Genomic DNA, 57,671 nt, shown 5'->3' on the forward strand with positions numbered 1-57,671 from the left:
GGTGATGCTGCCAACTTACTGATTTAGTGTATGATGGTGTTTTTGAGGTGCTCCAGTGGCTTCTGTTTCTATCAGCTGTCCCTCCTGTTCAGCTACTGACGGGGTGGTGCGTAACGGCAAAAGCACTGCCGGACATCAGCGCTATCTCTGCTCTCACTGCCGTAAAACATGGCAACTGCAGTTCACTTACACCGCTTCTCAACCCGGTACGCACCAGAAAATCATTGATATGGCCATGAATGGTGTTGGATGCCGGGCAACCGCCCGCATTATGGGCGTTGGCCTCAACACGATTTTACGTCACTTAAAAAACTCAGGCCGCAGTCGGTAACCTCGCGCATACAGCCGGGCAGTGACGTCATCGTCTGCGCGGAAATGGACGAACAGTGGGGCTATGTCGGGGCTAAATCGCGCCAGCGCTGGCTGTTTTACGCGTATGACAGGCTCCGGAAGACGGTTGTTGCGCACGTATTCGGTGAACGCACTATGGCGACGCTGGGGCGTCTTATGAGCCTGCTGTCACCCTTTGACGTGGTGATATGGATGACGGATGGCTGGCCGCTGTATGAATCCCGCCTGAAGGGAAAGCTGCACGTAATCAGCAAGCGATATACGCAGCGAATTGAGCGGCATAACCTGAATCTGAGGCAGCACCTGGCACGGCTGGGACGGAAGTCGCTGTCGTTCTCAAAATCGGTGGAGCTGCATGACAAAGTCATCGGGCATTATCTGAACATAAAACACTATCAATAAGTTGGAGTCATTACCAGAGTCTACTATCAGTACGAATGTCCATAACCAGGAACGACCAGCTAAAAGCTAACACTCATGTGTCGAGCCAAATTTAACCTTATGTATTTGCTATATTTTTGGTTATGTTAAGACATCCCCCAGGGAAGAATATGACTGTGCCTCACTTTCGTCTGTCCCTCATTCCTCTGCTCACGGCATTTTACCTGCCCACGTTAGCCCATCAGGCAACGTTGAATAAAGTCAAAGAAGCAGAAAGCCAGCTCACCGCACGCGTTTATGCCGAGCTGGATCTCGCCAGCGGCGCGGTGCTATCACGCGTTGACGCCGGGCAAGGGCAGCTCAACCGTCGCATTAAGTACAGCCTGCATGACCTGGTCGAGTACTCGCCGGTAACGGAAAAACATCTTGCGGACGGCATGACCGTCGGCGAATTATACGATGCCGCCATCACCCTATGCTGAGTAAAGTGGTTTAAATCCAGCAATGTGCCCACATTAAGAAGAGATACTCTAGAATTATTCATTATATCTATGACTACCAATAACTTTTTAGATTTTGTAAAATAATTTGAATTGGATTAATGTGACGTCAAAATCACTGGAGAAAGTCTTATGAAACTCGCCATCTATAGTACAAAACAGTACGACAAGAAGTATCTGCAGCAGGTTAACGAGGCTTTTGGTTTTGAACTTGAATTCTTTGACTTTCTGTTGACGGAAAAAACAGCGAAAACCGCCCACGGCTGTGAAGCCGTGTGCATTTTCGTCAACGACGATGGCAGCCGCCCCGTTCTGGAAGAGCTGAAAAAGCACGGTGTGAAATACATCGCGCTGCGCTGCGCCGGGTTCAATAACGTCGATCTGGATGCTGCGAAAGAGTTGGGCTTGCAGGTCGTACGTGTTCCTGCCTATTCACCTGAAGCCGTCGCCGAACATGCAATCGGTATGATGATGACGCTGAACCGCCGTATCCATCGTGCTTATCAGCGTACTCGTGACGCCAACTTCTCACTTGAAGGTCTGACGGGTTTCACTATGTACGGCAAAACTGCCGGGGTGATTGGTACCGGTAAAATCGGTATTGCCGCACTGCGGATCCTGAAAGGGTTTGGTATGCGCCTGCTGGCGTTTGATCCGTATCCCAGCGCCGCCGCCCTTGAGTTAGGGGTTGAATATGTCGATCTTAAAACGCTGTTTGCGGAGTCCGATGTTATCTCCCTGCACTGTCCATTAACGCCGGAGAATTATCATCTGCTCAATCACGAGGCCTTTGAGCAAATGAAAAATGGCGTGATGGTTATCAACACCAGCCGCGGGGCGTTGATCGATTCACAAGCCGCTATCGATGCGCTGAAAAACCAGAAAATTGGGTCTCTGGGTATGGACGTGTATGAAAATGAACGCGACCTGTTCTTTGAAGATAAGTCCAATGACGTGATTCAGGATGATGTGTTCCGTCGCCTGTCGGCCTGTCATAACGTGCTGTTCACCGGGCATCAGGCATTCCTGACTGCCGAAGCGTTGACCAGCATTTCTGAAACAACCTTGCAGAATCTGGCTCAAATCGCCAAAGGCGAAGCCTGCCCGAACACCCTCTTCTAATCATTCCGCTCCCCTGCCTCCGGGGGAGCATTTTCAGATAATCTCCGATGATAAATTTGGCTATATCATTATCATCATGAATGCAATCCCGCCACGAACGTAGAGAAAGTTAATGAAGAAAATTGTCACGCTGATTGCGCTCAGCATGCTTATGGCTGGCTGTGTGAGCAATGGAAAAATTTCCGTCAATCGCGAACAGTTACAGCACCACCGTTTTGTTTTACAGAGCGTCAATGGCAAGCCGGTAACCGTCGCCAACAACCCACCTGAATTAAGTTTCGGTGAAAATATGACGGTGTCGGGAAAAATGTGTAATCAGTTCCATGGTCAGGGCAAGCTGTCCGACGGTGAATTAAAAGTGAAAGACATGGCAATGACGCGCATGATGTGCGCCGATCCACAGCTTAACACGCTCGACGGTATCGTCAGCGAGATGTTTAAGCAAGGCGCACAGGTTGATCTGACTGCTGACCAGCTAACACTGGCTACGGCAGAACAAACGCTGACGTTTAAACTGGCAGATTTAATGTAGGAAAAGCAGTGGCTCAATAATTCCCACAGCTTCCGGCGGCAAGTGACTGCTCACTACAGCGTTTGCCGTTAGGTAATGCACACATGCCGATGGCAGAACCATCCAGTTGACGGGCAACGGATAGCGAACCGCCAATCATGGCACAGTTGGCTTCTCCGGAGCTGGACATTGCGGCCTTCATGCCCGGTGCAACGTGTGCGGCCGTTGCCTGCTGAACAGGTTCACTGCTGCAAGCCGATAATAATAACGCGGCACACCCTACCCAAAACGCTGCGCGCATCTTACTCCCCTCTGAATATTAACCAAACGACACAGCCATAAATAATAGGCAGCGGAAGCACTGCCGTCGAGAGGCAAAATGCGCATTTATGCGTGCTGTTTACATTTTCTGGCAATTTTTTGGCTACTCCTTTGATCAAACCATTCATTCTGATTATTCCCAGGACACAAAAGCGAAAATCTGTCTTTAGCGCTTTTGCTAAAATAGAAAGATAATTACAGGATTCGCTGCGGTTACGTGGGTCCCTCTTTTTGCGCAATGTAAGGGTGTCAGTATGATCACAATTGACGGTAATGGTGCGGTTGCTTCGGTCGCATTTCGTACCAGCGAAGTTATCGCCATCTACCCGATTACGCCCAGTTCGACGATGGCTGAACAGGCAGATGCCTGGGCCGGGAACGGGCTTAAAAACGTCTGGGGAGATACCCCTCGCGTCGTAGAAATGCAGTCAGAAAGCGGCGCAATCGCGACCGTTCACGGCGCATTACAGACTGGTGCGCTCTCTACGTCGTTTACCTCATCGCAGGGTCTGTTGCTAATGATCCCAACGCTGTACAAACTGGCCGGTCAGTTGACGCCATTTGTGCTACACGTTGCCGCGCGTACCATTGCTACTCATGCGCTGTCTATCTTCGGTGACCATTCCGACGTAATGGCAGTGCGCCAGACGGGGTGCGCGATGCTGTGTGCCAGCAGCGTGCAGGAAGCACAGGACTTTGCGCTCATTTCACAAATGGCCACCCTAAAAAGTCGGGTTCCGTTTATTCATTTCTTTGATGGTTTCCGCACATCGCATGAAATCAATAAAATTGTGCCGCTGGCCGATGACACGATCCTCAGCCTGATGCCGCAAGCTGAAATTGATGCGCATCGTGCCCGCGCGCTGAACCCTGAACATCCCGTTATTCGCGGGACGTCTGCCAACCCGGACACTTACTTCCAGTCACGCGAAGCAACAAACCCTTGGTACAACGCGGTTTACGAAAACGTCGAACAGGCGATGAACGATTTCGCCACGGCGACAGGTCGTCAGTACAAACCATTTGAGTATTACGGTCATCCGCAGGCGGAACGTGTCATCATCTTGATGGGTTCTGCGATTGGTACCTGCGAAGAAGTCGTCGAAGAGTTACTTGCTCGTGGAGAGAAAGTTGGCGTCCTGAAAGTTCGGCTGTTCCGCCCCTTCTCCGCCAGACATTTACTGCAGGCATTACCAGAAACGGCGCGTAGCGTTGCCGTTCTGGATCGCACCAAAGAGCCTGGCGCCCAGGCAGAACCGCTGTATCTGGATGTAATGACCGCGTTGGCAGAAGCCTTTAACTGCGGCGAGCGGGAAACTCTACCGCGCGTGATTGGCGGACGTTATGGACTTTCTTCCAAAGAGTTTGGACCGGACTGCGTTATGGCGGTCTTTAATGAGCTGAGTAGCGCTAAGCCGAAACCTCGCTTTACGGTCGGTATCTATGATGATGTCACCAACCTGTCACTACCGCTGCCGGAAAACACCCTGCCCGGTACCGCGAAGCTCGAAGCGCTGTTCTACGGTCTGGGCAGTGACGGTAGCGTGTCGGCCACCAAAAACAATATCAAGATTATCGGTAACTCGACGCCGTGGTATGCGCAAGGTTATTTCGTTTATGACTCGAAAAAAGCAGGCGGTCTGACGGTTTCTCACCTGCGCGTCAGCGAGCAACCTATTCGCTCTGCTTATCTGGTGTCACAAGCCGATTTTGTTGGCTGTCACCAGCTGCAATTTATCGATAAGTATCAGATGGCAGAGCGCCTGAAACCGGGCGGCATCTTCCTGCTTAATACGCCGTACAACGTGGATGAAGTCTGGACTCGCCTGCCACAGGAAGTTCAGGCCGTACTGAATCAGAAGAAAGCCCGTTTCTATGTGATTAATGCTGCCAAAATCGCGCGTGAGTGCGGTCTGGCAGCCCGTATTAACACCGTCATGCAAATGGCGTTCTTCCATCTGACGCAAATCTTACCTGGTGACAGCGCCCTGATTGAACTGCAGGGGGCGATTGCCAAAAGCTATAGCAGTAAAGGTCAGGATCTGGTTGAACGTAACTGGCAGGCGCTGGCCCTGGCGCGTGAGTCCGTCGCCGAAGTGGCGCTGCAGCCGGTTGATCCACACAGCGCCAACCGTCCGCCGGTCGTTTCTGATGCCGCGCCTGATTTCGTGAAAACCGTCACCGCGGCAATGCTTGCCGGTCTGGGGGATGCCCTCCCCGTTTCAGCGCTGCCGCCAGACGGCACCTGGCCGATGGGCACCACGCGCTGGGAAAAACGCAATATCGCCGAAGAGATCCCCATCTGGAAAGAAGAGCTGTGTACCCAGTGTAACCACTGTGTTGCCGCCTGCCCGCACTCGGCTATCCGCGCTAAAGTGGTTTCACCAGAAGCGATGGAAAACGCCCCTGCCAGCCTGCATTCGTTGGATGTGAAATCACGCGATATGCGCGGTCAGAAGTACGTACTGCAGGTTGCACCTGAAGATTGCACCGGCTGTAATCTGTGCGTCGAAGTGTGCCCGGCGAAAGACAGGCAAAATCCTGAGATCAAGGCTATCAATATGATGTCTCGCCTTGAACATGTTGAAGAAGAGAAAGTGAATTATGACTTCTTCCTCAATCTGCCGGAGATCGATCGCAGCAAGCTGGAACGCATTGATATTCGTACCTCGCAGTTGATAACGCCGCTGTTTGAATATTCCGGCGCTTGCTCCGGTTGTGGTGAAACGCCGTATATCAAACTGCTTACGCAGCTGTACGGAGACCGCATGCTGATCGCCAATGCCACCGGCTGTTCATCGATTTATGGCGGTAACCTGCCCTCAACACCGTATACCACCGACGCCAACGGTCGTGGGCCCGCGTGGGCGAACTCACTGTTTGAAGATAACGCCGAGTTTGGCCTGGGCTTCCGTCTGACGGTAGATCAGCACCGTGTGCGCGTTATGCGTTTACTGGAACAGTTTGCCGATAACATTCCGGTTGAACTGAATGACGCCCTGCACGCTGAAGCGACGCCAGAGGTGCGCCGTGAGCAAGTTGCCGCGCTGCGCCAGCACCTGAAAGATGTCGACGGCGCACAGCAGCTGTTAACCGATGCCGACGCGCTGGTCGAAAAATCCATCTGGCTGATTGGCGGCGATGGCTGGGCTTACGATATTGGTTTTGGCGGCCTGGATCACGTCCTTAGCCTGACCGAGAACGTCAATATTCTGGTGCTGGATACTCAATGTTACTCCAACACGGGTGGACAAGCGTCGAAAGCCACACCGCTCGGGGCCGTCACCAAATTTGGCGAACACGGTAAGCGCAAGGCGCGTAAAGATCTTGGCGTCAGTATGATGATGTACGGGCACGTGTATGTTGCACAGATCTCTCTGGGCGCACAGTTGAACCAGACGGTGAAAGCGATTCAGGAAGCGGAAGCCTATCCAGGTCCGTCGCTGATTATTGCCTATAGCCCATGTGAGGAGCACGGTTACGATCTCGCGCTAAGCCACGATCAGATGCGCCAGCTCACGGCTACCGGATTCTGGCCGCTGTACCGCTTTGATCCGCGTCGTGCAGATGAAGGTAAATTGCCGCTGGCGCTGGACTCTCGCCCACCGTCAGACGCGCTGGCTGAGACATTGATGAACGAGCAGCGTTTCCGTCGTCTGAACGCACAGCAACCGGAAGTGGCCGAGCAATTGTGGAAGGATGCGACCGCTGATCTGCAAAAACGGTATGACTTCCTGGCCCAACTGGCTGGTAAAGCGGAAAAGAGCAGTACCGAGTAATACGTATCGCTCAGCATTAACCTGGAACCAAAAAAAAGCCCGAACAATTGTTCGGGCTTGTCAATTTATTCGCTGACGAATCAGTATTGCTACCCACCCTCAACAAAAAAATAAAGCGTGACAATAAAGGCATATAACCTGCGCAGAATAGCCCAACACAATTCACTTGTATAATTTTTATTTTATATACTTCCATTTTATATATTCATAGCAATTATCATTATTTCTGTAGAATTATTTATTTAAGGTTTTACTTAAGACGTAACAATTCATATTTATCTCTTTACGGAACTTCTCCTTTAGCATGCTTTTACTCCCTACATGGGTAGTCACAGGTAAATAAAAAAACTAAAGGATTATTTCAATGAACAGAAAAGTACTGGCTCTCGTCATTCCTGCCCTGCTGGCTGCAGGCGCAACTCACGCTGCTGAAGTTTATAATAAAGACGGCAACAAATTAGATCTCTACGGTAAAGTAGACGGTCTGCGTTATTTCTCTGATGACGCGAACAGCGACGGCGATCAGACCTATGTTCGTGGTGGTTTCAAAGGCGAAACTCAGATCAACGATATGCTCACCGGTTATGGTCAGTGGGAATATCAGGTTAATGCCAACACCACTGAAGGTAATCGTAGCAACAACTTTACTCGTCTGGCCTTTGCCGGTCTGAAATTCGGTGACTACGGTTCATTCGACTACGGTCGTAACTACGGCGTACTGTACGACGTAGAAGGCTGGACCGATATGCTGCCAGAGTTCGGCGGCGACTCCTACACTAAAGCTGATAACTTTATGACTGGTCGTGCTAACGGCGTAGCAACCTACCGTAATACTGACTTCTTTGGTCTGGTGAACGGTCTGAACTTTGCACTGCAGTACCAGGGCGCGAACGAACAGTCCAGCAAAGAAAGTGACGCTTTCGATCAGGAAGGCACCGGTAACGGCGGCGACCGCAACGTTCAAAACTCCAACGGTGACGGCTTCGGTATCTCCTCTACCTACGATCTGGGTATGGGCGTAAGCTTCGGTGCGGCGTATACCACTTCTGACCGTACTAACCAGCAGGCTACTGCTGGTGGTACAGTTGCGGGCGGCGATAAAGCTGACGCATGGACTACCGGCCTGAAATACGATGCCAACAACATCTATTTGGCCACTATGTACTCCGAAACCCGTAACATGACTCCATATGGTTCAATGGCTAATAACGATCAGGGTGGTGTTGCTAACAAGACCCAGAACTTTGAAGTGACTGCACAGTATCAATTCGATTTCGGCCTGCGTCCGGCGGTTTCCTTCCTGATGTCTAAAGGCAAGGACCTGACTTACAACGGCAACGCTGGTCAGGATAAAGACTTGGTCAAATATGCTGATATCGGCGCTACCTACTACTTTAACAAAAATATGTCCACCTACGTTGATTACAAAATCAACCTGCTGGACGAAGATGATCAGTTCTACAAAGATACTGGTATTTCTACTGATGACGTAGTTGCAGTAGGTCTGGTTTACCAGTTCTAATCCGTCAGCCCGCTGGCAACAGCGGGCTATCCTTTCTTTGATAACCAATCTGTTTTATCCAGATCGAAATATTATATCTATTGTATTAAAACACGCCTTTGATAGATGATATCTTGCATTAAGACCTGAAGTAGAGGATACCTGCAATGAATCATCATCCTGTAAAATCATCCCGTATTGCATCCGTCGGCTATGACGAATCCTCTCACACGCTGGAAATTCGCTTTCACCAGTTGGCTACCCTGCAATATCAGCATGTCCCTGCGCGTATTTTTCGTGATTTCCTGAGCGTGGTATCTAAAGGACGATTTTACGACGGCGTAATAAGAGGCAAGTTTCCTGAAATCAAAATAAAGTGATGCCAAAATGTGATCTTTGTCATTGTACATAAAGTGCCATTACGCGGTAAGCTTTAGGTGGATACTTAAACAGGAGGTTTTATGAACAGAACGATTCTTGTACCCATCGATATTTCAGACTCAGAATTAACTCAACGCGTTATTGCCCATGTTGAAGCAGAGGCAAAAATTGACGATGCGCAGGTGCATTTTCTGACCGTTATTCCGTCACTGCCCTATTACGCTTCTTTGGGACTGGCCTACTCGGCAGAGTTACCGGCCATGGACGATCTGAAAGCCGAAGCTAAATCTCAACTGGAAGAGATTATCAAGAAGTTCAATATCCCAACGGACAGAGTGCATGTTCACGTTGCTGAAGGTGCACCGAAAGATAAAATCCTGGAGATCGCCAGGAAATTACCTGCAGATATGGTCATTATTGCGTCACACCGACCGGACATCACCACTTATCTGCTGGGCTCTAACGCCGCAGCCGTGGTGCGTCACGCGGAGTGTTCAGTTCTGGTGGTTCGCTAAGCTGTCTGGCCCGCACATCGCTGCGGGCTTTTTGTTTCCCCCTCTTTTACCCCGCGATTCCTGACCTAAATGTGCTGACATTTTTCCCGCTTATCCGTACCATACACGCCACAGTTTTTATATCAGACTTCTTTTGCCGGACTATCCGGCGTGATGCATACTCTTCTGATGCCACACTACGAATTGAGCCTCTATTAAATGTCGCAAAATCAAGATATTAGCAAGAAAGAACAATACAATCTGAACAAATTACAGAAACGCCTGCGTCGTAACGTGGGTGAAGCTATTGCCGATTTCAATATGATCGAAGACGGCGATCGCATTATGGTGTGTCTTTCCGGTGGGAAAGATAGCTACACCATGCTGGAAATACTGCGGAATTTGCAGCAAAGCGCCCCGATCAGTTTCTCTTTGGTCGCCGTAAATTTGGATCAAAAACAACCGGGCTTCCCGGAGCACATCCTGCCGGAGTATCTGGAACAACTTGGTGTTGAGTATAAAATTGTCGAAGAAAATACCTACGGGATCGTCAAAGATAAAATTCCTGAAGGCAAAACGACCTGCTCTCTCTGTTCCCGTCTGCGCCGCGGCATTTTGTACCGCACGGCAACCGAATTAGGCGCCACCAAAATTGCGCTGGGACACCATCGCGACGACATCCTGCAAACACTGTTTTTAAACATGTTCTACGGCGGAAAAATGAAAGGTATGCCGCCGAAGCTGATGAGCGATGATGGGAAGCATATTGTGATCCGTCCGCTGGCCTATTGCCGCGAAAAAGATATCGAGCGCTTCTCTGAAGCGAAAGGTTTCCCGATTATTCCGTGCAACCTGTGTGGTTCTCAGCCTAACCTGCAACGTCAGGTGATCGCTGATATGCTGCGTGACTGGGACAAGCGCTATCCAGGTCGTATTGAAACGATGTTCAGTGCGATGCAGAATGTGGTGCCTTCTCACCTGAGCGATATTAATCTGTTCGATTTTAAAGGCATCAAACACGGCTCAGAAGTGGTAGATGGCGGTGATCTGGCATTCGATCGTGAAGAGATCCCACTGCAACCAGCTGGCTGGCAGCCGGAAGAAGATGAAAACCAGTTAGATGAGTTGCGTCTGAACGTGCTGGAAGTGAAGTAATGTAGAGAATGCCATATCCGGCCTACTGGACAAGGTATTACTTCAGCACCAGTAGGCCTGATAAGCGGAGCGCAATCAGGCACTCCTACGGGCATTTATTTTAATAAACGAACCCGGCAGTTCTTGCCTTTGATCTTACCGTTCTGCAGTTGCTTCCACGCTTTATGTGCCACAGACTGGCGAACGGCCACGTAGACATGCGCCGGATGAACGGCAATCTTGCCGATATCTGCCCCGTCCAGACCAATATCTCCGGTCAACGCCCCTAATACATCACCAGGCCGCATTTTAGCTTTTTTACCGCCATCGATGCACAGCGTCGCCATCTCAGCCTCCAGCGGCAGAATTGAGCCATTACCCGGTGCAGGCAGCCAGTTCAGCTTCAGTTGCAGCATCTCGGACAGAATATTGGCACGTTGCGCTTCTTCCGGCGCACAGAAGCTAATTGCCAGGCCACTGTTACCCGCTCGGGCAGTACGTCCAATACGGTGTACATGAACTTCCGGATCCCATGCCAGCTCAAAGTTAACCACCAGTTCGAGCGATTTAATATCCAGACCACGCGCTGCCACATCGGTGGCCACCAGAACACGAGCACTGCCGTTAGCAAAACGTACCAGCGTCTGGTCGCGATCGCGCTGTTCCAGATTGCCATGCAGTGAAAGTGCGCTTTGCCCCGCCGCATTCAATGCGTCACACACGGCCTGACAGTCTTTTTTGGTGTTGCAAAAAACGACGCATGAAGCCGGCTGATGCTGGCTGAGCAATTTTTGCAGCAGCGGAATTTTACCGTGGCTGGCGGTTTCAAAAAACTGCTGTTCAATCGCCGGTAGCGCATCAACCGTATCAATTTCAATCGCTAATGGATTTTGTTGCACCCGGCCACTGATGGCGGCAATGGCTTCCGGCCAGGTTGCGGAAAACAGCAATGTCTGACGTGACGCTGGCGCAAAGCGGATCACGTCATCAATTGCATCACTAAATCCCATATCCAGCATCCGGTCGGCTTCATCCATTACCAGCGTATTCAACGCATCAAGGGAGACAGTGCCTTTTTGCAGGTGGTCGAGTAAACGTCCCGGCGTGGCAACAATAATATGCGGGGCATGTTGCAGAGAATCACGCTGTGCGCCAAAGGGCTGACCACCGCACAGCGTTAAAATTTTGGTATTTGGCAGAAAACGCGCCAAACGACGCAATTCACCAGCGACCTGGTCAGCCAGTTCGCGGGTTGGGCACAGTACCAGCGACTGAGTCTGAAACAGCGCAGCATCAATGTGTTGTAACAGGCCAAGACCAAACGCGGCCGTTTTGCCACTGCCGGTTTTTGCCTGCACACGAACATCTTTTCCTGCCAGGATCGCCGGCAACGCAGCGGCCTGAACAGGCGTCATTTCAAGATAACCCAGCTCATTAAGATTCTCGAGTTGGGCGGCAGGCAAAACATTCAGGGTTGAAAAAGCGGTCACAATTTAATCTCGCGGTAAAAACTCACATTCAGCAGGCGCGTATCCTCGCAGATCTGCGCCCGTGATGCGACAATTTAATCGGCTCTTCATCCGGTGACGGGTCCGGCATAGGTTGCGGACGAGGTATCGGATCGGGAATCGGAACCGGGTCGGTGGGGACTGTATCGGAATGGGAACGTTGCAACTGCAACGGGGCGAATAAGCAGGTCATATTACCCTCCTGTGAATCAGACTGACCCTTTTAGGGTAGACGCTGGTTTCCTGCAGGCAAAAAAAAGCCGACTAATCTAAGTCGGCGTCGTACGAATCAATTGTGCTATGCAGTAATTCAAAAAAGGAAGTAAGACAATATGGAGCGCAACGCCCATCGCTTGACGTTGCATTCACCTGCGAGAGAGATATTGCCCCGAATAGGTAGATGGTTTATTGACCTCGCTCAAAAACTTCGCCGTTTTCACTCACGAAAGTCGCTAAAAACGTAGTTGTTACAACCATTTACTACGATGCAACCATAAAGTAACACCACCGATCAGGACAACTAACAGAATACAGAATAGTGAAAAACCAAACTGCCAGCCGCCACCGGGAATCCCCCCGAGATTGACGCCAAACAGTCCGGTTAAAAATGTGCTGGGCAGAAAAACCATTGCCATCAACGACATGGTATAGGTTCTTCGCGCCAGAGATTCCTGCATAACCTGAGCAATTTCATCCGCCATAATGCCTGTCCGGGCGATGCACGCGTCGATCTCATCCAGCCCTCTTCCCAACCTGTCGGCGATATCCTGCATCCGACGTCGGTGATCGTCAGTCATCCACGGTAAACGTTCACTCGCCAGGCGCGCATAAGCATCGCGTTGAGGGGCCATATAGCGCCGCATGACTATCAGTTGTTTGCGCAGCAATGCCAGAAAGCCGCGAGGCGGGATCTGCTGGTCCAGCAGGTTGTCTTCCAGATCGATAATTTTGTCATGCAATTGTTCGATAAACTCACTGGCATGATCGGTTAAAGCATCACAAACATCCACAAGCCAGCTACCACAGTCAGACGGTCCCGTCCCTTCCTGCAAGTCACTCACCACATCATCCAGTGCCAGCACTTTACGCTGACGCGTTGAGACAATCAGGCGTTCATCCATATATAAGCGCATGGCGACAAGCTGGTCTGGGCGTTCGTCGGTGCTGCCATTAATACAGCGTAACGTAATCAGCGTCCCTTCTCCGACCCGGCTTACGCGTGGGCGAGTACTTTCTCCCGCCAGTGCATCACGCACATTATTAGGAAGCAGAGGCGTTGTCGCCAGCCATTGCGCGCTATCAGAATGGGTGTAATTAAGATGCAGCCAGCACGGATGTGCACTGTCGATAACATCGTTGTCTTCCAGCGGTTTCACGCCACCGCGACCATCCAGCAGCCAGGCAAACACGGCATCCGGCACATTAACTTCGGTTCCCTTAATGGCTTCCACAGCGCCTCCATAAACATTCAAACTTTTCGTTAGTCTAGTCTTCAGTATATGTTAAGCAATATCGCATTGTCCCATTATGCTGAAATGATTCATAAAAGTGTTCAAAAAAATAAAAAAAGCGCCGACGGATTCGGCGCTGTGGCAAGCAGATGTTGAATCTTAAAATGAAGAACCGTATTTAACCCGTTGGCGTAGTCCGGAGACAGGGGGATCTCGATGCAAGATCGTGGTTGTTTCGACAGGCATATTTTTACTTAAGCGAAATTTATGTGTGCGTGACAGAAGATCATTCACCTGACTTTTCAGGATGCCGGACGAATCAGATAACTCATCGACCATGCTGACATTACTTTGCGTCACGTTTTCCAGTTCGGTCAGAGCCCGGGTAATTCTGGTGATCCCGTTTTCCTGTTCCCGTGTGGTTGTTAATATCTCCGCCATCAGCTGATTTAACTGCCCTGCGCCGCCCACAATATCCTGCATGTTCTTTTCGGCTTCACGTACAACCGCCGCACCCTGCTGGACATTGTGATGCGTTTCATCGATAAGCCGTTTAATACTTTTTGCCGCTTCTGCGCTACGATGTGCCAATATTCTCACTTCACCTGCAACGACAGAAAAACCTTTGCCATGTTCACCAGCCCTCGCCGCCTCAACCGCCGCATTCAATGCCAGAATATTCGTCTGGAATGCAATACCATCTATTAACGCGATAATTTCAGTCATCTGCTGAGCGCAGTCGGTGATCGAGCGCATATTGGTGGCGACCTGCACCATTAAATCGCCCCCCTGGCGAGCAGATTGTGTCGCAATATTGGCCTGGGCGCTCGCCATTTGCGTATTATCTGCATTATTGCGTGTACTAACCGCTATCTCATCCATATTCGTAGCTGTTTGCATTAACGCGCCAGACTGCTGTTCCGTTTTTACTGACAATTCCGCGCTACGCTCCGCGAGCTGTTCAGAAAGCGTCATCACGGTCCGTGAAGAGGATCTGATCTCACTGACTAACGTGGAAATATTACTCGCCAGACTGTTAATTCCCGGAATAAGTCTGCCTGCACAGTTATTACCGAATTCGGGAATACTCATCGCCAGATTCCCTGCGGTCACCTCTTCAATGCTTTTTTTACCGTATTAATCGGTACGACGAGATATTTTGTCATATACCACCATAAATATAATAGTGAAATAGTACAAACCACATCAGTGCCGATAATGACATCAAATCCCGCAGATAATATTACCTCTACGATATTGAGGGCCACTACGGTACATACCAGAAATAAAGTAATAAACGTCCTGACGCTTATATTATTTAACATTTTAATCCTGCCTGCCAAAGAATAACGCGGAGTATTATTTTTTATAGCACCTGCAATGCAGATTGCCATTCCGCGATACCGAAAGTTCCACTTTCAATGAGAGCATGCCGCCTTTTCACTTAAAACACACTATCACACCACCAGTTTACATTAGTCTGGTTGTTTATCCCGCATAAGCTAGCGTTCACGCCAGTTGCCAGACTATTGTCACCCAGTGCACAATGCGAACAAAAATACGCCAAATCATAAATTCGGCAAATGTTTTCATAAGTGAAAATTACATATTCCACCGTTATAGCGGCTCAGGCTAATACTGCTAACAGGAAACTAAGGACGCACCTGGTTTTACCAGGTTAACTGGACAGAATCTGCTAGATTTAACATCACGGTTTTTTATCGATGGGTAGTAAGATGTTGCATGTGTCATGGGACCCTGTACTGATTGGGATTTCCTTTGTTGTCGCATTCATTGCTTCGTTTATTGCCCTCGATAGCGCAGGGAAAGTGGCGATCTCTAGTCGTCGGAAATCGACTTTCTGGCGTTTATCTGGCGGGGCAACGCTGGGGATGGGGATCTGGTCGATGCATTTTATTGGCATGCTGGCCATGAAAATGAGTATGCCGATTAATTATCACTTTTCACTCACGGCATTTTCTTTTTTGATCGCACTCATTTCCGCGACGCTTGCCATCAATATTGCAATATCAGGTCAAACGCTTTCGACCAGGCGGCTTATTGTTGCAACAAGCCTGTTAAGCACCGGTGTTGTGACCATGCACTACGTTGGTATGGTCGCTATCGTTGAACATGTTGCTATCCGCTGGCAGTTCTCACTCATTTTGCTTTCCGTGGTCATTGCCATTATCGCGTCAGGGATCGGCCTGTGGTTGGCTTTTCATTTGCGGCAAAATACCCGACGCGCATTAATAAACCGACTTATTGCCGCTCTGGTAATGGCACTGGCGATTGCCTCAATGCATTACACCGGGATGGGTGCGGCCACCTTCACGCATTTCGGACACACTGCGCATGATGGACTGAGCACGCTGGAACTCTCTATCTGGGTCTGCGCCGTCACGCTGGTGATTCTGGGTATTATGCTGGTCATTTCGATGGTGGATTCTCAGCTACGCACCTCAAGACTGGCCGATAATCTGCATCAACTGAACTGCCAGCTTGAGCACAAGGTCCACTTCGATGCGCTGACCGGCCTTGCCAACCGAACGCAAATAGACGTCTGCTTACAAACCTGCCTGCGTCATTCCAAACTGTATCAACAACACTTCGCCCTGGTCTTTATCGACCTTGATCGATTCAAAATCGTAAACGACACCTGGGGCCATCACATTGGCGATCAGTTGCTTATCTCCAGCACACAACGCATATACAGCTGCCTCGATGACACCATGACGCTGGCGAGGCTGGGCGGTGATGAATTTATCCTGCTGGTGCCAAACAGCAACCGGGAAGCAATTTCGGTGCTGATGACCCGTATTGCCAGCGCCGTCAAAGAACCTTTTACACTGTTTGGACATACCATTCGCGTTTCGTTAAGCGCGGGAAGCAGTCTTTATCCCGAACACGGCTCAACGTTACATGAGCTAAAAGTTAAAGCCGATACTGCGATGTATCATGTCAAACAGGCTGGCAGAAACGGCTGGGCGATTTATACCCCAGAGATGGAGGCTATCGCCGATACGCCGCCAACGTTCTTGCAGGAACTGTCGCAAGCGCTTGAGCGGAATCAATTTGAATTATGGTATCAACCTAAATACACCGCCGGGGATCACTCTCTGACGGGTTTTGAGGCGTTGTTACGCTGGCATCATCCTGAACGCGGCATTCTGCTGCCGGCTGAATTCCTGCCCGCACTTGAAGAAACAGGCCTGATTATTCCTGTCGGCACCTGGGTTCTCCAGCAGGCATGCGGTCAGTTATATCAATGGAAGTCACAAGGCCACACGGAGTGGACCCTTGCCGTTAATCTGTCACCAGCCCAGTTTGAACAACCTGATATTGTCGATATAGTCTGCAACGCTCTGGCGCAATATCAGCTTTCACCAGCACATCTCACGCTGGAACTGACTGAAAGTACGGCACTTAAAAATTTAAAACGCAGCGTAGAAGTCCTGAACGCGTTTGCCGATTTGGGGATCACCGTTTCTATTGATGATTTTGGCACCGGTTATTCAAATATATTGATGCTGAAATCACTTCCGGCGCGAGAATTAAAAATAGACAGAATATTTGTCAAAGATATTAGTGAGAACGACAAAAATACAAAAATCGTGTCTACTATTATAGACATAGCGCACTCTATGAATATGCGCGTTGTGGCGGAGGGTATAGAGACCCAGGAGCAGGAAACGCTGTTAACCCAGATGGGGTGCGGTGTACTACAAGGCTTCCTGTATGCGAAACCCCTGCCAGCACATAAAATCTATGAATTGATACAAACTGAAAACGCCACAAAAGTAAAACCAACGGTACAACCCTTGTCTCACCGACAATCAATAACATTGTGAGATTGCATAATAAAAAAAATTCGCCAATAAACCGGCAACACAGCATATGAAGATAACGGGATTATCGATGAGCATAAACGAGCTACATTCACTGGATTTATTAACCATTCCGGTCTGGATCGTTTCGCCACATACCGAAGAACTGGTGTTCGCCAATACCGTTGCACGGGAACTGATGCAGGCCCCGAGTTTCCCTTCTCTCAGAAAAGGCACATTCTCCACGCACGCACAAAGTGATTTACCTATGTATCTCAGTGATTTGCGCAATCATCATGACATTGTGGAGATCCTCACGGTTTACCGCGAAAGCGAGGAAATCGCGCTGGCCTGTCGTTTGTCCATCAGGACGCTTCAGGATATAGGTGATGTTATCCTCTATGAAGGCATTGAAACACCGACAGCGCAAGGTCTGAAAGCCAGCCGCTCTGCCACCTATCAGCGGAAAAAACAAGGATTCTATGCCCGTTTTTTCCAGACTAACTCAGCACCCATGTTGCTTATTGATCCGTCACGCGACGGATTGATTGTGGATGCAAACCTCAGCGCCCTGAATTTCTATGGCTATGATCATGACGTGATGTGTCAGAAGCATACCTGGGAAATCAATATGCTGGGGCGCCATATATTGCCGGTAATGCATAAAATTGCGCATCTTCCTGGTGGTCATAAGCCCTTACATTTTGTCCACAGACTTGCCGATGGAAGCACCCGTCACGTACAAACCTATGCCGGTCCTATCGAAATCTACGGCAATAAGCTGATGCTGTGCATTGTTCACGATATTACCGAGCAAAAACGTCTGGAACTGGAACTGGAACGCGCCGCCTTGCATGACGCTTTAACCGGGTTACTCAACCGGCGGCATTTTTATCAGATAACTGAGCCAGCGCAGACACACACAACATTGTTAACGCAGGATTACAGTTTGCTGCTAATCGACACCGATCGGTTTAAAAGCATTAACGATCTTTTCGGGCATTTAAAAGGGGATGATGTACTTTGCGCGCTGGCACGTACCCTGGAATCCTGTGCAAGAAAGGACGATCTGGTTTTTCGTTGGGGGGGAGAAGAGTTTGTACTGCTTTTGCCACGAACGTCTTTAGATGCAGCGCTTAATCTCGCTGAAGTAATACGCGCGACGGTAGCCAAGGTGAGCCTCCCTGGCCTTCCCCGCTTTACTGTCAGTATTGGTGTGGCGCGACACGAAGCCAATGAAAGTATTGATGAGTTATTTAAACGCGTGGACGACGCATTGTACAAAGCCAAAAATGAAGGCAGAAACAGAGTGCTGGCTGCCTGATGACTACCCTGTCTAGCGACTACGTTTAGCGTGGCGTTCCCAGTTCTCCTGTTTCGCCTGCGCCGTTTTACGTAACGCCACATAACATGCCCCACTGCCGCCATGATGCGGCAGTGCGGTGCAGAAAGCCTGCACATCATCAAACTCCGTTAACCAACGTGCGACGTAGCTACGAACGATGTTGGCATGGGAGTTATCATCACGCCCTTTACCGTGAATCACCAGGACGTTGCGCAATCCATCCTGCAGCGCCTGTAAAATAAAGCTAAATAGCATCTGGCGGCAGGTTTCAACGGGCTGTCGCACAAGATTAAGGCTTGCTTGTTGCGGATATTTCCCGGTTCGTAGCTTGTCAGTCACGCCATGCTGTAACCCTTCGCGACGAAACTCCAGCGGAACGCTCAGCGGGACGATATCCAGAAAACCTGTCGAGAGAAAATTATCCAGTTGCAGCGTATCAATACGTGCCGGAGCGCGAAGATTACGCGTTGGCTGCCAGTGAACATCGGCGCATCCCTTCAGTGGTTGAACATCCCCCATGGCGTCAAGAAACAGCGATGCATCATCAAGGTTCATGTTTCATCCTCCAGCGATTTTGCGACGGCACTATCATAACCGCGCACTATTATACCGACAACGGTTTACGGTTATTTCCAATAACGCACCGTTCGACATTCCTTTACCTCCATAAGTTAAGATCCGTTTTTGGGGGTATAGATACGACTGTCATTGACATGATAATGTGTAACCCCACCTGTAATGAGAAAAACGGATGCTGAACTTACTTGAAGACATCATTGCAACGCCCCTTGGCCCGCTGTGGGTAATTTGTGATGAGCAATTTCGCCTGCGTGCGGTTGAATGGGATCAACATCGTGATCGTATGGAGCAATTACTGGATATTCATTATCGTTCTGAGGGTTATCAGCGTATTGCTGCCAAAAACCCCGGAGGACTAAGCGATAAGCTGACAGAGTATTTTGCGGGAAATCTCAGCATTATAGATACGCTTGAAACCGCAACAGCGGGAACCCCTTTCCAACGCGAGGTCTGGAAAGCGTTGCGTTCTATACCCTGCGGGCAGGTCATGCATTATGGACAACTGGCTGAGCAGCTGGGGCGCCCCGGAGCCGCCAGAGCCGTTGGCGCGGCTAATGGTTCCAATCCTGTCAGCATCGTCGTCCCATGCCACCGCGTGATTGGACGGAATGGCACAATGACTGGCTATGCGGGTGGCGTGCAGCGAAAAGAGTGGTTATTGCGCCATGAAGGCTATCTGCTACTCTAGAATCCAGGCAATTAATGCCTTATTCATCACACTTCCACACAATACACCCCCAAAAAAAGTACGGTTAATCAGATAGATACAAACATTCAACTCGCTTATGCCTGAATTATTCTCTATTGGGAGTAGCTCAGGCTTACGTGCTCACCAAAAAGATGTTAAAATTGACAAATATCAATTACGGCTTGAGCAGACCTATGATCCCGGAAAAGCGAATTATACGGCGCATTCAGTCTGGCGGTTGTGCTATCCATTGCCAGGATTGCAGCATCAGCCAGCTTTGCATCCCGTTCACACTTAACGAGCATGAGCTTGACCAGCTCGATAACATCATCGAGCGCAAAAAGCCTATCCAAAAGGGGCAGACGCTCTTTAAAGCAGGTGACGAGCTTAAGTCACTCTATGCTATCCGTTCCGGAACGATAAAAAGCTATACCATTACCGAACAAGGCGATGAGCAAATCACCGGTTTCCACTTAGCGGGCGACCTGGTTGGTTTTGACGCGATTGGCAGCGGTCATCACCCAAGCTTTGCCCAGGCGCTGGAAACGTCAATGGTATGCGAAATTCCTTTCGAAACTCTGGATGACCTGTCCGGTAAAATGCCGAACCTGCGTCAGCAGATGATGCGTCTGATGAGTGGCGAAATCAAAGGCGACCAGGACATGATCCTGCTGTTGTCGAAGAAGAATGCTGAAGAGCGCCTGGCGGCCTTTATCTACAATCTGTCCCGCCGTTTTGCCCAGCGAGGCTTCTCTCCGCGCGAATTCCGTCTGACAATGACCCGTGGCGATATCGGTAATTACCTCGGTCTGACGGTTGAAACCATTAGCCGCCTGCTGGGTCGCTTCCAGAAAAGCGGTATGCTGGCGGTGAAAGGTAAATATATCACTATTGAGAATAGCGACGCGCTGGCTGTCCTTGCTGGCCACACACGTAACGTTGCGTAGCCTTCTCAGTTAACCTTCTGTCAAATTGCTAAATTACCCCAATTTAATGGTTTGGCAGAAGGCGCTTGTGCTCTGATTTAATTAAAATATAAACACTGTAAGTGTCCTCAATATAAATATCCCCATCATTAATGCTGTCACAATAACTACGGTTAAACACTCTTTCCTGCCTGGTTGCATAAAAAACCGCTGAATGCGATAAGATCGGCAGGGTTTACGGACGCAAAATAAGGTGCGATAAATGCCAGCATGACGCATCCTGGCGATGATTTAAGAACCGCCATCGATAGAACACGCAACAGTTCGCCGCTATGAATTAGCCTTTTCTATTTTAGGTGAGCATCTTTATCACTCCGGGCATCCCACCAGTTTTCATCACTGGTTGCCACTGGCTCGCGAAAGCGTACAGCCGTTCGACGAATCAGCCTTAGCGGCAGGGTTCAAATTGCCGGGCAGTTGAAACGTCCACGCGCCCAAACCTTTTCCGCCTGGCGCGCAAGCACAATAGAAACAACGGAAAATGGTTTAGATTGAGCGTGATGTGGGGAAAAGCTGGAGATTTCCCCAGTTTATTGATCTGGCAAGAGGTTCTCCCCTGTTTCAATCCACATTATTGGGTTACTCTTTTAAATACAAACTGCAGTGACAGTTGTAAGGAGACCCTGTATGGCTATGTATCAAAACATGCTGGTAGTCATCGATCCAAACCAGGACGATCAACCAGCATTACGGCGAGCTGTTTATTTGCATCAACGGATTGGTGGCAAAATTAAAGCCTTTTTGCCGATCTATGACTTTTCCTACGAGATGACTACCCTGCTGTCGCCGGACGAGCGTACGGCAATGCGTCAGGGGGTCATCAGCCAGCGAACAGCATGGATACGTGAACAAGCGAAATACTATATCGAAGCAGGGATCCCGCTTGATATTAAAGTGGTCTGGCACAACCGTCCCTTCGAAGCAATCATCCAGGAAGTAATCAGCGCTAAGCATGACCTGGTGCTCAAAATGGCACACCAGCACGATCGCCTTGAAGCCGTGATTTTCACACCAACCGACTGGCATTTATTGCGTAAATGTCCAAGCCCGGTGTGGATGGTCAAAGATCAGCCGTGGCCGGAAGGTGGTAAAGCGCTGGTGGCGGTGAACCTCGCCAGTGAAGAGGCATATCACAATGCACTCAACGAAAAACTGGTCAAGGAAACGTTGCAGCTCGCAGAACAGGTTAACCATACCGAAGTACACCTGGTCGGCGCCTATCCTGTAACGCCTATCAACATTGCGATTGAGCTACCTGAATTTGATCCCAGCGTGTACAACGACGCCATCCGTGGACAACATCTGCTGGCCATGAAGGCATTACGCCAGAAATTCAGTATTGATGAAAAAGTTACCCACGTTGAAAAAGGATTGCCTGAAGAGGTCATCCCGGATTTAGCTGAGCATTTACAGGCGGGGATCGTGGTACTCGGCACCGTTGGGCGCACCGGCATATCAGCTGCGTTTCTGGGGAATACCGCAGAACAGGTTATCGACCATCTGCGTTGCGATCTGCTGGTTATCAAACCGGATCAGTACCAGACCCCGGTTGAACTGGACGACGAAGAAGACGATTAATCCTGCAGCAAAATGCCGGATGGCGATGTCATCCGGCATGATATGTACTTAGTACTTCTCCTCGCCTCCGAGGAAATAGATACCGAGCGGAATAGCCAGCAAAATAGTAAAAACCATACTGTAGACGCAAATCATTGCGGATTGAATGGCATACATCGAGGCTGTCCAGTCGGAAAGCGGAATGTCATACTGTTCAATGACGCCACCAATCGTCGCGCGCGTCACAACCGATGCCGCAATAATAAATACCCCAAGCAGACATAACAGAAACTTCCGTCCCTTCGCTGTCTTCAGCTTAGCCATGATCATAATATCGTCCTTTTGCAGATGAAAACCGTGTTACTTTGTAGCAACAATACCATGACATCAACTTACTGTCTGCTACATACGCCACACTCAAACTTGACATGCGCACTATTCGCCTGAAAATAACGCTGATTGTATTATTCCTCTCTCCTTTTGATGAATGATCTGACAACCTGAACTGGGTAAAATATCCGCTGATGAAGGATGTCAGATGATATTTAACTAACACGGAGTGACCTGGGAGAATCATGATCGCTGAACTGTTTATAAATAATGCGTTTAATTTAACGGTAATTCTCAGCAGCTGTGCAGCGTTAGTCCTGATGAGCGTCTGGTTTCATCGTAGTGAAAAACACTGCAAAGGACTCATATTCCACGCAGCACAGTTTTTTGTTTATGCCATTATCATTGGTACGTTTGGCACGATTGCGAATAACGTCATCGATAATTATAAGCTGAAATTTATCTCCCCAGGCGTGGTCGACTTTATCTGCACCTCGTTGATAGCGTTGATCCTGACGATAAAACTCTTTCTGGTCATCAATCAGTTTGAAAAAACGCAGATTAACAAGGGCAGAGATATCACCAGCGCGAGGATCATGTCACGCATCATTAAGATTACGATCGTCGTCGCCATCATCTTGCTGTACGGTGAGCATTTCGGCATGAGCCTGTCAGGGCTGTTAACGTTCGGCGGCATCGGCGGTATCGCTGTCGGTATGGCAGGTAAAGATATCCTGAGCAATTTTTTCTCTGGCATTATGCTCTACTTCGACAGACCGTTTAGCATCGGTGACTGGATCCGCTCTCCGGACCGAAATATCGAAGGTACGGTAACGGAAATCGGCTGGAGAATGACCAAAATAAACACCTTCGACCACCGTCCGTTATATGTGCCGAACTCAATTTTCTCTTCCATCAGTGTAGAAAACCCGGGGCGGATGAGTAATCGACGAATCAAAACGGTGATCGGGTTACGTTATGAAGATGCTGATAAAATTGGCACAGTTGTCGAGTCGGTCAGAAAAATGTTGCAAAGTCATCCTGGAATAGATCAAAAACAAACCCTGCTGGTCTATTTTAATGAGTTTGCCGATTCATCGCTGAATATCATGGTGTATTGCTTCACGAAAACCACCGTGTGGCAGGAGTGGCTTGCTGTACAACAAGATGTGTACTTGAAAATTATTACAATAGTTCAGGATAACGGTGCTGACTTTGCGTTCCCCAGTCAGACGTTGTATATGGATAATGCCGAGGTACAACCTTCTGCCCACTAACCAAAATCAAGACGCGGATATCCGCGTCTTTTTTGCATTTACTTCAGTGACGCGATATCAATGACAAAGCGGTATTTCACGTCGCTTTTCAACATCCGTTGCCACGCGGTATTAATATCCTGAATATTGATAACCTCAACATCTCCTGAGTTTCCGCAATCCCCCCAATCACCGAACCCGCAACGGCTCTTTTACCGAGGATCAGCGGAACCGTGTTCAGGAACGGATCCAACGGCCCCAGATGCCCCACCAGCACCAACGTTCCGCTAAGCACCAGCGTTGGAATATAGAGGTTCAGATCATACACGTATGGAACAGTATCAATAATCAGGTCAAACTGATTCGCCGCGGCTTTCATCTGTTCGCTGTCTGTTGAAAGCACAACATGACTGGCCCCATTCGTCTGGCATCAGCTTCTTTGCCTGGCGACCGCGTGAATAACGTAACATCAGCCCCCAATGCTTGAGCGAGCTTGATCGCCATGTGTCCCAGACCACCCAACCCAACAACAGCGACTTTACTCCCCTGTCCAACCTGCCAGTGACGCAACGGCGACCATGTGGTGATACCGGCGCACAACAACGGTGTAGCACCACGTAAGTCGATTCCTTCCGGCACCTTCACGACGAACTTCCCGGTCACGACAATCTTGTCAGAATAACCGCCGAAAGTAGGCAGGCCATCATGACAGTCAGTATCGTTATACGTAAGGGTGCTCCCCTCTTCGCAGTATTGCTCAAGACCCTGCTCGCAGGCGCTACAGTGCTGGCATGAATCATGCCATACACCCCACGCAGGCAAGATCGCCGACCGCGAATTTTGTTTCCGATTTCCCAACATGCACCACGCGGCCTATTATTTCGTGGCCGGGAACCATCGGATACGTAGCGCCGCCCCAGCCATTGTAGGCACTATGGATGTCGGAGTGACACACCCTACTGAATAATATTTCAATGACGACATCATCTTCACGTGGATCCCGACGAACACTACGTATTACGCTACAATCTCGATTAAATTACCGTCTGGGTCCTGAATGACGGCCTCGTAATACCCGTCACCGGTGGTTCGTGGTCCGGAGACCAGGATGCCCTGTTCTTTTGCGCGTATCGCCAGAGCATCAACATGCCCCGCGCCACCAACAGAGAGAGCAAGATGCACCCACCCTGAAGTATTATTGTCAGGTACAGGGTGGGTCAGTCCCGGTTTGGTCATTAACTCAATCGCAATGTTCTCACCAATGTTGACGAAATAAGATTCAAACCCGGGGTTGGTTTTGCTGCAGTATTTATCGTTTATTACACCATCAAAAAATGACACCCAGAACCGGGCTTGTCGCTCAAGATCCTGGGTCCATAAAGCCATGTGTGCAATTTTCATCGCGATCCTCTTATCGTTTTATTCTGAACGGTACGCCCCCGTTAAGGGATATTGACATCGTGCATTATAATGCACGATCATGCACATTATTGCTCGATGTTTATTTTTATGGAGTTCTCATGCTCGATTACGCTGCGTTCCCGGATCAGCGCCAGGCGCTTATCTATCAGATCCTGCAGGAAAACGGCAGAGTGATCTGTACTGAACTGGCCGCCCGTTTGGGGGTGTCAGAACATACGATCCGCCGCGATTTACATGAGTTGTGTAAAGAAGGTGTTTGCAAGAAAGTCTATGGCGGGGCTGTTATTTCACTACCTGAGTCAGCTGACATCGCAGCACGCAAGAATATTAATACTGCGAAAAAGAGCAGCATCGCGCAAAGATGCGCCCGATTAGTGAAATCCGGGAGCTGTATTTTTATCGATACAGGAACAACCAACCTGGCAATGGCTGAAGCCCTTCCCGCTGAGCTGGCATTGACCGTCGTGACAAATTCACCTGATATTGCCGCCGTACTGCTGAAAAAACCGCTATTCGAGGTCATCATGCTAGGTGGGCCAGTGCAGCGATCGTCCGGTGGATGCGTAGGTCCGACAGCCATTGCCCAGGTACAGGATATTTTATTTGATCAAGGTTTTATTGGTGGTTGTGCGATGGCACCGGAGTCAGGATTAACCGGGTTTGATTACGCCGATTGTGAGTTTAAACAAGCGGTAATTAAGCAGTGTAACGAAACTATCGTCGCACTGACGGCGGATAAGATCCCTGCCGTCGCACGTTATGTTGTCACCGCCAGCAGTAACATCGATGTCATTGTCGTGGAGGAAAACATCAGCAAACAGTACGGCACCGCTTTTCAGGCACATGACATCCGCATTTACACCGTATAACGGTGGCGCAGCCTTTTTACGTACAGATTCAACGGAATATCACAGTGCTAAAAGTGGCGCCAGCCGTCAATGGAGTAATGGCTGACAGATAGTCCAGGCGAATTCTATGATGGTGTTCATGGCACCCCACAAGCAAGAATTCCTCTTTGTCTGCTGTGGTACATGTCGTCACGGCCCTGGCATCAAAGTGTTCCCCAGTGGTCAGTTCAATGCGCAGCAAATAGTGATAAAGACAGGCAATCTCCAGATAGTCATGCAGATCACAATCGACAGGATGGTACTTCTCTGCAGCACACATAAATGCCCCCTTCCCCATGCCCACGCCGGTTCGGGAAATAGCTCACGCGACTTCCCGAACATGCGACGCTATTTCAGCGCTTCAATAGGCGCGCCAAAGTTGATATGCAGCACATTGCCGTCGATCACCAGCGCAGGAACAGACTTCACTCCGATTCGTTCCGCCTCTGCAACATGATCGGGTTGTTCTCCCAAATGAATAACCTCGATTTCCACATCCGGGGACAGATGCTGTAACAGTGTTTCTTCTGCGGAAACGCAAACCGGACAACCAGCATGATAAAAACGGGCTTTGGTCATGATACCTCTCCTTTAAATTATAGTATCGATTCGATACTATAATTTATGCTACGCCAGTTTTATGCTTTGTCAATATAGTTTTTAGTCGATACTATATGCCGAGGAGGATTTTGTTATGCATGACATGTCGCTTTTTGACGTACTGGACCGGCTGTCTGGTCTGACGCGGATGTGGTTTCGCCAGCATCCTTTACTGGCGGATCTTCAGCCAGTACAGCTCAGTGCGTTGATGTATCTCGCACGCTGTAACCGCTACTCCAATACCCCCCTCGCCGTGACGGACTACCTCGGCCTCACCAAAGGAACGGTTTCACAATCGCTAAAGTTGTTGGAATCAAAAGGACTGGTGGTACGCACGCAGGATGCCAGGGATAAGCGTAGCGTTCATCTGCAGCTCACCGAGTCGGCCAAAAATCTGCTGGATGCCCTGCTTCCCCCCTCATTTTTGGTGACAGGCGAATCTACGATGGGTGAACGCGCGGGTTTACTCAAGGAGCTACTCTTCGAACTATTGCGAGGCATTCAGCGTACCAGTAATGTGCCGGGATTTGGTCTGTGCCAGAGCTGTCGGTTCCACCAAAAGGTGAACGGTCAAGGATTTTGTAATTTAACGAAAGAACCGTTGAGCGAGGATGATTCGATGTTAATTTGTCGGGAGCATCAGCCCCCGGACGTATGATCTTCTCTGTTGTAGTGTCTTCATTGTGGTCGGGTTGCCGCTTTCCAGGATAACCACTCGCGACAGGCATTTGACACGCCGATATCACGGTAGTCGCGTTCCCACGCCATATCGTCAACAATTTCTGCGGATTACGTATTCTGCAGGTGGTTCAGATCCCGTAGCATCCGCTTGAGACATTTGACTTTATTTTTATCGCGTATTGCCGCTGAAAACTTACTGAGCTGAAAAAACGTTTTGTCACCAAAACCATCAATGACTTTGAAACAATATTCCTGGCGCGCAGCATCCCAGGCGTAGACGATGTTTTTACAATGCAGGGAGTTAATAATGACACCGGTACTGACAAACCACGCTAAAAAAACATTCAACTTCTGCAATTTGCTGGCATCAAGTTCTTTGTTCAGGGCAAGCTGATAAAGAGTTTGAGCGATGTGGCCATGCTCATCACACTCCTTCACCGTGAGTTGCCCTATTCCTTTATTTGTTTCAACAAGTCCTTCAATTTTTTGCATATAAAATGCGTCGGTTTGGTGACTCAACTTACATTCTTTGATGTCCCGAAAGACCTCACGTAGCTTGCTTTTATATTTCGCAATGCCTGGAATCACGATTTTGACCAGCAGTTTACTATCCTGTGGGTGCTGGAAGACGTAGCGATCGTTACCTCGTGCCAGTAAGTCTTCATCTTTCAATATAAGCACTTGTTTCATAATGTTTTTTATTTTTACCCTACGTGAAATGGAGTTGCCTCAACGAAGAGTTGTCTCAGCCAAAAAATATTGTGTATCTATCTATTTCAATGGTTGTTAAACAAATAGCGTATTCATCCAATAAACAACTTTTTTCGTGACGTACTGAAGCAAAGTAACGGTGGATGTGAGCAGGTTGAACGCCAGGAAATACTGTTGGAGAAATCCACACCAACTTTGTTTTTTTGATGTTGTTAACGAAGGTTAATAGTGGAAGGTATTCAACTAAGCGTCATTCACCGTGACCTATGGTGCCTCCACCAGAGGCCGCTCGCGAAGGGATGAGGCCGGATGTTGGAGGGAAAGAAGCCGCGGACATTGCGGACGATGGTTTCATGCAGCGGCAAAATTGGTTATAGATAATTCACAATATGAATAATTCATTAGATATGTTTTTATCATTATTTCTAATGAGGTTGATACTGATTGTCTGGAGATGCTGGCGCTGAAGTCAGCGCCAGTTGAAGTGGTTAACGAAGGTTAACAGGAGGGCGTACGCAACTAGTGCTTAACAATATACATAGTGCGACTGTATGCCACATCTTCCGGGTTGGTTATCGGATACCCCTTCAGCCACGGTTTAATTAAACGCCCGTTGGTGTACTGATAAATCGGGGCAATAGGTGCCTGTTCCATCAGGATTTTTTCCGCTGCGTTATAATCGGCATTCCGTGCTTTCTCCGTATTTTCCAGCGTCGCCTGAGTCAACACTTTATCGTATGCCGGATTGTTAAAGCGGGAAATATTGCCCGTATGGGTCGAGGTTAACAGCGACAGGAATGTGGATGGCTCGTTGTAATCGCCCACCCAGGATGCACGGATCACATCAAAATTACCGGTATTACGGCTATCGATATACGTTTTCCATTCCTGGTTCTGTAGCTTCACATCCACGCCAAGATTTTTCTTCCACATGGAAGCCACAGCAATAGCAATCTTCTGATGATTTTCAGAGGTGTTATACAACAGCGTCAATTTCAGCGGTTTCTGCGGGCCATAACCGGCCGCACGCAGCAGCGTTTTCGCCTGAGCGTTAAGCTCTTCCTGACTCATTTGTTCAAACGGAGAAGGTTCCGGGATAAATCCTGCCGTCACATCCGGCGTGAAATGCCATGCGGGTTTTTCTCCAGTTCCTAATACTTTCTCCGCCATCAGACGGCGATCGATAGTCATACTAAGCGCCAGACGCACGCGTGAATCGGCAGTCGGCCCTTTTTGCGTGTTAAACGCATAGTAATAAGTACCAAGCTGCGGCGGCGTATAAACCTGGCCCGGAATATCCTTCAATAGCTTCTGATACATATTTTTCGGGAAGGACTCAGTAATATCGATATCGCCAGCAAGATAGCGTTTGGTCGCAGCAGACTCCTGGTTAATCGGCAGGAAAGTCACTTTTTGCAGCACCGTTTTGGCGTTGTCCCAATAATGTGTATTCGGCACAACTTCCAGTTTCTCGTTAACCACACGGTCTTTCAGCACATAGGCACCGTTACCGATAAGGTTGCCTGGCTTCGTCCACTCTTTACCGCTTTCGACATTGGCTTTTTGGACAGGATAAAACGCAAAGCTCGCTGTCAGGTTGGCAAACCAGGGTAGGGGTTTGTCCAACTGCACTTTGAAGGTATGCGCATCCACCGCGCTGACACCTAACTTATCGGGCGCGGCTTTGCCATCGATGATCGCCTGGGCATTGTTGATCCCTGCAAGCGCGGCAAACCAGGCAAACGGCGATAGTGTTTTCGGGTCCACCAGACGCTGCCAACTGTAGACAAAATCCTGTGCCGTTACCGGCGTGCCATCGGCCCATTGCGCATTATTGCGCAACGTAAACGTCCAGATACGGTTATCATTACTCTTCCACTGTGTGGCGACACCGGGAATAATCTCACCCTTTTCATTCTGGTTGACCAGCCCTTCGAATAAATCGCGAATAACCTGAATTTCTGGAAGCCCAACGGCTTTTGCCGGATCGAGTGACGCTGGCTCATCTTTTATATGACGCACCAGTTCTTGCTTTTCTGCCAGTACCGTTCCGCTGGGAACATCAGCAGCCCAGGATAATGAAATGCTGCTAACCAACAGTGCACAACAGGTTACTGAAACAGAATGCTGCATAAGATACCCTCAATTCCGGCTACTAAGTGAATGTGTAATTATTTGTATCGCCAGCAGGAAATGCAATTAACTTCAGACAAGAAAGTGATATTACACCTGAAAAGATAAGTGTGTGAAAACGATTTGATTATCCATACATTTTGCACAACACTGCGAGTAACTATCCAAGCATTCAGAGATGACTATGACCGTTACCCGCCCCCGTGCCGAGCGCGGCGCATTTCCGCCAGGAACCGAACATTACGGACGTTCATTGCTCGGCGCACCGCTGATCTGGTTCCCGGCACCGGCAGCCGATCGTGAAAGCGGTCTGATACTGGCAGGAACGCACGGCGACGAAAACTCATCGGTCGTCACCCTTTCCTGCGCATTGCGTACGCTTAACCCTTCCCTGCGTCGCCATCATGTCGTGCTGGCCGTAAACCCTGACGGTTGCCAGTTGGGTCTGCGTGCCAATGCAAACGGCGTAGATCTAAACCGTAACTTTCCGGCGGCAAACTGGAAATCCGGTGAAACGGTATATCGTTGGAACAGCAGCGCAGAAGAGCGTGATGTGGTGTTATTGACCGGCGATCATCCGGGATCAGAGCCTGAGACCCAGGCACTATGCCAACTTATTCACCACATTCATCCTGCATGGGTAGTTTCTTTCCACGATCCGCTGGCCTGTATTGAAGATCCCAGACACAGCGAATTAGGCGCGTGGTTGGCGCAGTCGTTCGAATTGCCGCTGGTAACCAGCGTCGGTTATGAAACGCCAGGCTCTTTTGGTAGCTGGTGCGCCGATCTAAACCTACATTGCATTACTGCAGAATTTCCGCCCATTTCATCGGATGAAGCGAGCGAAAAATACCTGCTGGCAATGTCTAATCTTTTGCGCTGGCATCCTTGAGATGGAGCTGTCCGGTTGTAAAATGCAAGGCAGGCTCCGCGTCTCGGGCCAGCCAGGTAGGGCCATCCAGATCGGCAAAGCTGACCTGTGGCGTAAGCGGCAATGCAGCGCCGATCGCCCTGGATGTACACAACATACAGCCGAGCATTAACGCGAATCCCTGCTCGCGGGCTTCGGTCGCCAGCGCCAGCGCCTCCGTCAGTCCGCCTGTCTTATCCAGTTTAATATTCACCATTTCATAGCGGCCATGCAGCGCTTTCAGACTGCTGCGGGTATGGCAGCTTTCATCTGCACAGACAGGCAGCGGATGCACGAAATTCTCCAGCGCGGCATCATCATTAGCCGGCAGAGGCTGCTCCAGCATCGCAACGCCTAAATCCGCCATTAACTGGCAGCGTGCGGCCAGCCCTTCAGCACGCCAGGACTCATTCGCATCAACAATGATTGTCGCCTCAGGCACAGCCGCCCGGATCGCAACCATCCTTTCGCTGATTAAGTGTGCATCCAGTTTGACTTTCAGCAATCTGGCACCGTTATCCCATAGCGCAGTCGCACTCGCCGCCATCTGCTCCGGCGTGCCGATCACGACGGTTTGCGCGGTCGTTACTGTTGCATCCAGTTCAGTACCAACGTAGTCGGCCAGAGACTGTTGTTGCTGACGCGCATTGAGATCCCAAAGCGCACAGTCAACGGCATTACGCGCCGCCCCCGCGGGCAGCAATGCCTGCAGCGCTTCACGTGTCACACCGTGTTCCAGTTGCGGCACAACACTCATGATTTGAGCCAGTACCGACGCATCGCTTTCGCCATAGCGAGGATAAGGCGTACATTCTCCAACGCCCTTTACACCATTCTCTTCCAGTTCAACCACCACCACATGCGCTTCGGTCCTGCTCCCGCGGGCAATCACAAAGGGAGTGTGTAACGGCCAGGCTTCCCCATACACCTTAACTGATCTCATTTGTTTTCCTTAATGCAGTCCCTGAAGCGGATATCCGCAAATAGCGTTTGCCGTGTTAACTGCTGATGGCATAAACTAGCCTTGACGTTAACTATATGTAAACAGGAAGATAACCATGTCACAAACCGTTCATTTCCAGGGCAACCCGGTTGCAGTCGCCGGCTCTATTCCTCAGGCTGGAAGCAAAGCTCAGGCTTTTACCCTTGTGGCTAAAGACCTGTCTGACGTTACGCTGGGCCAGTTCGCAGGCAAGCGCAAAGTGCTGAATATTTTCCCAAGCATCGATACCGGCGTGTGCGCGGCATCAGTACGTAAGTTTAACCAACTGGCGACAGAAATCGACAACACCGTCGTACTGTGCATTTCAGCCGATCTGCCATTCGCCCACTCTCGTTTTTGCGGCGCGGAAGGTCTGAGCAACGTTATCACGCTGTCCACCCTGCGCAACGCTGAATTCCTGAAAAACTACGGTGTTGAAATTGCCGAAGGTCCGCTGAAAGGTCTGGCTGCTCGTGCCGTTGTCGTGATCGACGAAAATGACAACATTGTATTCAGCCAACTGGTAAATGAAATTACCAACGAGCCTGACTATGATGCAGCGCTGGCTGTGCTGAAAGCCTAAGTTGCCCTGAATACAAAAATGCCTCCGGATGGAGGCATTTTTATTTGCATCATTACTCTTCGCTTTTTTTCTGCTGACTCAGACCATATTCGCGTAACTTATTGGCAATCGCAGTATGTGAAACCCCCAGGCGTTTAGCCAGTTTACGCGTGCTGGGATAATTCATATAAAGCTGCGTCAACACGGAACGTTCAAAGCGGCTGGTGATTTCATCCAGCGACCCTTCCATCACCTCTTCTCCGACGGCAACTGTCGCTGCATCATAATCCGGCAATAAGATATCCTGCGGACGCAGTTCATAGCCCTCAAGCTGGGTTAACGCCCGATAGATAGCATTTTTAAGCTGACGCACATTACCCGGCCAGCCGTAGCGGGTGAGCACCGTGCTGAGATCGGCAGACAACTTCGGACGCGGTACACCCTGCTCGTCGGCAAAACGCGCCACAAACAGCTCGGTGAGCGGCATAATATCTTGTGGGCAATCGCGTAGCGGCGGCAGATTAAGCGTCAGGACATTCAGACGATAATAGAGATCCTCGCGGAAAAGACCTTTCTGCACCAGTTCCACCAGGTTCTTTTGCGTCGCGCAGATTACGCGGACATCAACATGAACTTCATGATCTTCGCCCACGCGACGGAATGTCCCGTCATTGAGGAAGCGCAGCAATTTCGTCTGCATGCGCGGCGACATTTCGCCAATCTCATCCAACAGCACTGAACCGCCATTCGCCTGCTCAAAGAACCCTTTTTTACCTTCCGGGGCGTGGCCAAACAGTTCGCTTTCTACCGCATCTTCAGGAATAGACGCGCAGTTCAGCGCCAGATAGGGTTTTGACGCACGTGGGCTCGCCAGATGGCAGGCATGCGCAAAGAGATCTTTGCCCGTACCGGTATTTCCGGTGATCAGCAGCGGCGCACTCAGTGTTGCCAGCTTACGCGCCTGTTCCACCACGTGTTTCATTTTGGCACTGACAGCAATAATCTGACTGAATGCGCTCAGATCCTGGGTGGTCATGTTTTGCAACTGACGCCCCATGCGGAGGGTAGAACGCAACATGACAACGGCTCCCGTCAGCATCTGCTCCTGATTTTCGCCCTGCAAATGAACAGGCGTAATTTCCATCAGGAAGTTTTGCCCATTAATCACCACATGTTCGCTATGAGAATCCTGCGGATTGCTTTCGAGCCAGCGCTGGAAGTTAAACCCATTGATTAATTGAGCGGCGGTATGATTGCGCATACGCTCCTGACTGTGAGCGAAAAGCTGACAGCTCGCAGGATTCGCCATCTCGATTTTGCTTTTCATATCCAGAGAAAGGACTGGTTCTGGTAGCGCCTCAAGCAGCGCGCTCAGCGCCAGATGTTCGCGTTCGGAAGGCATCCAGGGCACGGTGCGGACGTCCGTTACCCCTGCGATGCGGCGGATTTCAGCCATCAGGCTGCTGAAGTTAGTGAACTCCAGTTCCGCAAAATTAAGGTAAATTCGCCCGATGGGGTCAATCTCGATACCGCGTAAATCAATGCTTCTCAGCACCAGTAAATCGAGCAATTCGCGGGTCAGACCAAGACGGTCTTCACAAAAGACTTCCAAACGCATAGGAACCTTCACCTGGACAAGGGATCATGTGTTAGATGATAAGCCAGTATTGGGTTAGCAGGAAGGACTCTGTCAACAAATATTGACAGCACGCTGGAAAATTGGGCGCCGGGGCGTAAAGTTATACGATCGGCACCCGTATTTACTCAACTTTCACGCGGGGATTTGTTCTTTTGTAAGGTCTCTTTCACCTGACCGATCAACTGACGGCGGAAATCCCCCAGTCGCGGTTTATCATCATCAATCCACGGTAATGGACGGCACAGTTCCATCGCTTTAATCCCCAAACGCGCTGTTAACAAGCCCGCGCCAATACCCTGCGCGGCACGCGTGGATAACCGGGCCGCTAAATCCTGCGACATCCAGTCCATCCCCACTTCCCGCACCAGCTCGCTGGCCCCGGCAAAAGCGATATTTAACAGCACCAGACGAAACAGGCGCAGGCGACTGTAATAGCCGAGTTCGATGCCATACAGCGTAGCTATACGGTTAATCAACCGCAGATTTCGCCAGGCAATAAACGCCATATCTACCAACGCTAACGGGCTGACGGCAATCATCAGCGTGGACTCCGCCGCTGAACGGCTAATCTCACGTCGGGCCTGCGCATCCAATACCGGCTGCACAAGATGAGCATACAGGCTGACCACTTCGCGATCGTTCTGCGTTTCATGGATAGAGGCATACCAGCGTTGTAGCGCAGGGTGAGACTGATCGATACCCGCCTGTTGTGCCAACTTTTCACAAAATACGCGGCCTTTTCCGGTTCCGTGACTGTGTAACAGATCACGCGCTTCATCACGCTCGTGTGCGCGTTGACGTAAACGCCACAGCCGACGCCACTCGGTTGCCACCGACCCAACGCCTGCGCCAATAATCAGCGCACCCGCAGCACAGCCCCCCAGCGCGACCCAGTCCTGAGTCTGCCAGGCGTTCATCGTCCACTGCACACCCTGAGCTACCACACTGATGCCAAACAGCGCCAACCCGCCCATCACCATTTTGCGCCACAGGCTGCGTTTAGGACGTAATGCGGCATCAATAACGGCTTCAGCCTGACCTTCGTCTTCCAGCGGCTCATCCACTGTCGCCGGAGAAAAAGTCTGCGCTTCCGTATCGTTGAACATTTGCTGTGCTTTAAATGCCGTGTTTGGTTCCACTTCCAGTGGACCTGAGAAATCGATACGCGGTTTTAACGGCTCGCTCATCGCAATTTATCTCCTATCAAAAACTCCAGCGCGGCATCCAGCCGAATATGCGGTAAGGGTTTATCCACATCCATGACCTGCGGGCGAAAGGCTTCAAACTGGAAACCCTGGCGATCCCAAAAAGCCTGGCCCGGTAAACGCGCAGGGACTTCTCCCGGATAGACGGTCAAGGGCTCACCGTCGCTCAGGCGATTGCCGCGCAACGCGGGGATCTTCTCACCCTTCACATCGATCAGACCGCTGGTGGTTGCCTGCACCGATGCCAGTCCCAGACAATCCATGCTGATGCCTTCGAATGCAGCGTTTTGCCAGGCGTCCTGGATCAACTGCTGCAACAACGACACCATATTGGCATGTTGATCGACCGTAACGTGGTCGGCCTTGGTGGCAGCGAACAGCAACTTATCGATTACCGGCGAGAACAACCGGCGGAACAACGTGCGCTGACCGTAATGGAAACTTTGCATCAGTTGGGTCAGCGCCAGACGCATGTCGTTAAACGCCTGTGGTCCGCTGTTAAGCGGTTGCAGGCAATCGACCAACACAATTTGGCGGTCAAAGCGCAGGAAGTGATTCTTGTAGAACCCTTTCACGACCTTTTCGCAGTAGTAATTAAACCTGTCACGCAGCATGCCCGCATTAGTGTGTTTATCTGCCTGCGCCAGCTTCGATTCTCCCCAGGCATCAACGTCCGGCCACGGAAAAAATTGCAGCGCAGGTGCGCCAGCCATGTCCCCCGGCAGCACAAAGCGCCCGGGCTGAATAAAGTGCAGTCCCTGCTGTTTGCACTGATGCAGATAATCTGTCCACGCCGCAGCGATTTCCGCCAGACGGTTTTCGTCAGCAGGTGCTAGTGGATCAAGCCCGTGGCTTAACTGCCGCCATTTTGCCGACCATTCGCCACGCTGCCCCTGCAATAATCCGGTCATTTGCCGCGACCAGCTCAAATAGTCCTGGGCCAGCATCGGTAAATCGAGCAGCCACTCTCCCGGATAATCGACGATTTCCAGGTACAGCGTAGAGGTGTCTTTAAAGTGGCGCAGTAAAGAGTCATTGGACTTGTAACGCAGCGCCAGACGAATTTCACTCACACCGCGCGTTGGTGTCGGCCAGGTCGGCGGAGAGCCATACAGCTGGGCCAGTCCTTCATCATAGGTAAAGCGCGGAATGCCAAAGTCGCGTTGGGGAACCCGCTTAACGCCAAGCAGACGCTCTTCGCGTACGCAACTGAGCAACGGCAGACGCGCACCGGCATGAATATTGAGTAGCTGGTTTACCATCGCGGTGATAAACGCCGTCTTACCGCTGCGGCTAAGTCCGGTGACAGCCAGGCGCAAATGCCGATCTACGCCGCGATTAACCAGCGAGTTGAGTTCATTTTTAAGTCGCTTCATCGCCATCCCGTTTTGCTGAAGGAACCGAATAAATTATAACAAACAGGAAGTAAAGATAGGGGTCAATTCTTACTTATCAACTACCTGAGCGATATCAGGCGGTATAATTCTTACCGCCTGTAGCAGAAGGAATGCGAACGGTTTATTTATTCTCTACTTTTGGCAGCGCGATCTGATTGATGCCGCCTTCGTTGGTTACCTGTGTATAGCCCATCCCGGTCAGCATATCTTTTGCCATCCCGGATTGACGACCTGAGTTGCAATACAACTTCACGGTGTCCGCCTTATCTGGCACTTCTGCCGCAATTCGTGCCTGCAAATCCTTTAAAGGGATGTTGATGGCCCCCTGAACGTGTTCCTGCTGATATTGTTCAGGAACACGAACATCAATCCAGTGCTCAGCCGCAAATACCGGCATGCCGATGACCAGTGCCAACGCGAATACGCTTTTTTTCAACATAGTATCGTTCCGTTAAATGATAGAAAGTCACCTAACACTATATACTTGATCTTAAGGAAATATTGCGAGCATGCTATCACTGGCCATAGCGTTGGGAAATTTTCCTGGCAACCTTGCTCAATAATGGCTCCAGAACCAACACCAGCAACATTTTTAACGGACGGCGGGCCACGGATTTCACCGCCCACCCCGCAACACCTGCCGGGCCGTAGCGCAGCGCAGTCAAAAGCACCAGCTTGCCTGCTATTTTAAAGCCCGGCTTAACCCTTTGCCCGGCACGTTGCCAGCGATTGTTCATTTCTAACCTCACAGTTGGCGAAAGCGACTGCGTAGTGAAAATGTATCAGACGTCACATAACGCTCCATTTCACGCAAACGCTTTTCACTTGCGGCCAGCTCGCGATCGACGGCGTCCAATAGTTCACCGCTTGAAGGCTGCTGCTCGCCGGAAACCACATTGTCCGGCATCGGGTCTAACACAAATGTCAGCACGATGTAGGCGACGAAGGTGAAAAAGGCCAGACCAAAAAAGACTGACAGCACCACCAGGATCCGTACCAGCTTCACAGGCACATCGAGATAATGCGCAATACCCGCACAAACCCCCTTCACCATGCCCTGCTGCGGGATACGCCACAGTTTTTTGTTCAGGTTAACGCCTCCCATTAACGGTTCCTCCAGTTTGGATGTTCAGCATCAAGGATGTCTTCCAGCGCCTGAATGCGCTCGCGCATCCGCTGTGCGTCATCGTTGAGTTCTACCAGACGTTGCTGTTCACTTTGCGACAGTTCGCCACGGCTGGAACGGTTGCTGTAATGCAGCCACAGCCAAATCGGTAAAACAAACAACACAAAGATGGTTAACGGGATGGCCAGAAATAGCGCGCTCATGAGTACTCCTTACAGGTGATGAGCGGCGGCGCGTTCGGGCGCCGCCAGATGTTATTATTGCTTGTCTTGCTGCATTTTGGCTTTAAGCTGCGCCAGCTGCTCGCTGATTTCATCATCTGCTTTCAGGTCAGCAAATTGCTGATCCAGAGATTTTTGCTTACCGAAGTTATGGCTTTCGGCTTCCGCTTCCATCTGATCAATACGGCGCTCAAAAGATTCAAAGCGGGCCATTGCTTCATCCAGTTTGCCGCTATCCAACTGACGACGGACATCACGGGAAGAACTCGCCGCCTGATGACGCAACATCAATGCCTGCTGACGAGCCCGGGTTTCACTGAGTTTGTTTTCCAGCTCGCCGATCTCTTTTTTCATCCGCGTCAGTGTATCGTCAACCAGCGTCACCTCATGCTCCAGAGAAGCAATCAGGTCGGTCAGTTTCTGTTTTTCGATTAACGCAGAACGCGCCAGATCTTCTTTCTCTTTACGCAGCGCCAGCTCGGCTTTTTCCTGCCACTCTGCCTGCTGCGCACTCGCCTGTTCGATACGACGGGATAACTGTTTCTTTTCTGCCAAAGCGCGGGCGGAGTTTGAACGCACCTCAACCAGCGTATCTTCCATTTCCTGAATCATTAACCGCACCAGCTTCTGCGGATCTTCAGCCTTTTCCAGCAACGCATTAATGTTGGCGTTCACGATGTCGGCAAAACGAGAAAAAATACCCATAATGTAATCCTCACTTACTGTTCTGATATTGGGCTAAGCCCTGCTGCTTTCGTAATGCACATGATGTGCCAACTTTTTATTCTATTGATTTTAAAGATAATATCTAATTTTACCTGACGTGATAATTAGGGTAAATTGGTGAATAACACTAACAAATGGTGAATTTCATCATGGCAGGATACAAAGATACTCTTCTGGGGGAAGCAAACAGCTTCATTGAAGTGCTGGAACAAGTCTCCCATCTGGCCCCCCTGGAAAAACCCGTGTTGGTTATCGGTGAGCGTGGCACAGGAAAAGAGTTAATCGCCAACCGTCTGCACTACCTTTCCACACGCTGGCAAGGACCGTTTATTTCTCTTAATTGTGCGGCGCTGAACGAAAATTTACTCGATTCCGAACTCTTCGGCCACGAAGCTGGCGCTTTTACCGGGGCGCAAAAACGCCATCCGGGTCGCTTCGAGCGTGCCGACGGTGGCACACTTTTTCTTGATGAACTGGCAACCGCACCGATGTTGGTACAGGAGAAATTACTGCGCGTTATTGAGTATGGAGAACTCGAGCGCGTAGGCGGTAGCCAGCCGCTGCAAGTTAACGTGCGCCTGGTCTGTGCCACCAATGCCGACTTACCGAGAATGGTCAGTGAAGGTACTTTCCGCGCAGACCTGTTAGATCGACTTGCCTTTGATGTCGTGCAACTGCCACCTTTACGGGAGCGTAAGAGCGACATCATGTTGATGGCCGAACATTTTGCGATTCAAATGTGCCGCGAGATTGGATTACCGCTGTTTCCCGGTTTTAGCGCACAAGCCAGAGAAACACTTCTCCACTATCGCTGGCCGGGCAATATCCGTGAATTGAAAAACGTTGTTGAACGCTCGGTATACCGACATGGCACCAGCGAATATCCGCTGGACGAGGTAGTGATAGATCCGTTTAAGCGCCACACTACAGACGTTCAGCTGCAGGAAACCCACTCTACAGCGGCAACGTTACCGCTGGATCTGCGCGCATTCCAGCAACAGCAAGAAAAGAGGTTTCTGCAAACCAGCCTGCAACAGGCAAAATTTAACCAGAAAAAGGCCGCCGAACTGCTTGGGCTGACGTACCATCAGCTCCGCGCTTTGCTTAAAAAACACCAGATTTAGCGATGCATTACCGACCGTTTAGCGCCTTCATGTGCAAAATCCTCCACAAAGCACATTGAAATAGTACCGTTTAACGGTTCCCACATATCATCATTCTTGCATAATGTACACTTACTTCAAAAGCAAGGATGAGCTTATTCGGGCAACCGTTCTGGAAGAGCAAAATACTGCGCTGGCTGCCCATAATGAGCCCTGTAGCGGATCGTTTTTTGATCGTCTTTGCAAGCAGGTCGTTTCTTGCATAAGCGATGTCGGTTACCCTGTCACGCACCACCTTTGGGTAGAAATCATGGCCGAATCGGCACGCAACCCGGAACTCAGGGAAGCGTTTATCGCCAGTGATAACATCATGCGACAAAGCATTGCGGGAATAATTGCGCAAGGTATCGCCGCAGGAGAGTTTCGTCGGGATATTGACCCGCAAGCGCTAACCATCATTCTGTTTGCATTTATTGACGGACTGATTGCCCGTAAGGCTATTAACCCTGCGTTCTCACTGGAAACAGATGTACCAGCGTTCCCTGATTTAATGTCAAAGCTGCTCAAATAAAATACTTCCCGCGCCTGCTTTCTGATCTTTCCCCTGCCCACTTCGCGCCAGAAGTGGGCATTACGGGCATCGAAAATACCAATACATTATGTATCAACTTATACATCTGACGGTGAATTGCAACTGAGCTCCCGGCCACGACTAAAAGCAAAAAACCATTTCTGCGCTCTCATCATTCCTACCCGACCTCACGGCCATAAATTCTAACGTTATACAAGCATTTCAGCGGATATGCCGAGCGTTTTACGTGGCCCACAAGGCCATGTCGCTGAAAAAAGAGACTGGATGCCTGGATGACGATGGTGTATAAGATAATACAAATAGTATTATTTTATACTAAATGAATCATCAATACTTAAGCTGGAGATTGAACCATGTCCACCAATATTACCCTGAACACAACGACGGATAGCTTCCCGCCAGCAGGCCATTACTCACATAGTGTGACTGCCGGAGGATTCGTTTTCATTTCCGGACAGCTACCTGTCACGACTAATGGCGAAAGAAAAGCGGATGCTTCTTTTGAAGAACAGACCAGACTGGCTCTACAGAATGTTGATGCTTGTCTGGCAGGAGCCGGCGTTTCTCGTCAGCACCTGGTATCGGTACACGTCTATGTCACGGACATTAACCAGTGGCCGACGTTTAATCGGATCTACGGCGAATGGATCGGTGATTCCCGTCCAGCCCGTGCTGTCGCTGGCGTTGCAGAGCTTCATTACGGCTTTGCCGTAGAAATTGAAGCCATTGCGTTAGCACAACAAGTGTGACTATTAACTGCTACAGGTGAACAACAATGACTGAAATAACACTACCTGATTACCACGATGTTGCCGCGGCCGCTGAGCGCATCGCAGGTTATGCGAACAAGACACCGGTTATGACATCGCGAACGGTGAATGAAGAGTTTGGCGCTGACGTTTTCTTTAAATGCGAAAACTACCAGCGGATGGGGGCATTTAAGTTTCGCGGTGCGATGAATGCTTTGCGCCAGTTTACGCCAGAACAGAGAGCAGCCGGCGTCGTGGCTTTTTCATCCGGAAACCATGCTCAGGCAATCGCCCTGTCCGCAAAATTGCTGGGTATTCCGGCGACAATTATCATGCCGCACGACGCGCCAGCCGCTAAAGTTGCTGCCACGAAAGGGTATGGAGGACATGTCGTGATATACGACCGTTACACTGAAGATCGTGAAAAAATTGGCCGGGATCTGGCAGAAAAACAGGGACTGACGCTGATCCCACCTTACGATCACCCACACGTTATTGCAGGCCAGGGCACCGCCACGAAAGAACTGATTGAAGAAGTTGGTGCTCTGGATGCCCTTTTTGTTTGTCTGGGCGGTGGCGGTCTTCTATCTGGTTCCGCCCTGGCCGCACGGCACTTGTCCCCTGATTGTCTTATCTATGGTGTAGAACCTGAGGCAGGCAACGACGGTCAACAGTCGTTTCGCAGTGGCAAAATTGTGCACATCGATACGCCGAAAACCATTGCAGATGGCGCGCAAACCCAACATCTTGGACAGCATACCTTTCCACTGATCCAGAAACATGTTAACGATATCCTGACGGTTTCAGATGATGAATTAATTGCCGCAATGAAATTTATCGCGGAACGAATGAAAATGGTCGTGGAGCCAACAGGCTGCCTTGGTTTTGCCGCCGCAAGAGCGCAAAAAGCGAGCCTTCGAGGAAAGAGAATCGGCATTATCATCAGTGGTGGCAATGTTGATATCAACCGCTACAGTGAATTTCTTGCAGAGTAATCTCATTAAGGTATCTGCGGTGCGGATACCTTATCGCTATGCCGCCTGTTCCAGTCTGGAAAAGAAGCCCCAGGACGCTGTAAACTGGCCGCCAAAATGGCAACAGGCATCACTGCAGGAGACTGGCATGCCAAAAACCAACGATAACTCGCTACTCAATCAAATTGAAACCATCGCCAAAGGACTGAGCGATACCTTCTCTCCGTTTTGCGAGGTTGTGGTTCATGACCTCAAGAACCCTGAGCATGCGATCTTATCCATATACAATAATCTGTCCGGTCGCAAAGCTGGCCAGCCCGCAACGGAGCTTGGACTGGCGCGGATCGCATCACCTGATTTTCCTAACATCGTTGCCAACTACAGCAATCAGTTTGCTGATGGTCGCCCGGTAAAAAGTACCTCTATTGGCATCAAGGACGAACAAGGAAAATACGTCGCGGCGCTATGCCTGAATGTTGATATGACGCTATTTCGCGGGATGCAGAGTGCGCTGGCACGGTTTACTGAAACCGAGTGCTCACCTGTCAGCGAACACCTCGATCCTGGCAGTAATGAAGTGATTCGCCAGCGTATTGATGACTTTGCGGCTAAACGTGCGACAACGGCGCGAGCGCTGAAAACAGAAGACAGAAAGGTACTGATTCAACAATTGCGTAAGGAAGGTTTACTGAACGTACGAAAATCCATGGATACGGTGGCGCAGCATCTGGGAGTGTCCAGAGCAACCGCATACCTGTATGCCCGTCAGGCTAACGCTATCGGCGAATAAGTGGGTCGTTTGACGCGACGACTTGAATCAGTTTACCATGATGCAAATACTGTATAAAAAAACAGGATTAGCATTATGACTCTAGCGTTAGTGGGCGAAAAAATTGACAGGAACCGCTTTACCGGGGCGAAAATTGAAAACAGTACGTTTTTTAACTGCGACTTTTCTGGCACCGACATGAGTGGCACTGAATTTATCGGTTGTCAGTTTTACGACCGTGAGAGCCAAAAAGGGTGTCATTTCAGCCGGGCCATCCTGAAGGATGCCATCTTTAAAAGCTGTGATTTATCAATGTCAGACTTCAGAAATGTCAGCGCACTGGGTGTTGAAATCCGCGGATGCCGCGCTCAAGGTGCGGATTTTCGCGGCGCAAGTTTTATGAATATGATAACCACACGCACCTGGTTCTGCAGCGCATATATCACCAACACCAACCTGAGTTACGCCAATTTTTCAAAAGTGGTGTTAGAAAAGTGTGAGCTGTGGGAAAACCGCTGGATTGGCACGCAGATTCTCGGCGCAACATTTAGCGGCTCCGATCTCTCTGGTGGTGAGTTTACGTCGTTTGACTGGCGGGCGGCGAACTTCACGCATTGCGATCTGACCAATTCTGAACTGGGGGATTTAGATGTTCGGGGCGTCGATTTACAAGGTGTTAAGATAGATAGTTACCAGGCCTCTTTGATCATGGAACGGCTTGGGATTGCCATTATCGGTTAGCCCTGGCTAATCAAGCCCGCAATACACCCGGGAGCGGTGAATCCCCGCCCCCTACGTATCTGTTCTGTTACCCCTCAGGCATTGCTGAAGAGTGGTGGGTGGAAATTTTCCACGCCTTCCCATCCCACGCGTAAGTAAACGTATAACGTGCCGAAACAGTCGATTTGTCTGCGAAGGTGAAGGTATAGGTGCCTGCATCAACCGCCTTATTACAGCCAAGGCGAATGGTACGACTGTCAATTTTCCCGGTCGGTTTCTTCGCCAGAAAATGTTCAAAATAATCCTCACGTTCAGCATCTGTTAAACGGGCCTTATTCGATACCGTGGGAAGTAATACTGCATCACTAAGATAATTTTCAGATACTGTCTTCGCATTACCTGTTTTCAGTGATTCATTCCACTTGTCGAATAGCGCTTCGATTTGCGCTTTGTTCACCTTCACACATTCTGGGGCCGGAGTTGCAAAAACGGGGGCCGATAAAAGGATCAGTGAAACAGCAAAACCAAGTAATTTCTTCATAGTAATCATTCCATTAATGGTTAGATGGCCACAAGAAGGTCATTGATAACCGGATAGTCAAATCACCTGTCATAACCAATAGAAACCATTAACATACGCCGAGTGTAGAAAATAAAGACGTCAAAAAAAATGGGTAAGTAATGCAATGAAATAATTAGATATTTTGGCATTGATGCTCTGTATTTAACATAAACTACTACCTGAATGATTATAGTTCAGTATGCATATGATTTCTGTCCCCCTTCCAGAACCTCTTTAACGCTATCCCGTCCTTACGTTTTGGCACTTGCGACACCCCAGCGCATAAATTTGGCATAGCTATACCCTCATGAAACTCACGCTTCGTTTATTACGGGTCAGATGAGGCATGAAAATGCTAAGATAGTTTATGAGTTATATTCAAAGTGGAGCGCTGGTATGAATATTGACCAGGCCGCAACGTTGAATTTGCAACTAACTGTGTGGTTGCCCCCAAACTCAAACGGTAATGGCGAATGTCATTAAATATTAGTAAGATAGCTTCTTTATTCATAGTCCCTTAAAATTATGCGCCTGGTTTTATCAACTCTGATCGTGATGGCTGGACTTCTGAGTGGTCAGGCTGTTGCCGCGCCTCTGCAGACCACGCACGTTGATATTCGTGACAGCGGCTTTGTCTATTGCGTCAGCGGGCAAGTCAATACATTCAACCCACAGAAGGCGAGCAGCGGCCTGATTGTCGACACTCTGGCTGCCCAACTCTATGACCGGCTGCTTGATGTGGACCCATACACCTACCGACTGGTGCCAGAACTGGCTGAGAGCTGGGAAGTGCTGGACAACGGTGCAACCTACCGTTTCCACTTGCGCCGCGACGTCTCGTTTCAAAAGACGGCCTGGTTTAAGCCTACCCGTAAGCTAAATGCAGATGATGTGGTATTTACCTTCGAGCGCATATTTGACCGCCACCATCCGTGGCACAACGTCAATGGCAACAGCTTTCCCTACTTTGATAGCCTGCAATTCGCTGACAACGTGCAAAGCGTGCGCAAGCTGGATAACAATACGGTTGAATTTCGCCTGACTCAGCCAGATGCCTCCTTCCTGTGGCATCTGGCTACACACTATGCCTCCGTAATGTCGGCTGAATATGCCACACAACTGGCCAAACAGGATCGCCAGGAATTACTCGACAGACAGCCCGTCGGCACCGGACCGTTCCTGCTTTCAGAAAACCGCGCGGGACAATATATTCGTCTACAACGTCACGAAAAATTCTGGCGCGGCACCCCCCTGATGCCACAGATCGTTGTGGATCTCGGTTCAGGCGGCACCGGACGGTTATCAAAGCTCCTGACCGGGGAGTGCGACGTTCTGGCCTGGCCCGCGGCCAGTCAGCTCACCATATTACGTGATGACCCACGTCTGCGCCTGACGCTGCGTCCTGGAATGAACATTGCCTATCTGGCATTCAACACCAATAAACCGCCGCTGGATAACCCCGCAGTGCGGCATGCGCTGGCGTTGGCCATTAACAACCAGCGTCTGATGCAGTCTATCTACTACGGTACGGCAGAAACTGCAGCATCTATTTTGCCCCGCGCCTCGTGGGCTTATGACAACGAAGCTAAGATTACTGAATACAACCCGGCTAAATCCCGTGAGCAGCTAAAAGCACTGGGACTTGAGAATCTGACGTTGCAACTGTGGGTACCGACCAGCTCTCAGGCCTGGAACCCGAGTCCGCTGAAAACAGCGGAACTGATCCAGGCAGATATGGCGCAGGTGGGTGTGAAAGTGAAGATCATCCCGGTTGAAGGTCGTTTTCAGGAGGCGCGATTAATGGATATGAACCATGATCTGACGTTGTCCGGTTGGGCGACGGACAGTAACGATCCTGACAGCTTTTTCCGACCGCTGCTCAGTTGTGCCGCCATCAACTCACAGACTAACTTCGCGCACTGGTGCAATCCGCAGTTCGACAGCATATTACGCAAAGCGCTGTCTTCGCAGCAGCTCTCCTCGCGTATTGACGCCTATGACGAAGCACAACATATCCTGGCGCAAGAGTTGCCGATCCTGCCGTTGGCCTCATCATTGCGTCTACAGGCTTACCGCTATGACATCAAAGGTCTGGTGCTAAGTCCGTTCGGGAATGCTTCCTTTGCCGGGGTTTCCAGGGAAAAGACTGATGAGGTGAAAAAACCATGATTATCTTCACCCTGCGTCGCTTTTTATTGCTGCTGGTCACCCTGTTCTTCCTGACATTCATTGGGTTCAGCCTGAGCTACTTCACCCCCCATGCGCCGTTACAAGGCGCATCGCTGTGGAACGCCTGGATATTCTGGTTCAACGGTCTGATTCACTGGGATTTTGGCGTTTCCAGTATTAACGGCCAGTTAATCTCAGAACAACTGAAAGAGGTTTTCCCAGCCACGATGGAGCTGTGTATTCTTGCCTTTGGGTTTGCGCTGATGGTCGGGATCCCCATCGGCATGCTGGCCGGCATCACACGCAATAAATGGCAGGATCGCTGCATCAGCGCATTGGCTCTGATGGGGTTTTCCATTCCCGTTTTTTGGCTGGCGCTGCTGCTGACACTCCTCTTCTCACTGACTCTCGGCTGGTTACCCGTTTCGGGACGCTTCGATTTACTTTACGAAGTAAAACCAGTGACCGGTTTCGCCATTATTGATGCGTGGATCTCTGACTCCCCCTGGCGCGACGAAATGTTGGTCAGCGCAATCCGTCATATGGTGCTTCCGGTATTGACGCTTTCCGTCGCGCCCACCACGGAGGTCATTCGCCTGATGCGCATCAGCACCATTGAGGTCTTCGATCAGAACTATGTCAAAGCGGCAGCCACGCGCGGTTTGTCACGCTTCACCATTCTGCGTCGCCACGTACTGCACAACGCCCTGCCGCCGGTCATTCCTCGTCTTGGATTACAGTTTTCCACCATGCTGACGCTGGCGATGATCACCGAGATGGTCTTTAGCTGGCCAGGGCTGGGACGCTGGTTGATTAACGCGATTCGCCAGCAAGACTATGCCGCTATTTCGGCGGGAGTGATGGTGATTGGCTCCCTGGTTATTATCGTTAACGTCATCTCTGATATTTTGGGTGCTATGGCTAACCCTCTGAAACATAAGGAATGGTATGCCTTACGATAGCGTATATAGCGAGAAGCGCCCACCCGGAACGCTACGCACCGCATGGCGTAATTTTTATGGCGATGCTTCTGCGATGGTGGGTCTGTACGGTTGTGCGGGACTGGTCATTCTGTGTGTGTTTGGTGGCTGGTTTGCCCCTTACGGCATCGATCAGCAATTTCTTGGCTACCAACTGTTGCCACCGTCCTGGTCACGCTATGGCGAAGTGTCATTCTTCCTCGGAACCGACGATCTCGGCCGCGACGTATTAAGCCGTCTGCTCAGCGGCGCGGCCCCTACTGTAGGCGGTGCGTTTGTCGTTACCCTCGCCGCCACACTCTGCGGTCTGTTGCTGGGCGTGGTTGCCGGGGCAACGCACGGACTACGCTCAGCGGTGCTGAACCATATTCTGGATACCCTGCTGTCAATTCCCTCGCTACTGCTGGCCATTATTGTGGTGGCTTTTGCCGGGCCACATCTGACGCATGCGATGTTCGCCGTCTGGCTGGCTTTATTGCCGCGTATGGTGCGCTCCGTCTACAGCATGGTGCATGATGAGCTGGAAAAAGAGTATGTCATTGCCGCTCGTCTGGATGGCGCGAGCACGCTCAATATCCTGTGGTTTGCGATTCTGCCGAATATCACTGCTGGTCTTATCACTGAAATCACCCGAGCACTGTCAATGGCGATTCTGGATATCGCCGCCCTGGGCTTCCTTGATCTCGGCGCACAACTGCCATCCCCAGAGTGGGGCGCCATGCTCGGCGATGCGCTGGAGTTGATCTATGTTGCGCCATGGACAGTCATGCTGCCCGGCGCGGCAATTATGATAAGTGTGCTGCTGGTAAACCTGTTAGGTGACGGCGTACGCCGCGCAATTATTGCGGGGGTGGAATAATGCCATTACTGGATATCCGCAACCTGACTATCGAGTTCAGGACCGGTGACGACTGGGTGAAAGCAGTGGACCGCGTCAGCATGACGCTAAACGAAGGTGAGATCCGTGGACTGGTCGGTGAATCGGGTTCAGGTAAAAGTTTGATCGCTAAGGCCATCTGCGGCGTAGCCAAAGATAACTGGCGCGTTACCGCGGACCGCATGCGTTTTGATGATATCGACCTGTTACGCCTTTCCGCCCGTGAACGACGTAAACTGGTCGGCCATAACGTGTCCATGATCTTTCAGGAGCCGCAGTCTTGTCTGGATCCGTCAGAACGTATTGGACGCCAACTGATGCAAAACATTCCCGCCTGGACTTACAAGGGCCGCTGGTGGCAACGTATTGGCTGGCGCAAACGCCGCGCGATTGAACTGCTGCACCGCGTCGGGATAAAAGATCATAAAGATGCAATGCGCAGTTTCCCTTATGAGCTGACCGACGGCGAGTGCCAGAAGGTCATGATCGCCATCGCACTGGCAAACCAACCTCGCCTGCTGATTGCAGATGAACCCACCAATGCGATGGAACCCACAACCCAGGCGCAAATTTTTCGTCTGCTGACCCGACTGAATCAAAACAGCAATACCACCATTTTGTTGATCAGCCATGACCTGCAAATGCTCAGCCAATGGGCAGACAAAATCAACGTAATGTACTGCGGACAAACGGTGGAAACCGCACCCAGTAAAGATTTGGTGACAATACCCCACCACCCTTATACACAAGCGTTGATTCGCGCCATTCCTGATTTTGGTAGCGCAATGCCGCATAAAAGCCGCCTGAATACCATGCCAGGAGCAATTCCGTTGTTAGAACAGTTGCCCATCGGCTGTCGTCTGGGGCCGCGTTGCCCTTATGCACAGCGCGAATGCATTGAAACCCCAAGACTGACCGGAGCAAAGAATCATCTCTACGCCTGTCATTTCCCCCTGAATATGGAGAGAGAGTGAGATGGTAGAAACCCTGCTCGAAGTTCGCAATCTGAGCAAAACCTTTCGCTACCGGACGGGATTATTTCGCCGCCAGACCGTCGAAGCCGTTAAACCGCTGAGCTTTACGCTGCGTGAACGTCAAACGCTCGCCATTATTGGCGAGAACGGCTCAGGCAAGTCCACGCTGGCAAAAATGCTGGCTGGGATGGTTGAGCCGAGCAGCGGCGAGCTGCTGATTGACGATCATCCGCTAAAATATGGCGATTATTCATTTCGTAGTCAGCGTATTCGCATGATTTTCCAGGATCCTTCCACGTCGCTTAATCCGCGCCAACGTATTTCGCAGATCCTCGATTTTCCATTACGCCTGAATACCGATCTGGAGCCTGAACAGCGCCGCAAACAGATTGTGGAAACCATGCGTATGGTGGGTCTGCTACCCGATCATGTTAGCTACTATCCGCATATGCTTGCGCCAGGGCAAAAACAACGCCTGGGACTTGCCCGTGCGCTGATTTTGCGCCCCAAAGTGATTATCGCCGATGAAGCGCTGGCCTCTCTGGATATGTCGATGCGCTCGCAGCTCATCAACCTGATGCTGGAATTACAGGAAAAACAGGGGATTTCGTATATCTATGTGACCCAACACATTGGGATGATGAAACACATCAGCGACCAGGTGTTAGTCATGCATCAGGGCGAAGTTGTCGAGCGCGGCAGTACAGCGGATGTTCTGGCCTCTCCGCTGCATGAGCTGACTCGTCGTCTTATTGCAGGGCATTTTGGCGAGGCGCTTACCGCCGATGCCTGGCGGAAAGATCGTTAATGAGATAATAGCCCGCCAGGACGGCAGGGCTATCCGTTCTGTCATTAGTGACAAAACCGGGGCAAAAGTAGCGCGTCAACCTCAGAAAACGTGACTGACGGGAAAATTTCACCCTGCATCGCCCAAACACCGGCGGTGCGGAGCTCCTCGATAAGACGGGTCGTATCTACCCCATCAACCACAACGCGGTCGCAATACCCCCTGATATTTTTAATCAACACCGGGAATATTGTTTTTTCTACCAGTGACAGGAAGAAGTCGCGCTCCATTTTCACAACGTCAAAACGGCCGCACACCAGCGGACTCGCGCCAATACTGCCAGAGCCGAGATCGCCCAGCCACAAGGCATTTGGGCCATCACTCAGCGAATTAATCAACAGGTTGTTCAGGCAAACTGTATTCGACAGAAAGCGTTCTGAGAGTTCCAGCGCAATAAAGGGCATGGAATGCAAGGCCGACTTAATGACAGGATCACCAATTGCTAATAGCGCCATTTCATCAATAAGGCTTAGCGTACAGAGTAGATTATTGTTTTCGAACCAATTACGCTTTTCTGCAATTAACCGAATTTGCTCAAGCATGAAATTACGTTTTTGTTCACTACTCCATGCCGAAATGATGGAATCTGCATGTAACGGATGAACCGTCTCAGAGGTGAAGCGGGCGAGCATCTCAACACCCAGCAACTTATCTGTTGTGTCTCTCATCGGTTCCGCGATGAAATGATAGTGCATAAGACCACTCCAATTGATCATAACGTCCTGATAATGCACTTCTAATCATAATCAATCAATAATATCGATCAATGAATCGATATTGATCGATAAAAACAATATATCATAACTAAATGAATGTGGTCATATTTTTTGTTTTAAGAATGTTCTTACATTGATATGTGTTAAAACATCGACTAGAGGTCAGATCATACCATTTTAACCCTCTGACGCCTTGTATTTTCACCTTATCCCCCGGCTCTTCTCTGGTTGGATGAGGCAGAACCAGGGGGGAGTGATATACTCCTCACGTGCAATGAATAATGACAGGCCACCAGGTGCTGACAACGATTCCCTGCCCTCTGAAACACCGTTTACTGCTGCTCGCCGACTGGTGAATAGCAGAGAAAGATCGTGACACAAGGGGCAAAGAGTGGGATATAATTTCACACCAATTTCGAGTGACCTTGAAATTGCAATCATAACTCATTGATTGCTAAAAAAAATAAGTAATGACTATAAGGATTAAAGCTATGGGTTTTCTTTCCGGTAAGCGCATTCTGGTGACCGGTCTTGCCAGTAAACTGTCCATCGCCTATGGTATCGCTCAGGCGATGCACCGCGAAGGCGCTGAACTGGCATTCACCTACCAGAACGACAAACTGAAAGGCCGCGTGGAAGAATTTGCAGCTCAGCTGGGTTCCAACATCGTACTGCAGTGTGATGTGTCTGAAGACGCCAGCATCGACACCATGTTCGCTGAACTGGGTAAAGTCTGGCCGAAATTCGACGGTTTCGTACACTCCATCGGTTTCGCACCTGCTGACCAGCTGGATGGCGACTACGTGAATGCGGTCACCCGCGAAGGCTTTAAAATTGCTCATGACATCAGCGCGTACAGCTTTGTTGCAATGGCAAAAGCATGCCGTTCCATGCTGAACCCTGGTTCTGCACTGCTGACGCTGTCCTACCTGGGCGCAGAACGCGCGATCCCGAACTACAACGTAATGGGTCTGGCGAAAGCCTCTCTGGAAGCTAACGTTCGTTATATGGCTAATGCGATGGGTCCTGAAGGCGTACGTGTGAACGCCATTTCCGCCGGCCCAATCCGTACTCTGGCAGCTTCCGGTATCAAAGATTTCCGTAAAATGCTGGCACATTGTGAAGCGGTTACGCCAATTCGTCGTACCGTTACCATTGAAGATGTGGGCAACTCTGCGGCATTCCTGTGCTCAGACCTGTCCGCCGGTATCTCCGGTGAAGTCGTTCACGTCGATGGCGGCTTCAGCATCGCCGCAATGAACGAACTGGAACTGAAATAATCTTTCAGACTTCCTCTATGGGCGACGCTCCGTCGCCCATTATTCTCCTCTCCCTTTGCCCTCGCTCGTCGCTATATATGCTTTTCTGATATTTATTATCACTTAACAATCTTTCATCACCTCATTCGCTTACGTCAGGATATTGCAGCGCAAACGATCCGGCGTACAGGTATGACGACGTATCCGGGTCGCCACTTTTTAGACCAAGGAACGCCCATGGAACAACGCCGAATTGAAGGCAAAAGCCACTGGTATCATGAGACACAGTCCAGTACATATCCGCAAGATGTTCTACCGTTGGTGCCAGAAGCCGCACACGTCGAGGACCGATTTTTGCTGGATCTGACGATACCTGCCGTTGCGCTTTTACCCTTTCAGTCCTGGTTAGAACCTGCCCGTAAACTTGCTCACCTTCTCTTCCCAGTGCATGTTGCTCTGGACTCAATGCACACGTTCAGCGCCTATGAGCGTATGAGTACCGCCTTAACCGTCGCACAGGTTTGTGGCGTACAGCGTTTATGTAATCATTATGCTGCACGTCTGACCCCCCTTCCTGGCCCTAATTCATCCCGGGAAAGCAACCGCCGACTGGCGCAAATCACCCAATATGCTCGCCAGCTCGCCAGCTCTCCGGCCGTCATCGGCTCACGCGATCGCCAGCATCTGGAGGCGGTTGGCCTCACGACCAGCGACAGTGTTCTGATGAATCAAATCGTTGGCTTTGTCGGCTTTCAGGCCCGCGTCGTTGCGTTGATTCAGGCCTGGTTTGGCCATCCTGTGCGACGCATTCCAGGCCTTGATATTCAGCAATTTGCCGAGGCAGCCCACTTTAGTGCAGAAGAAGCACAGTGGCACACCGCCGACCTGCCGATTGAAAAACATTTTGCCCGCGCAGAAGCACATGCCAGCGATGCTCCCATTGTATTGCAAACGCTGAGGCCATTACTGCAACACTCACCTGAAGAACTGGCGTTATTTGAAGCACTCTTTACCAGCACATTACACAGCGATGTGCAATCACGGACATTTTCTCTGGCCACGCTGCTCACATCGCGGATTAACGGTAGCGTGTCCTGTTTCAATGAGTACGCCCTCTCAGCCACAGAGCTCACTGAGATTATTACCGTACTTCGCCAGGATGAGCGCCAAATACAGCGCTGGGAGCAACGACATCCGGTTGAGCGCGTCACCCTGCAGGCGGTACAATGGTTAACCCGGGCGCCCGATCGCTTTAGCGCCGCACTGCTTACCCCGATGCTAGATCAGGGTATATCTTCAGAACAGGCAATTAACGTACTGGCCTGGAGCGGATTGTGCGGATGGTTAAATCGTTTGAAGATCGCGTTGGGCGAGACGTATTAACCGATCCACTTGCTGAAAGAGCGCTTGCTGCGACTGGCAGATTCGCGTAAAACTGTCAGCCGCTCTTCAGCCACGAAAATAGACAATTATGCTTCAGGACAACCCGCTGCTAGCGCAGCTTAAACAGCAACTACATTCCCAGACGCCACGTGCTGAAGGGGTGGTAAAAGCCACGGAAAAAGGCTTTGGCTTCCTGGAAGTCGATGCACAAAAAAGCTATTTCATTCCACCGCCGCAGATGAAAAAAGTGATGCATGGCGACCGCATTGTGGCGGTTATCCATACGGAAAAAGATCGCGAATCTGCCGAACCGGAAGAACTGATCGAGCCATTCCTGACGCGCTTCGTGGGCAAAGTTCAGGGTAAGAATGACCGCCTGTCCATTGTGCCGGATCATCCTCTCCTGAAAGATGCGATTCCCTGCCGCGCCGCGCGTGGCGTTGAACATGAATTTAAAGAAGGTGACTGGGCTGTTGCAGAAATGCGCCGCCACCCGTTAAAAGGCGACCGCACCTTCTACGCCGAATTAACCCAATTTATTACCTTCGCTGACGATCACTTCGTTCCGTGGTGGGTCACACTGGCTCGCCATAATCTGGAAAAAGAAGCGCCAGATGGCGTCGCTACTGAGATGCTGGATGAAGGCCTGGTGCGTGAGGACTTAACCGCACTGAACTTCGTCACCATCGACAGCGCCAGTACGCAGGACATGGATGACGCGCTTTACGCCGAAGAACAAACAGATGGTAAATTGCAATTAACCGTCGCGATTGCCGATCCTACCGCATGGATTGCTGAAGGCAGTAAGCTGGATAACATTGCAAAAATTCGTGCATTTACTAACTACCTGCCGGGGTTCAACATCCCAATGTTGCCGCGCGAGCTTTCTGACGATCTGTGTTCTCTGCGTGCTAACGAAATTCGCCCGGTTCTGGCCTGCCGCATGAGCATCACTGCTGACGGCACGATCGAAGACAATATCACCTTCTTCGCAGCAACGATTGAATCGAAAGCGAAGCTGGCCTACGACAACGTCTCTGACTGGCTTGAAGGCACCGGTGACTGGCAGCCGGAGAATGACGCAATTGCACAGCAGATCCGCCTGCTGCATCGTATTTGTTTGAGCCGTGGCGAGTGGCGCCATAATCATGCTCTGGTATTCAAAGACCGCCCGGATTACCGTTTCGTTCTCGGTGAAAAAGGTGAAGTACTGGATATCGTGGCGGAACCGCGCCGCATCGCGAACCGCATTGTGGAAGAGTCCATGATTGCGGCGAACATTTGTGCCGCCCGCGTACTGCGCGACAAGCTGGGCTTTGGTATTTATAACGTGCATATGGGATTCGATCCGGCTAACGCAGAAGCACTGGCTGCCCTACTGAAAACCCATGGTATGCACGTTGATGCTGAAGAGGTTCTGACGCTGGAAGGCTTCTGTAAACTGCGTCGTGAACTGGATGCGCAGCCTTCCGGTTTCCTCGACAGCCGCATCCGCCGATTCCAGTCTTACGCTGAGATTAGCACCGAGCCGGGTCCGCATTTTGGCCTGGGTCTGGAAGCTTATGCCACCTGGACCTCGCCGATCCGTAAGTATGGCGACATGATCAACCATCGCCTGCTTAAGGCCATCATCAAAGGTGAGACAATTTCCCGCCCGCAGGATGATACGACTTTGCAGATGGCTGAACGTCGCCGCCTGAACCGTATGGCTGAACGTGATGTGGGTGACTGGCTGTATGCACGTTTTCTGAATGACAAAGCCGGTACCGACACCCGCTTTGCGGCCGAGATTATTGATGTCAGCCGTGGTGGTATGCGTGTACGTTTAATTGATAACGGCGCGGTAGCCTTTATTCCAGCCCCCTTCCTGCACGCAGTTCGTGATGAACTGGTGTGTAGCCAGGAAAGTGGTACGGTCCAGATCAAAGGTGAGGTGGTTTACAAAGTTACTGATGTCATTGACGTCACCATCGCCGAAGTGCGGATGGAAACCCGTAGCGTCATCGCGCGCCCTGCCATATAATACGCATTAACTCAACGACCTTTCTCTTTTGTGAAAGGTCGTTTTCTTTTTTCCCGACCAATTGCCTGCCACGCACTACACTTCTTTCATCCAGTCAGATTTATTTTTTACTATTTTCCGTTCGCCAGCTTTGCTTTTTCCTGAATCTGGATTACACATAAATATATAAATAAAACAATATGTTCAGCCATCATCACCCTTTGACTTATGGCTACCCTTACTTTTGAGGCTCTATGCGCTTTAAACGGGATAGTACACATCATGAAAGACGTTCGGGAGCTGGCTACGTTGTATAGCTATGTGGGCACCCATAACCCCTACTGGCGTTTGTCAGAGGATTGCAACATCCTGCACTTCTCTATTGACGAAGCGGCAGAAACGAACCTGAACATCGAATTATCACCTGAGCAAGCCGACCGCATTCGGGAGATGACGGTCATCACGTCAAGCCTGTTAATGACACTGTCGCTTGAAGACGACGATATCCCTGTTCACCTGGTTGGGCGGAAAATAAATAAACGCGAATGGGCCGGAAGTGCATCCGCCTGGGATGATACCCCTCCGGTTGCCCGCGATTTGGCACAAGGACTTTCTTTTGCCGAACAGGTGGTCTCTGAAGCCAACTCCGTTATTGTCATCCTTGACCGCATGGGCAACATTCAGCGTTTCAATCGCCTGTGTGAAGAATATACCGGCCTCAAAGAACGCGAAGTGATTGGTCAAAGTGTCTTCACGCTGTTTATGAGTCGACGCGAAGCCGCAGCCTCCAGACGCAACATCGATGTTTTCTTTCGCGAAGGCAACTCATATGAAGTCGAACGTTGGGTAAAGACCTGTAAAGGTCAGCGACTGTTTCTGTTTCGCAATAAATTTGTGCACAACGGTAGCGGTAAGAACGAAATATTTCTGATCTGCTCAGGTACCGATATCACCGAAGAACGGCGTGCTCAGGAACGCCTGAGAGTTCTGGCAAATACCGACTCCATTACCGGATTACCTAATCGGAATGCGATTCATGAACTGATCACTGAAGCCATTGAGAATGCAGGAGATACCCAGGTTGGTATTGTGTACCTCGATCTGGATAATTTCAAAAAAGTAAACGATGCCTACGGACATATGTTCGGCGATCAACTGCTGCAAAGCGTGTCGCTGGCAATTCTCAGCTGTCTTGATGATAACCAATTACTGGCCCGTTTTGGTGGCGATGAGTTTATTGTCCTCGCGACTCAAACATCTCAAGTGGCGCTGGAAGCCACAGCATCACGTATTTTGACCCGTTTGCGCCAGCCCTTCCGAATTGGCCTGATTGAGGTTTATACCGGTTGTTCGATTGGAATTTCCCTTGCTCCACAGCATGGACACGACTGCGAAAGCGTTATTCGCAATGCCGATACCGCCATGTATACCGCAAAGGAAGGCGGACGTGGACAATTCTGCGTTTTCTCTCCGGAAATGAACCAGCGAGTATTTGAGTATCTTTGGCTGGATACCAATTTGCGTAAGGCGCTGGAAAACGATCAACTGTTGATTCATTACCAGCCGAAAATAACATGGCGTGGTGAAGTACGTAGTCTGGAGGCGCTGGTGCGCTGGCAGTCCCCTGAACGTGGTCTCATTCCTCCGCTGGAGTTTATCTCCTACGCTGAAGAATCAGGCTTGATTGTGCCGCTGGGGCGCTGGGTTATTCTCGACGTTGTTCGTCAGGTCGCAAAGTGGCGCGATAAAGGGATTAATCTGCGAGTGGCCGTGAACGTTTCTGCTCGCCAG

Annotated in this window: 55 protein-coding genes and 3 pseudogenes (1 of these 58 running past the window's edge); 34 read left to right on the forward strand and 24 right to left on the reverse strand. The window is 50.3% G+C overall.

Going from position 1 to position 57,671, the window contains the following annotated elements:
• Nucleotides 1-55 precede the first annotated feature (55 nt).
• From OGX91_RS12620 to hslJ, 4 genes and pseudogenes are all read left to right on the forward strand, one after another.
• Nucleotides 56-753, forward strand: a protein-coding gene (locus OGX91_RS12620) for an IS1-like element IS1A family transposase (RefSeq protein ID WP_103215986.1) whose coding sequence is annotated in 2 segments (ribosomal slippage) — nt 56-305 and nt 305-753 — 699 coding nt in all. Because the reading frame shifts where the segments join, the coding sequence is not laid out codon by codon here.
• 149 nt (nt 754-902) lie between these two features.
• Nucleotides 903-1,208 (forward strand): annotated as a pseudogene (locus tag OGX91_RS12625) (class A beta-lactamase LEN-27); the annotation flags it as partial.
• Nucleotides 1,209-1,364: 156 nt separating this feature from the next.
• Nucleotides 1,365-2,354 (forward strand): 2-hydroxyacid dehydrogenase, encoded by a 990-nt coding sequence (locus tag OGX91_RS12630; protein WP_040230919.1) that lies wholly within the window; start codon nt 1,365-1,367, stop codon nt 2,352-2,354.
• A gap of 112 nt (nt 2,355-2,466) precedes the next feature.
• The gene (gene hslJ, locus OGX91_RS12635) at nt 2,467-2,886 is read left to right on the forward strand and encodes a heat shock protein HslJ (protein WP_005126664.1); all 420 of its coding nucleotides are present in this window, start codon (nt 2,467-2,469) and stop codon (nt 2,884-2,886) included.
• Between the two features lie 13 nt (nt 2,887-2,899).
• Here hslJ and OGX91_RS12640 read toward each other — a convergent pair whose 3' ends face one another.
• Complete coding sequence (locus tag OGX91_RS12640) at nt 2,900-3,166, reverse strand: putative hemolysin (RefSeq protein ID WP_003020360.1); 267 nt, start codon at nt 3,164-3,166, stop codon at nt 2,900-2,902.
• Nucleotides 3,167-3,440: 274 nt separating this feature from the next.
• Here OGX91_RS12640 and nifJ point away from each other — a divergent pair, with 274 nt between their 5' ends.
• From nifJ to ttcA, 5 genes are all read left to right on the forward strand, one after another.
• Nucleotides 3,441-6,965: a pyruvate:ferredoxin (flavodoxin) oxidoreductase gene (gene nifJ / locus OGX91_RS12645; RefSeq protein WP_286626442.1), complete on the forward strand. Its 3,525-nt coding sequence runs from the start codon at nt 3,441-3,443 to the stop codon at nt 6,963-6,965.
• A gap of 364 nt (nt 6,966-7,329) precedes the next feature.
• Entirely contained in the window at nt 7,330-8,487 is a 1,158-nt protein-coding gene (gene ompC, locus OGX91_RS12650) for a porin OmpC (protein ID WP_005126658.1), read from the forward strand.
• Nucleotides 8,488-8,633: 146 nt separating this feature from the next.
• The gene (locus OGX91_RS12655) at nt 8,634-8,846 is read left to right on the forward strand and encodes a KTSC domain-containing protein (RefSeq protein WP_005126657.1); all 213 of its coding nucleotides are present in this window, start codon (nt 8,634-8,636) and stop codon (nt 8,844-8,846) included.
• A gap of 81 nt (nt 8,847-8,927) precedes the next feature.
• Nucleotides 8,928-9,362, forward strand: a complete 435-nt coding sequence (gene uspF, locus OGX91_RS12660) for a universal stress protein UspF (protein WP_005126652.1) — start codon at nt 8,928-8,930, stop codon at nt 9,360-9,362.
• Nucleotides 9,363-9,560: 198 nt separating this feature from the next.
• On the forward strand, nt 9,561-10,496 hold the full coding sequence (gene ttcA, locus OGX91_RS12665; RefSeq protein WP_005126647.1) for a tRNA 2-thiocytidine(32) synthetase TtcA: 936 nt from the start codon (nt 9,561-9,563) through the stop codon (nt 10,494-10,496).
• Nucleotides 10,497-10,591: 95 nt separating this feature from the next.
• On the opposite strand, the gene dbpA is transcribed toward ttcA, so the two are convergent.
• From dbpA to OGX91_RS12680, 4 genes and pseudogenes are all read right to left on the reverse strand, one after another.
• Nucleotides 10,592-11,965, reverse strand: coding sequence for an ATP-dependent RNA helicase DbpA (gene dbpA, locus OGX91_RS12670; RefSeq protein WP_286626444.1), 1,374 nt, complete (start codon nt 11,963-11,965; stop codon nt 10,592-10,594).
• 28 nt (nt 11,966-11,993) lie between these two features.
• Nucleotides 11,994-12,176: a proline-rich small protein YnaL gene (gene ynaL / locus OGX91_RS24220; protein ID WP_072041434.1), complete on the reverse strand. Its 183-nt coding sequence runs from the start codon at nt 12,174-12,176 to the stop codon at nt 11,994-11,996.
• Nucleotides 12,177-12,450: 274 nt separating this feature from the next.
• Nucleotides 12,451-13,434: a zinc transporter ZntB gene (gene zntB / locus OGX91_RS12675; protein ID WP_005126644.1), complete on the reverse strand. Its 984-nt coding sequence runs from the start codon at nt 13,432-13,434 to the stop codon at nt 12,451-12,453.
• A 159-nt stretch (nt 13,435-13,593) separates the two neighbouring features.
• A pseudogene (locus tag OGX91_RS12680) lies at nt 13,594-14,759 on the reverse strand (methyl-accepting chemotaxis protein).
• 411 nt (nt 14,760-15,170) lie between these two features.
• On the opposite strand from OGX91_RS12680, the gene OGX91_RS12685 reads away from it, so the two are divergent.
• Together OGX91_RS12685 and OGX91_RS12690 are read left to right on the forward strand one after the other, a co-directional pair.
• A complete protein-coding gene (locus OGX91_RS12685) occupies nt 15,171-17,285 on the forward strand; it encodes a putative bifunctional diguanylate cyclase/phosphodiesterase (RefSeq protein ID WP_286626446.1) in 2,115 nt (704 codons plus the stop codon).
• A gap of 67 nt (nt 17,286-17,352) precedes the next feature.
• Entirely contained in the window at nt 17,353-18,585 is a 1,233-nt protein-coding gene (locus OGX91_RS12690) for a GGDEF domain-containing protein (protein ID WP_040230911.1), read from the forward strand.
• 12 nt (nt 18,586-18,597) lie between these two features.
• Here the strand turns inward: OGX91_RS12690 and smrA are convergent, their stop codons facing one another.
• The gene (smrA, locus tag OGX91_RS12695; RefSeq protein ID WP_005126632.1) at nt 18,598-19,161 is read right to left on the reverse strand and encodes a DNA endonuclease SmrA; all 564 of its coding nucleotides are present in this window, start codon (nt 19,159-19,161) and stop codon (nt 18,598-18,600) included.
• Nucleotides 19,162-19,357: 196 nt separating this feature from the next.
• Between smrA and ogt the strand changes: the two genes are divergently transcribed.
• The 3 genes from ogt to uspE all read left to right on the forward strand — a co-directional run bounded on the left by ogt (nt 19,358) and on the right by uspE (nt 22,437).
• Entirely contained in the window at nt 19,358-19,873 is a 516-nt protein-coding gene (ogt, locus tag OGX91_RS12700) for a methylated-DNA--[protein]-cysteine S-methyltransferase (RefSeq protein WP_005126630.1), read from the forward strand.
• Nucleotides 19,874-20,067: 194 nt separating this feature from the next.
• Nucleotides 20,068-20,820: a fumarate/nitrate reduction transcriptional regulator Fnr gene (gene fnr, locus OGX91_RS12705; RefSeq protein ID WP_003020397.1), complete on the forward strand. Its 753-nt coding sequence runs from the start codon at nt 20,068-20,070 to the stop codon at nt 20,818-20,820.
• 666 nt (nt 20,821-21,486) lie between these two features.
• On the forward strand, nt 21,487-22,437 hold the full coding sequence (gene uspE, locus OGX91_RS12710; protein ID WP_005126626.1) for a universal stress protein UspE: 951 nt from the start codon (nt 21,487-21,489) through the stop codon (nt 22,435-22,437).
• A 48-nt stretch (nt 22,438-22,485) separates the two neighbouring features.
• Here uspE and OGX91_RS12715 read toward each other — a convergent pair whose 3' ends face one another.
• Complete coding sequence (locus tag OGX91_RS12715) at nt 22,486-22,746, reverse strand: DUF2534 family protein (protein WP_005126625.1); 261 nt, start codon at nt 22,744-22,746, stop codon at nt 22,486-22,488.
• Between the two features lie 245 nt (nt 22,747-22,991).
• Between OGX91_RS12715 and OGX91_RS12720 the strand changes: the two genes are divergently transcribed.
• Nucleotides 22,992-24,023, forward strand: coding sequence for a mechanosensitive ion channel family protein (locus OGX91_RS12720; protein ID WP_188231649.1), 1,032 nt, complete (start codon nt 22,992-22,994; stop codon nt 24,021-24,023).
• Nucleotides 24,024-24,061: 38 nt separating this feature from the next.
• Here the strand turns inward: OGX91_RS12720 and OGX91_RS12725 are convergent.
• Together OGX91_RS12725 and OGX91_RS12730 are read right to left on the reverse strand one after the other, a co-directional pair.
• Nucleotides 24,062-25,020, reverse strand: a pseudogene (locus OGX91_RS12725) (NAD(P)-dependent alcohol dehydrogenase).
• Nucleotides 25,020-25,403, reverse strand: coding sequence for a VOC family protein (locus OGX91_RS12730; RefSeq protein WP_286626453.1), 384 nt, complete (start codon nt 25,401-25,403; stop codon nt 25,020-25,022). The pseudogene OGX91_RS12725 and the gene OGX91_RS12730 overlap by 1 nt, the downstream one beginning before the upstream one ends.
• A gap of 119 nt (nt 25,404-25,522) precedes the next feature.
• On the opposite strand from OGX91_RS12730, the gene OGX91_RS12735 reads away from it, so the two are divergent.
• The gene (locus OGX91_RS12735) at nt 25,523-26,293 is read left to right on the forward strand and encodes a DeoR/GlpR family DNA-binding transcription regulator (protein WP_188231650.1); all 771 of its coding nucleotides are present in this window, start codon (nt 25,523-25,525) and stop codon (nt 26,291-26,293) included.
• Nucleotides 26,294-26,321: 28 nt separating this feature from the next.
• Here the strand turns inward: OGX91_RS12735 and OGX91_RS12740 are convergent, their stop codons facing one another.
• Nucleotides 26,322-26,591: a Rho-binding antiterminator gene (locus OGX91_RS12740; protein WP_199947063.1), complete on the reverse strand. Its 270-nt coding sequence runs from the start codon at nt 26,589-26,591 to the stop codon at nt 26,322-26,324.
• A gap of 68 nt (nt 26,592-26,659) precedes the next feature.
• Nucleotides 26,660-26,890, reverse strand: coding sequence for a glutaredoxin family protein (locus OGX91_RS12745; protein WP_005126617.1), 231 nt, complete (start codon nt 26,888-26,890; stop codon nt 26,660-26,662).
• A gap of 115 nt (nt 26,891-27,005) precedes the next feature.
• On the opposite strand from OGX91_RS12745, the gene OGX91_RS12750 reads away from it, so the two are divergent.
• Nucleotides 27,006-27,569: a MarR family winged helix-turn-helix transcriptional regulator gene (locus OGX91_RS12750; protein ID WP_040230905.1), complete on the forward strand. Its 564-nt coding sequence runs from the start codon at nt 27,006-27,008 to the stop codon at nt 27,567-27,569.
• 131 nt (nt 27,570-27,700) lie between these two features.
• Here OGX91_RS12750 and OGX91_RS12755 read toward each other — a convergent pair whose 3' ends face one another.
• The gene (locus OGX91_RS12755; protein WP_005126519.1) at nt 27,701-28,282 is read right to left on the reverse strand and encodes a YrbL family protein; all 582 of its coding nucleotides are present in this window, start codon (nt 28,280-28,282) and stop codon (nt 27,701-27,703) included.
• Between the two features lie 540 nt (nt 28,283-28,822).
• Nucleotides 28,823-30,436 (reverse strand): murein tripeptide ABC transporter substrate-binding protein MppA, encoded by a 1,614-nt coding sequence (gene mppA, locus OGX91_RS12765; protein WP_005126516.1) that lies wholly within the window; start codon nt 30,434-30,436, stop codon nt 28,823-28,825.
• Between the two features lie 184 nt (nt 30,437-30,620).
• Between mppA and mpaA the strand changes: the two genes are divergently transcribed.
• Nucleotides 30,621-31,328, forward strand: a complete 708-nt coding sequence (gene mpaA, locus OGX91_RS12770; RefSeq protein ID WP_048211525.1) for a murein tripeptide amidase MpaA — start codon at nt 30,621-30,623, stop codon at nt 31,326-31,328.
• On the opposite strand, the gene ycjG is transcribed toward mpaA, so the two are convergent.
• A complete protein-coding gene (gene ycjG, locus OGX91_RS12775; RefSeq protein WP_040230899.1) occupies nt 31,303-32,289 on the reverse strand; it encodes an L-Ala-D/L-Glu epimerase in 987 nt (328 codons plus the stop codon). The two genes, mpaA and ycjG, sit on opposite strands and share 26 nt — an antisense overlap.
• 115 nt (nt 32,290-32,404) lie before the next feature.
• On the opposite strand from ycjG, the gene tpx reads away from it, so the two are divergent.
• Nucleotides 32,405-32,911 (forward strand): thiol peroxidase, encoded by a 507-nt coding sequence (tpx, locus tag OGX91_RS12780; RefSeq protein ID WP_040230898.1) that lies wholly within the window; start codon nt 32,405-32,407, stop codon nt 32,909-32,911.
• 52 nt (nt 32,912-32,963) lie between these two features.
• Here tpx and tyrR read toward each other — a convergent pair whose 3' ends face one another.
• From tyrR to pspA, 8 genes are all read right to left on the reverse strand, one after another.
• Complete coding sequence (tyrR, locus tag OGX91_RS12785; RefSeq protein ID WP_155021096.1) at nt 32,964-34,508, reverse strand: transcriptional regulator TyrR; 1,545 nt, start codon at nt 34,506-34,508, stop codon at nt 32,964-32,966.
• A 146-nt stretch (nt 34,509-34,654) separates the two neighbouring features.
• The gene (locus OGX91_RS12790; protein ID WP_005126511.1) at nt 34,655-35,716 is read right to left on the reverse strand and encodes a YcjF family protein; all 1,062 of its coding nucleotides are present in this window, start codon (nt 35,714-35,716) and stop codon (nt 34,655-34,657) included.
• Nucleotides 35,713-37,110 (reverse strand): YcjX family GTP-binding protein, encoded by a 1,398-nt coding sequence (locus tag OGX91_RS12795; protein ID WP_005126510.1) that lies wholly within the window; start codon nt 37,108-37,110, stop codon nt 35,713-35,715. Before OGX91_RS12795 ends, OGX91_RS12790 begins: the two co-directional genes overlap by 4 nt.
• A gap of 142 nt (nt 37,111-37,252) precedes the next feature.
• On the reverse strand, nt 37,253-37,570 hold the full coding sequence (pspE, locus tag OGX91_RS12800) for a thiosulfate sulfurtransferase PspE (RefSeq protein WP_005126509.1): 318 nt from the start codon (nt 37,568-37,570) through the stop codon (nt 37,253-37,255).
• A gap of 76 nt (nt 37,571-37,646) precedes the next feature.
• Complete coding sequence (pspD, locus tag OGX91_RS12805; protein WP_040230893.1) at nt 37,647-37,868, reverse strand: phage shock protein PspD; 222 nt, start codon at nt 37,866-37,868, stop codon at nt 37,647-37,649.
• Between the two features lie 8 nt (nt 37,869-37,876).
• On the reverse strand, nt 37,877-38,236 hold the full coding sequence (gene pspC / locus OGX91_RS12810; protein ID WP_003020497.1) for an envelope stress response membrane protein PspC: 360 nt from the start codon (nt 38,234-38,236) through the stop codon (nt 37,877-37,879).
• Nucleotides 38,236-38,460, reverse strand: coding sequence for an envelope stress response membrane protein PspB (gene pspB, locus OGX91_RS12815; RefSeq protein WP_005126505.1), 225 nt, complete (start codon nt 38,458-38,460; stop codon nt 38,236-38,238). Before pspB ends, pspC begins: the two co-directional genes overlap by 1 nt.
• A 54-nt stretch (nt 38,461-38,514) precedes the next feature.
• Nucleotides 38,515-39,183, reverse strand: coding sequence for a phage shock protein PspA (pspA, locus tag OGX91_RS12820; protein WP_005126503.1), 669 nt, complete (start codon nt 39,181-39,183; stop codon nt 38,515-38,517).
• Nucleotides 39,184-39,338: 155 nt separating this feature from the next.
• Here pspA and pspF point away from each other — a divergent pair, with 155 nt between their 5' ends.
• From pspF to OGX91_RS12850, 6 genes are all read left to right on the forward strand, one after another.
• Nucleotides 39,339-40,328, forward strand: coding sequence for a phage shock protein operon transcriptional activator (pspF, locus tag OGX91_RS12825; protein ID WP_162873155.1), 990 nt, complete (start codon nt 39,339-39,341; stop codon nt 40,326-40,328).
• Between the two features lie 103 nt (nt 40,329-40,431).
• The gene (locus OGX91_RS12830) at nt 40,432-40,878 is read left to right on the forward strand and encodes a TetR family transcriptional regulator C-terminal domain-containing protein (protein ID WP_005126497.1); all 447 of its coding nucleotides are present in this window, start codon (nt 40,432-40,434) and stop codon (nt 40,876-40,878) included.
• 374 nt (nt 40,879-41,252) lie between these two features.
• Nucleotides 41,253-41,648, forward strand: a complete 396-nt coding sequence (locus OGX91_RS12835) for a RidA family protein (protein ID WP_005126495.1) — start codon at nt 41,253-41,255, stop codon at nt 41,646-41,648.
• A 26-nt stretch (nt 41,649-41,674) separates the two neighbouring features.
• Nucleotides 41,675-42,643, forward strand: coding sequence for a threo-3-hydroxy-L-aspartate ammonia-lyase (locus tag OGX91_RS12840; RefSeq protein ID WP_005126493.1), 969 nt, complete (start codon nt 41,675-41,677; stop codon nt 42,641-42,643).
• 127 nt (nt 42,644-42,770) lie between these two features.
• A complete protein-coding gene (locus tag OGX91_RS12845; RefSeq protein WP_005126490.1) occupies nt 42,771-43,412 on the forward strand; it encodes a helix-turn-helix transcriptional regulator in 642 nt (213 codons plus the stop codon).
• Between the two features lie 75 nt (nt 43,413-43,487).
• Nucleotides 43,488-44,132, forward strand: a complete 645-nt coding sequence (locus tag OGX91_RS12850; protein ID WP_005126488.1) for a QnrB family quinolone resistance pentapeptide repeat protein — start codon at nt 43,488-43,490, stop codon at nt 44,130-44,132.
• Nucleotides 44,133-44,199: 67 nt separating this feature from the next.
• Here the strand turns inward: OGX91_RS12850 and OGX91_RS12855 are convergent, their stop codons facing one another.
• Nucleotides 44,200-44,652, reverse strand: coding sequence for an SgcJ/EcaC family oxidoreductase (locus tag OGX91_RS12855; protein WP_005126487.1), 453 nt, complete (start codon nt 44,650-44,652; stop codon nt 44,200-44,202).
• A 546-nt stretch (nt 44,653-45,198) separates the two neighbouring features.
• Here OGX91_RS12855 and sapA point away from each other — a divergent pair.
• The 5 genes from sapA to sapF are packed head-to-tail and all read left to right on the forward strand — an operon-like array spanning nt 45,199 to nt 50,481.
• Nucleotides 45,199-46,842, forward strand: coding sequence for an ABC transporter substrate-binding protein SapA (gene sapA / locus OGX91_RS12860; RefSeq protein ID WP_005126483.1), 1,644 nt, complete (start codon nt 45,199-45,201; stop codon nt 46,840-46,842).
• Nucleotides 46,839-47,804: a peptide ABC transporter permease SapB gene (gene sapB, locus OGX91_RS12865; RefSeq protein WP_005126482.1), complete on the forward strand. Its 966-nt coding sequence runs from the start codon at nt 46,839-46,841 to the stop codon at nt 47,802-47,804. The genes sapA and sapB overlap by 4 nt, the downstream gene beginning before the upstream one ends.
• Nucleotides 47,791-48,681, forward strand: a complete 891-nt coding sequence (sapC, locus tag OGX91_RS12870) for a peptide ABC transporter permease SapC (protein WP_005126480.1) — start codon at nt 47,791-47,793, stop codon at nt 48,679-48,681. Before sapB ends, sapC begins: the two co-directional genes overlap by 14 nt.
• Nucleotides 48,681-49,673, forward strand: coding sequence for a peptide ABC transporter ATP-binding protein SapD (sapD, locus tag OGX91_RS12875; RefSeq protein ID WP_003020556.1), 993 nt, complete (start codon nt 48,681-48,683; stop codon nt 49,671-49,673). The genes sapC and sapD overlap by 1 nt, the downstream gene beginning before the upstream one ends.
• A gap of 1 nt (nt 49,674) precedes the next feature.
• Nucleotides 49,675-50,481 carry a peptide ABC transporter ATP-binding protein SapF gene (gene sapF, locus OGX91_RS12880; RefSeq protein WP_005126478.1) on the forward strand — a complete coding sequence of 269 codons (807 nt, stop codon included), beginning with the start codon at nt 49,675-49,677 and terminating at the stop codon, nt 50,479-50,481.
• Between the two features lie 44 nt (nt 50,482-50,525).
• Here sapF and OGX91_RS12885 read toward each other — a convergent pair whose 3' ends face one another.
• Nucleotides 50,526-51,215, reverse strand: coding sequence for an EAL domain-containing protein (locus OGX91_RS12885; protein ID WP_005126474.1), 690 nt, complete (start codon nt 51,213-51,215; stop codon nt 50,526-50,528).
• A gap of 512 nt (nt 51,216-51,727) precedes the next feature.
• Here OGX91_RS12885 and fabI point away from each other — a divergent pair.
• The 4 genes from fabI to pdeR all read left to right on the forward strand — a co-directional run.
• Nucleotides 51,728-52,516: an enoyl-ACP reductase FabI gene (gene fabI / locus OGX91_RS12890; protein WP_199947000.1), complete on the forward strand. Its 789-nt coding sequence runs from the start codon at nt 51,728-51,730 to the stop codon at nt 52,514-52,516.
• 216 nt (nt 52,517-52,732) lie between these two features.
• Nucleotides 52,733-53,878 carry a carboxymuconolactone decarboxylase family protein gene (locus OGX91_RS12895; protein WP_199946999.1) on the forward strand — a complete coding sequence of 382 codons (1,146 nt, stop codon included), beginning with the start codon at nt 52,733-52,735 and terminating at the stop codon, nt 53,876-53,878.
• 88 nt (nt 53,879-53,966) lie between these two features.
• Nucleotides 53,967-55,901, forward strand: coding sequence for an exoribonuclease II (locus OGX91_RS12900; protein WP_188231656.1), 1,935 nt, complete (start codon nt 53,967-53,969; stop codon nt 55,899-55,901).
• A gap of 261 nt (nt 55,902-56,162) precedes the next feature.
• Nucleotides 56,163-57,671: the 5' portion of a cyclic di-GMP phosphodiesterase gene (gene pdeR / locus OGX91_RS12905; protein ID WP_040233185.1), read on the forward strand. Its footprint extends 483 nt past the window's final position; only the first 1,509 of its 1,992 coding nucleotides appear in the window; its start codon is at nt 56,163-56,165; the stop codon falls past the right edge of the window.

The organism is Citrobacter sp. Cpa228 (assembly GCF_030333085.1).
In the GTDB taxonomy this organism is placed as follows: domain Bacteria; phylum Pseudomonadota; class Gammaproteobacteria; order Enterobacterales; family Enterobacteriaceae; genus Citrobacter; species Citrobacter pasteurii.

Coding starts and splice junctions, on each gene's coding strand:
- OGX91_RS12630 (WP_040230919.1), top strand. CDS start 1,365: ATGAAACTCGCCATCTATAGTACAAAACAGTACGACAAGAAGTATCTG.
- hslJ (WP_005126664.1), top strand. CDS start 2,467: ATGAAGAAAATTGTCACGCTGATTGCGCTCAGCATGCTTATGGCTGGC.
- OGX91_RS12640 (WP_003020360.1), bottom strand. CDS start 3,166: ATGCGCGCAGCGTTTTGGGTAGGGTGTGCCGCGTTATTATTATCGGCT.
- nifJ (WP_286626442.1), top strand. CDS start 3,441: ATGATCACAATTGACGGTAATGGTGCGGTTGCTTCGGTCGCATTTCGT.
- ompC (WP_005126658.1), top strand. CDS start 7,330: ATGAACAGAAAAGTACTGGCTCTCGTCATTCCTGCCCTGCTGGCTGCA.
- OGX91_RS12655 (WP_005126657.1), top strand. CDS start 8,634: ATGAATCATCATCCTGTAAAATCATCCCGTATTGCATCCGTCGGCTAT.
- uspF (WP_005126652.1), top strand. CDS start 8,928: ATGAACAGAACGATTCTTGTACCCATCGATATTTCAGACTCAGAATTA.
- ttcA (WP_005126647.1), top strand. CDS start 9,561: ATGTCGCAAAATCAAGATATTAGCAAGAAAGAACAATACAATCTGAAC.
- ynaL (WP_072041434.1), bottom strand. CDS start 12,176: ATGACCTGCTTATTCGCCCCGTTGCAGTTGCAACGTTCCCATTCCGAT.
- OGX91_RS12685 (WP_286626446.1), top strand. CDS start 15,171: ATGTTGCATGTGTCATGGGACCCTGTACTGATTGGGATTTCCTTTGTT.
- OGX91_RS12690 (WP_040230911.1), top strand. CDS start 17,353: ATGAGCATAAACGAGCTACATTCACTGGATTTATTAACCATTCCGGTC.
- smrA (WP_005126632.1), bottom strand. CDS start 19,161: ATGAACCTTGATGATGCATCGCTGTTTCTTGACGCCATGGGGGATGTT.
- ogt (WP_005126630.1), top strand. CDS start 19,358: ATGCTGAACTTACTTGAAGACATCATTGCAACGCCCCTTGGCCCGCTG.
- fnr (WP_003020397.1), top strand. CDS start 20,068: ATGATCCCGGAAAAGCGAATTATACGGCGCATTCAGTCTGGCGGTTGT.
- uspE (WP_005126626.1), top strand. CDS start 21,487: ATGGCTATGTATCAAAACATGCTGGTAGTCATCGATCCAAACCAGGAC.
- OGX91_RS12715 (WP_005126625.1), bottom strand. CDS start 22,746: ATGATCATGGCTAAGCTGAAGACAGCGAAGGGACGGAAGTTTCTGTTA.
- OGX91_RS12720 (WP_188231649.1), top strand. CDS start 22,992: ATGATCGCTGAACTGTTTATAAATAATGCGTTTAATTTAACGGTAATT.
- OGX91_RS12730 (WP_286626453.1), bottom strand. CDS start 25,403: ATGAAAATTGCACACATGGCTTTATGGACCCAGGATCTTGAGCGACAA.
- OGX91_RS12735 (WP_188231650.1), top strand. CDS start 25,523: ATGCTCGATTACGCTGCGTTCCCGGATCAGCGCCAGGCGCTTATCTAT.
- OGX91_RS12740 (WP_199947063.1), bottom strand. CDS start 26,591: ATGTGTGCTGCAGAGAAGTACCATCCTGTCGATTGTGATCTGCATGAC.
- OGX91_RS12745 (WP_005126617.1), bottom strand. CDS start 26,890: ATGACCAAAGCCCGTTTTTATCATGCTGGTTGTCCGGTTTGCGTTTCC.
- OGX91_RS12750 (WP_040230905.1), top strand. CDS start 27,006: ATGCATGACATGTCGCTTTTTGACGTACTGGACCGGCTGTCTGGTCTG.
- OGX91_RS12755 (WP_005126519.1), bottom strand. CDS start 28,282: ATGAAACAAGTGCTTATATTGAAAGATGAAGACTTACTGGCACGAGGT.
- mppA (WP_005126516.1), bottom strand. CDS start 30,436: ATGCAGCATTCTGTTTCAGTAACCTGTTGTGCACTGTTGGTTAGCAGC.
- mpaA (WP_048211525.1), top strand. CDS start 30,621: ATGACCGTTACCCGCCCCCGTGCCGAGCGCGGCGCATTTCCGCCAGGA.
- ycjG (WP_040230899.1), bottom strand. CDS start 32,289: ATGAGATCAGTTAAGGTGTATGGGGAAGCCTGGCCGTTACACACTCCC.
- tpx (WP_040230898.1), top strand. CDS start 32,405: ATGTCACAAACCGTTCATTTCCAGGGCAACCCGGTTGCAGTCGCCGGC.
- tyrR (WP_155021096.1), bottom strand. CDS start 34,508: ATGCGTTTGGAAGTCTTTTGTGAAGACCGTCTTGGTCTGACCCGCGAA.
- OGX91_RS12790 (WP_005126511.1), bottom strand. CDS start 35,716: ATGAGCGAGCCGTTAAAACCGCGTATCGATTTCTCAGGTCCACTGGAA.
- OGX91_RS12795 (WP_005126510.1), bottom strand. CDS start 37,110: ATGAAGCGACTTAAAAATGAACTCAACTCGCTGGTTAATCGCGGCGTA.
- pspE (WP_005126509.1), bottom strand. CDS start 37,570: ATGTTGAAAAAAAGCGTATTCGCGTTGGCACTGGTCATCGGCATGCCG.
- pspD (WP_040230893.1), bottom strand. CDS start 37,868: ATGAACAATCGCTGGCAACGTGCCGGGCAAAGGGTTAAGCCGGGCTTT.
- pspC (WP_003020497.1), bottom strand. CDS start 38,236: ATGGGAGGCGTTAACCTGAACAAAAAACTGTGGCGTATCCCGCAGCAG.
- pspB (WP_005126505.1), bottom strand. CDS start 38,460: ATGAGCGCGCTATTTCTGGCCATCCCGTTAACCATCTTTGTGTTGTTT.
- pspA (WP_005126503.1), bottom strand. CDS start 39,183: ATGGGTATTTTTTCTCGTTTTGCCGACATCGTGAACGCCAACATTAAT.
- pspF (WP_162873155.1), top strand. CDS start 39,339: ATGGTGAATTTCATCATGGCAGGATACAAAGATACTCTTCTGGGGGAA.
- OGX91_RS12830 (WP_005126497.1), top strand. CDS start 40,432: ATGTACACTTACTTCAAAAGCAAGGATGAGCTTATTCGGGCAACCGTT.
- OGX91_RS12835 (WP_005126495.1), top strand. CDS start 41,253: ATGTCCACCAATATTACCCTGAACACAACGACGGATAGCTTCCCGCCA.
- OGX91_RS12840 (WP_005126493.1), top strand. CDS start 41,675: ATGACTGAAATAACACTACCTGATTACCACGATGTTGCCGCGGCCGCT.
- OGX91_RS12845 (WP_005126490.1), top strand. CDS start 42,771: ATGCCAAAAACCAACGATAACTCGCTACTCAATCAAATTGAAACCATC.
- OGX91_RS12850 (WP_005126488.1), top strand. CDS start 43,488: ATGACTCTAGCGTTAGTGGGCGAAAAAATTGACAGGAACCGCTTTACC.
- OGX91_RS12855 (WP_005126487.1), bottom strand. CDS start 44,652: ATGAAGAAATTACTTGGTTTTGCTGTTTCACTGATCCTTTTATCGGCC.
- sapA (WP_005126483.1), top strand. CDS start 45,199: ATGCGCCTGGTTTTATCAACTCTGATCGTGATGGCTGGACTTCTGAGT.
- sapB (WP_005126482.1), top strand. CDS start 46,839: ATGATTATCTTCACCCTGCGTCGCTTTTTATTGCTGCTGGTCACCCTG.
- sapC (WP_005126480.1), top strand. CDS start 47,791: ATGCCTTACGATAGCGTATATAGCGAGAAGCGCCCACCCGGAACGCTA.
- sapD (WP_003020556.1), top strand. CDS start 48,681: ATGCCATTACTGGATATCCGCAACCTGACTATCGAGTTCAGGACCGGT.
- sapF (WP_005126478.1), top strand. CDS start 49,675: ATGGTAGAAACCCTGCTCGAAGTTCGCAATCTGAGCAAAACCTTTCGC.
- OGX91_RS12885 (WP_005126474.1), bottom strand. CDS start 51,215: ATGCACTATCATTTCATCGCGGAACCGATGAGAGACACAACAGATAAG.
- fabI (WP_199947000.1), top strand. CDS start 51,728: ATGGGTTTTCTTTCCGGTAAGCGCATTCTGGTGACCGGTCTTGCCAGT.
- OGX91_RS12895 (WP_199946999.1), top strand. CDS start 52,733: ATGGAACAACGCCGAATTGAAGGCAAAAGCCACTGGTATCATGAGACA.
- OGX91_RS12900 (WP_188231656.1), top strand. CDS start 53,967: ATGCTTCAGGACAACCCGCTGCTAGCGCAGCTTAAACAGCAACTACAT.